The 57,671-nt window shown below is 69.5% G+C and carries 46 protein-coding genes and 1 tRNA gene (1 of these 47 running past the window's edge); 33 read left to right on the top strand and 14 right to left on the bottom strand.

The features are described 5' to 3' along the window. On the bottom strand, positions 1-778 hold the 5' end (the start) of the coding sequence (locus OEB96_RS07755; RefSeq protein ID WP_266214830.1) for a TonB-dependent receptor plug domain-containing protein. It extends 1,895 nt beyond the left edge of the window; only the first 778 of its 2,673 coding nucleotides appear in the window; it begins with the start codon at positions 776-778; its stop codon lies beyond the left edge, outside the window. Positions 779-887: 109 nt separating this feature from the next. Here OEB96_RS07755 and OEB96_RS07750 point away from each other — a divergent pair, with 109 nt between their 5' ends. Both OEB96_RS07750 and OEB96_RS07745 read left to right on the top strand, forming a co-directional pair. Beyond that, positions 888-4,211, top strand: coding sequence for an RCC1 domain-containing protein (locus OEB96_RS07750; protein WP_266214829.1), 3,324 nt, complete (start codon positions 888-890; stop codon positions 4,209-4,211). Between the two features lie 102 nt (positions 4,212-4,313). Further along, positions 4,314-7,838 (top strand): RCC1 domain-containing protein, encoded by a 3,525-nt coding sequence (locus OEB96_RS07745; protein ID WP_266214828.1) that lies wholly within the window; start codon positions 4,314-4,316, stop codon positions 7,836-7,838. A gap of 25 nt (positions 7,839-7,863) precedes the next feature. Here OEB96_RS07745 and OEB96_RS07740 read toward each other — a convergent pair whose 3' ends face one another. The 4 genes from OEB96_RS07740 to OEB96_RS07725 all read right to left on the bottom strand — a co-directional run bounded on the left by OEB96_RS07740 (position 7,864) and on the right by OEB96_RS07725 (position 11,945). After that, positions 7,864-8,853, bottom strand: coding sequence for an NAD-dependent epimerase/dehydratase family protein (locus OEB96_RS07740; RefSeq protein ID WP_266214827.1), 990 nt, complete (start codon positions 8,851-8,853; stop codon positions 7,864-7,866). A gap of 7 nt (positions 8,854-8,860) precedes the next feature. Beyond that, entirely contained in the window at positions 8,861-10,588 is a 1,728-nt protein-coding gene (locus tag OEB96_RS07735) for a hypothetical protein (protein WP_266214826.1), read from the bottom strand. Positions 10,589-10,681: 93 nt separating this feature from the next. Beyond that, complete coding sequence (locus tag OEB96_RS07730; protein WP_266214825.1) at positions 10,682-11,083, bottom strand: hypothetical protein; 402 nt, start codon at positions 11,081-11,083, stop codon at positions 10,682-10,684. A gap of 79 nt (positions 11,084-11,162) precedes the next feature. Beyond that, positions 11,163-11,945, bottom strand: coding sequence for a cyanophycinase (locus OEB96_RS07725; RefSeq protein WP_266214824.1), 783 nt, complete (start codon positions 11,943-11,945; stop codon positions 11,163-11,165). 783 nt (positions 11,946-12,728) lie between these two features. Here OEB96_RS07725 and OEB96_RS07720 point away from each other — a divergent pair. The 10 genes from OEB96_RS07720 (at position 12,729) to OEB96_RS07675 (ending at position 28,399) form a co-directional block, all read left to right on the top strand. Next, positions 12,729-13,106: a hypothetical protein gene (locus tag OEB96_RS07720; RefSeq protein ID WP_266214823.1), complete on the top strand. Its 378-nt coding sequence runs from the start codon at positions 12,729-12,731 to the stop codon at positions 13,104-13,106. 143 nt (positions 13,107-13,249) lie between these two features. Next, positions 13,250-13,873, top strand: coding sequence for a hypothetical protein (locus OEB96_RS07715; protein ID WP_266214822.1), 624 nt, complete (start codon positions 13,250-13,252; stop codon positions 13,871-13,873). A gap of 49 nt (positions 13,874-13,922) precedes the next feature. Continuing rightward, a complete protein-coding gene (locus tag OEB96_RS07710) occupies positions 13,923-16,121 on the top strand; it encodes a PQQ-dependent sugar dehydrogenase (protein WP_266214821.1) in 2,199 nt (732 codons plus the stop codon). A gap of 54 nt (positions 16,122-16,175) precedes the next feature. Then, positions 16,176-17,594, top strand: coding sequence for a hypothetical protein (locus OEB96_RS07705; protein WP_266214820.1), 1,419 nt, complete (start codon positions 16,176-16,178; stop codon positions 17,592-17,594). A 305-nt stretch (positions 17,595-17,899) separates the two neighbouring features. After that, positions 17,900-19,906 (top strand): hypothetical protein, encoded by a 2,007-nt coding sequence (locus OEB96_RS07700; protein WP_266214819.1) that lies wholly within the window; start codon positions 17,900-17,902, stop codon positions 19,904-19,906. 122 nt (positions 19,907-20,028) lie between these two features. Then, positions 20,029-21,351, top strand: coding sequence for a DUF1501 domain-containing protein (locus OEB96_RS07695; RefSeq protein WP_266214818.1), 1,323 nt, complete (start codon positions 20,029-20,031; stop codon positions 21,349-21,351). Positions 21,352-21,454: 103 nt separating this feature from the next. After that, positions 21,455-24,442 (top strand): serine/threonine-protein kinase, encoded by a 2,988-nt coding sequence (locus tag OEB96_RS07690; protein ID WP_266214817.1) that lies wholly within the window; start codon positions 21,455-21,457, stop codon positions 24,440-24,442. Positions 24,443-24,574: 132 nt separating this feature from the next. After that, positions 24,575-26,629 (top strand): NAD-dependent DNA ligase LigA, encoded by a 2,055-nt coding sequence (gene ligA / locus OEB96_RS07685; protein ID WP_266214816.1) that lies wholly within the window; start codon positions 24,575-24,577, stop codon positions 26,627-26,629. Next, positions 26,626-27,375, top strand: coding sequence for a sulfite oxidase-like oxidoreductase (locus OEB96_RS07680; protein WP_266214815.1), 750 nt, complete (start codon positions 26,626-26,628; stop codon positions 27,373-27,375). The genes ligA and OEB96_RS07680 overlap by 4 nt, the downstream gene beginning before the upstream one ends. A 22-nt stretch (positions 27,376-27,397) precedes the next feature. Then, positions 27,398-28,399, top strand: coding sequence for an alpha/beta hydrolase (locus OEB96_RS07675; RefSeq protein WP_266214814.1), 1,002 nt, complete (start codon positions 27,398-27,400; stop codon positions 28,397-28,399). 25 nt (positions 28,400-28,424) lie between these two features. On the opposite strand, the gene OEB96_RS07670 is transcribed toward OEB96_RS07675, so the two are convergent. Next, the gene (locus OEB96_RS07670) at positions 28,425-28,922 is read right to left on the bottom strand and encodes a hypothetical protein (protein WP_266214813.1); all 498 of its coding nucleotides are present in this window, start codon (positions 28,920-28,922) and stop codon (positions 28,425-28,427) included. An 80-nt stretch (positions 28,923-29,002) separates the two neighbouring features. Further along, complete coding sequence (locus OEB96_RS07665) at positions 29,003-30,235, bottom strand: cytochrome P450 family protein (protein ID WP_266214812.1); 1,233 nt, start codon at positions 30,233-30,235, stop codon at positions 29,003-29,005. Between the two features lie 147 nt (positions 30,236-30,382). On the opposite strand from OEB96_RS07665, the gene OEB96_RS07660 reads away from it, so the two are divergent. From OEB96_RS07660 to OEB96_RS07625, 8 genes are all read left to right on the top strand, one after another. After that, positions 30,383-30,706: an ArsR/SmtB family transcription factor gene (locus OEB96_RS07660; RefSeq protein ID WP_266214811.1), complete on the top strand. Its 324-nt coding sequence runs from the start codon at positions 30,383-30,385 to the stop codon at positions 30,704-30,706. Positions 30,707-30,720: 14 nt separating this feature from the next. Next, positions 30,721-31,200, top strand: coding sequence for an SRPBCC domain-containing protein (locus tag OEB96_RS07655; RefSeq protein WP_266214810.1), 480 nt, complete (start codon positions 30,721-30,723; stop codon positions 31,198-31,200). Between the two features lie 161 nt (positions 31,201-31,361). Next, the gene (locus OEB96_RS07650) at positions 31,362-32,033 is read left to right on the top strand and encodes a hypothetical protein (protein WP_266214809.1); all 672 of its coding nucleotides are present in this window, start codon (positions 31,362-31,364) and stop codon (positions 32,031-32,033) included. A gap of 196 nt (positions 32,034-32,229) precedes the next feature. Continuing rightward, entirely contained in the window at positions 32,230-32,502 is a 273-nt protein-coding gene (locus OEB96_RS07645; protein ID WP_266214807.1) for a hypothetical protein, read from the top strand. A gap of 8 nt (positions 32,503-32,510) precedes the next feature. Beyond that, a complete protein-coding gene (locus OEB96_RS07640; protein WP_266214806.1) occupies positions 32,511-32,789 on the top strand; it encodes a hypothetical protein in 279 nt (92 codons plus the stop codon). A gap of 8 nt (positions 32,790-32,797) precedes the next feature. Continuing rightward, on the top strand, positions 32,798-33,070 hold the full coding sequence (locus OEB96_RS07635; protein WP_266214805.1) for a hypothetical protein: 273 nt from the start codon (positions 32,798-32,800) through the stop codon (positions 33,068-33,070). Continuing rightward, positions 33,067-33,579 carry a phospholipase D family protein gene (locus OEB96_RS07630; RefSeq protein ID WP_266214804.1) on the top strand — a complete coding sequence of 171 codons (513 nt, stop codon included), beginning with the start codon at positions 33,067-33,069 and terminating at the stop codon, positions 33,577-33,579. The genes OEB96_RS07635 and OEB96_RS07630 overlap by 4 nt, the downstream gene beginning before the upstream one ends. Then, positions 33,570-34,841, top strand: a complete 1,272-nt coding sequence (locus OEB96_RS07625; RefSeq protein ID WP_266214803.1) for a phospholipase D-like domain-containing protein — start codon at positions 33,570-33,572, stop codon at positions 34,839-34,841. The genes OEB96_RS07630 and OEB96_RS07625 overlap by 10 nt, the downstream gene beginning before the upstream one ends. Before the next feature lie 131 nt (positions 34,842-34,972). Here the strand turns inward: OEB96_RS07625 and OEB96_RS07620 are convergent, their stop codons facing one another. After that, positions 34,973-36,772 carry a hypothetical protein gene (locus tag OEB96_RS07620; RefSeq protein ID WP_266214802.1) on the bottom strand — a complete coding sequence of 600 codons (1,800 nt, stop codon included), beginning with the start codon at positions 36,770-36,772 and terminating at the stop codon, positions 34,973-34,975. Positions 36,773-37,055: 283 nt separating this feature from the next. Continuing rightward, complete coding sequence (locus tag OEB96_RS07615) at positions 37,056-38,498, bottom strand: FAD-binding oxidoreductase (RefSeq protein WP_266214801.1); 1,443 nt, start codon at positions 38,496-38,498, stop codon at positions 37,056-37,058. 170 nt (positions 38,499-38,668) lie between these two features. On the opposite strand from OEB96_RS07615, the gene OEB96_RS07610 reads away from it, so the two are divergent. After that, positions 38,669-39,250, top strand: a complete 582-nt coding sequence (locus OEB96_RS07610) for a 1-acyl-sn-glycerol-3-phosphate acyltransferase (protein ID WP_266214800.1) — start codon at positions 38,669-38,671, stop codon at positions 39,248-39,250. Positions 39,251-39,260: 10 nt separating this feature from the next. Here the strand turns inward: OEB96_RS07610 and queD are convergent, their stop codons facing one another. Beyond that, positions 39,261-39,623: a 6-carboxytetrahydropterin synthase QueD gene (gene queD, locus OEB96_RS07605; RefSeq protein WP_266214799.1), complete on the bottom strand. Its 363-nt coding sequence runs from the start codon at positions 39,621-39,623 to the stop codon at positions 39,261-39,263. A gap of 59 nt (positions 39,624-39,682) precedes the next feature. On the opposite strand from queD, the gene OEB96_RS07600 reads away from it, so the two are divergent. Both OEB96_RS07600 and OEB96_RS07595 read left to right on the top strand, forming a co-directional pair. Then, positions 39,683-40,180, top strand: a complete 498-nt coding sequence (locus OEB96_RS07600; RefSeq protein ID WP_266214798.1) for a 6-pyruvoyl trahydropterin synthase family protein — start codon at positions 39,683-39,685, stop codon at positions 40,178-40,180. Beyond that, a complete protein-coding gene (locus OEB96_RS07595) occupies positions 40,177-40,920 on the top strand; it encodes an SDR family NAD(P)-dependent oxidoreductase (RefSeq protein ID WP_266214797.1) in 744 nt (247 codons plus the stop codon). Before OEB96_RS07600 ends, OEB96_RS07595 begins: the two co-directional genes overlap by 4 nt. Before the next feature lie 117 nt (positions 40,921-41,037). On the opposite strand, the gene OEB96_RS07590 is transcribed toward OEB96_RS07595, so the two are convergent. Beyond that, a complete protein-coding gene (locus OEB96_RS07590) occupies positions 41,038-41,934 on the bottom strand; it encodes a heme-binding protein (protein WP_266214907.1) in 897 nt (298 codons plus the stop codon). 552 nt (positions 41,935-42,486) lie between these two features. Between OEB96_RS07590 and OEB96_RS07585 the strand changes: the two genes are divergently transcribed. From OEB96_RS07585 to OEB96_RS07565, 5 genes are all read left to right on the top strand, one after another. Beyond that, positions 42,487-44,604: a ferritin-like domain-containing protein gene (locus tag OEB96_RS07585; protein ID WP_266214796.1), complete on the top strand. Its 2,118-nt coding sequence runs from the start codon at positions 42,487-42,489 to the stop codon at positions 44,602-44,604. Between the two features lie 17 nt (positions 44,605-44,621). Beyond that, complete coding sequence (bufB, locus tag OEB96_RS07580; RefSeq protein ID WP_266214795.1) at positions 44,622-45,584, top strand: MNIO family bufferin maturase; 963 nt, start codon at positions 44,622-44,624, stop codon at positions 45,582-45,584. Next, the gene (locus tag OEB96_RS07575) at positions 45,581-46,393 is read left to right on the top strand and encodes an HvfC/BufC N-terminal domain-containing protein (RefSeq protein ID WP_266214794.1); all 813 of its coding nucleotides are present in this window, start codon (positions 45,581-45,583) and stop codon (positions 46,391-46,393) included. Before bufB ends, OEB96_RS07575 begins: the two co-directional genes overlap by 4 nt. Positions 46,394-46,707: 314 nt before the next feature. Then, positions 46,708-48,414 carry an alpha-keto acid decarboxylase family protein gene (locus tag OEB96_RS07570; protein ID WP_266214793.1) on the top strand — a complete coding sequence of 569 codons (1,707 nt, stop codon included), beginning with the start codon at positions 46,708-46,710 and terminating at the stop codon, positions 48,412-48,414. 25 nt (positions 48,415-48,439) lie between these two features. Next, positions 48,440-50,470 carry a flavin monoamine oxidase family protein gene (locus OEB96_RS07565; protein WP_266214792.1) on the top strand — a complete coding sequence of 677 codons (2,031 nt, stop codon included), beginning with the start codon at positions 48,440-48,442 and terminating at the stop codon, positions 50,468-50,470. A gap of 89 nt (positions 50,471-50,559) precedes the next feature. Here OEB96_RS07565 and OEB96_RS07560 read toward each other — a convergent pair whose 3' ends face one another. Continuing rightward, positions 50,560-50,997, bottom strand: a complete 438-nt coding sequence (locus OEB96_RS07560; protein WP_266214791.1) for a hypothetical protein — start codon at positions 50,995-50,997, stop codon at positions 50,560-50,562. Between the two features lie 262 nt (positions 50,998-51,259). Here OEB96_RS07560 and OEB96_RS07555 point away from each other — a divergent pair, with 262 nt between their 5' ends. The 3 genes from OEB96_RS07555 (at position 51,260) to OEB96_RS07545 (ending at position 54,097) form a co-directional block, all read left to right on the top strand. Further along, positions 51,260-51,760 carry a TrmH family RNA methyltransferase gene (locus tag OEB96_RS07555; RefSeq protein ID WP_266214790.1) on the top strand — a complete coding sequence of 167 codons (501 nt, stop codon included), beginning with the start codon at positions 51,260-51,262 and terminating at the stop codon, positions 51,758-51,760. Positions 51,761-51,879: 119 nt separating this feature from the next. Further along, positions 51,880-52,533: a hypothetical protein gene (locus OEB96_RS07550; protein ID WP_266214789.1), complete on the top strand. Its 654-nt coding sequence runs from the start codon at positions 51,880-51,882 to the stop codon at positions 52,531-52,533. Between the two features lie 103 nt (positions 52,534-52,636). Next, entirely contained in the window at positions 52,637-54,097 is a 1,461-nt protein-coding gene (locus tag OEB96_RS07545; protein WP_266214788.1) for a monooxygenase, read from the top strand. A 24-nt stretch (positions 54,098-54,121) separates the two neighbouring features. On the opposite strand, the gene OEB96_RS07540 is transcribed toward OEB96_RS07545, so the two are convergent. Beyond that, positions 54,122-54,203: transfer RNA gene (locus tag OEB96_RS07540), tRNA-Leu, on the bottom strand. A gap of 59 nt (positions 54,204-54,262) precedes the next feature. On the opposite strand from OEB96_RS07540, the gene OEB96_RS07535 reads away from it, so the two are divergent. Continuing rightward, positions 54,263-55,051, top strand: coding sequence for a hypothetical protein (locus OEB96_RS07535; RefSeq protein WP_266214787.1), 789 nt, complete (start codon positions 54,263-54,265; stop codon positions 55,049-55,051). 10 nt (positions 55,052-55,061) lie between these two features. Here the strand turns inward: OEB96_RS07535 and OEB96_RS07530 are convergent, their stop codons facing one another. Beyond that, positions 55,062-56,804 carry a hypothetical protein gene (locus OEB96_RS07530; protein ID WP_266214786.1) on the bottom strand — a complete coding sequence of 581 codons (1,743 nt, stop codon included), beginning with the start codon at positions 56,802-56,804 and terminating at the stop codon, positions 55,062-55,064. An 85-nt stretch (positions 56,805-56,889) separates the two neighbouring features. On the opposite strand from OEB96_RS07530, the gene OEB96_RS07525 reads away from it, so the two are divergent. Beyond that, complete coding sequence (locus tag OEB96_RS07525; RefSeq protein ID WP_266214785.1) at positions 56,890-57,591, top strand: sterol desaturase family protein; 702 nt, start codon at positions 56,890-56,892, stop codon at positions 57,589-57,591. Positions 57,592-57,671: the final 80 nt, after the last annotated feature.

The raw sequence follows: 57,671 nt of genomic DNA, 5'->3' as shown, positions 1-57,671 counted from the left end.
CCACCACGTAGGGCAGAAAGCCCGCGAGCTGCCCCACGCCCGGGAGGCTGTTGACCACCCGCAGCGGATCGCCACGGCTGCCCGCGAGCTTGTGGATCTCGTCGTCGCGCAGGGTGGTGCTGCTCACCGCGACCTGGCGCTCGGTCTCGACCACGGTGCGGTAGACGTCGCTGTCGAGATCGGAATCGAGGCGCAGCTCGACCTCCAGGTCCTGCCGCGGCTGGAGCTCGACGGCGGCCGGGAGATCGCGGTAGCCGGGCGCCCGCACGATCATCTCGTGGCGACCGGGCGGCAGCATCACCATGAACGATCCGTCGCGCTCGGCGAGCACCGAGGGGCGACCGTCCTTGAACACCAGACGCGCGTCGCCGAGGGGCTGGCGCTCGCCGAAGCCGAGGATCCTGCCGCGCAAGCGGGCGGCCGTCGCGGGATCGGGCGCCCACGGGTCTTCCTCGTCCTCGAGCTCGTCGTCCTCGAGCTCGTCGTCCTCGCCGTCTTCGCTCGCGGAGTCCTCACCCGCGACGCTCTGCCCTCCGGCGTCCGAGCGATCGTCCTCGGCCGCTTCGCCCACCGCTGGATCGTCGGCCACCGCCGAGTCGTTGGCCGCGGGCGGGGCTCGGTCTCCGACCGGCTGGCGGGGCGAAGACCCCTCGCTCGAGCCCGGCGGCTCGGCGGGGGACGTCGTCACGATGCCTTCGGGCTCCGCGGGAGCAGGCTGCGGGGCAAACCCACGGCCTACCAGACCCGCGAGCGCGATGAGGGCGGCCGTGCCGAGCACCGCCGTGAGCATACCGAAAATGCCACGGCCGGCCGAACCACTCGCCAGCGGGCACTCAGGGAGGTTTCGTGGGACCGTGCAGGTCCCGTATCCTTGCCGAAGGCTTGCGATGCACTTTCGATCTTGGATCTCCATCTTCCTTTCCGGCTCCACCCTCGCGCTCGCGGCGTGCGGCGACGATGCAACCGTCGTCCCGCCCGACGGCACCTCGACGGGTGAGCCGGCGTCCACGACCGCGCCCGGCACGACCACCGACGGCAGCACCAGCGAGGATCCCGACAGCACCGGCATGGCCCCGGGCTGCGGCGATGGACTGCGGGCGGAGGGCGAGGACTGCGACGACGGCAACTCCGACGACCTCGACGGCTGCAGCTCGATGTGCGTGATCGAGGACGGCTGGCTGTGCAACGGTCAGCCCAGCGAGTGCTTCGCGGTCTGCGGCGACGGCATCATCGTGGGCGAGGAGGGATGCGACGACGACAACCTGCTCGACGACGATGGCTGCACGGTGGAGTGCGTGCTCGAGCCCGGCTGGGCCTGCGAGGGCGAGCCCAGCGAGTGCGCCACCGTGTGCGGCGACAGCATGATCGTCGGCGACGAGGAGTGCGACGACACCAACACCGACGAGGGCGATGGCTGCGACGCCGCGTGTCAGGACGAGCAGGGCTGGAATTGCGTGGGTGAGCCCAGCGAGTGCGCCACCGTGTGCGGTGACGGCATGATCCTCGGGGCCGAGGAGTGCGACGACTTCGACGCGATGGCGGGCGACGGCTGCAGCGACACCTGCGCGGTGGAGCTGGGCTGGGCGTGCGGAGGCGAGCCCAGCATGTGCATGACCGGCTGCGGCGACGGCATCACGGCCGGCATGGAGCAGTGCGACGACCTGAACCTCGACGACTTCGACGGGTGCTCGGCGGCCTGCGTGGTCGAGTCGGGCTGGATGTGCATGGGCGATCCCAGCGTGTGCATCACCGATTGCGGCGACGGCATCACGGCCGGCACCGAGACCTGCGACGACGGCGGCATCGTGGCCGGGGACGGGTGTGATGCGCTGTGCCAGACCGACCCCGGCTGGATCTGCGTGGGCGAGCCCAGCGTGTGCGCCACCGATTGCGGCGACGGGCTGGTGGTGGGCACCGAGACCTGTGACGACGGCGGCATCGGCCAGGGCGACGGCTGCAACGAGATCTGCGCCGTGGACTTCGGCTGGGACTGCGTGGGCGAGCCCAGCGTGTGCGTGGAGACGGCGTTCGTCGTCGACATGAGCCTCGGCTACAGCAGCGGCTGCGTGATCACCAACCTGGGCGACGTGGGCTGCTTCGGCGACAACGTCAACAGCGAGGTCGGCAACGGCACGATCCTCGAGACGTTCTTGCCGGTGTTCGTGCTGAGCGATGCGATCGCGGTCGCGTCGGGCGAGTACCACAACTGCGCGCTCCGGGCCGGCGGCAGCGTGTGGTGCTGGGGCGACAACCTCGAGAGCCAGATGGGTCCCCTGTCGACGCCGCCCACCGACGAGTCGACGCCCATCGAGATCACCGGCCTGCCGCCGATCGTGGCCATCGATTCCGGCGACGACCACATCTGCGCCCTCGATGGCCTGGGCCAGGTGTGGTGCTGGGGCGACAACCTCAACCGTCAGCTCGGCCACGGCGGAGCCACCACCACCGACTCGGCGATCCCCCAGGTGGTGCCCATGCCCGGCGGGTTGACCGTGATCGACCTGGGCCTGGGCGACGATCACTCGTGCGTGGTGCTCGAGGACAACACCGTGGCCTGCTGGGGCGACGACGACAACGGGCAGCTCGGCGACGGAGTCGCGGGCACCGACAGCGGCGATGCCTTCGTGGTGCCCGGGCTCGCCGTGGTCAACGACGTGGAGGGAGGACAGGACAACGCCTGTGCCCTCACCGATCTGGGCGAGGTCTACTGCTGGGGCGACAACATCGACGGCCAGCTCGGCGTGGGCAACACCGTGGACAACCCCGCCCCGCTGCTGGTGACGCTGCCCTCGGCCGCCGAGCAGATCTCGCTGGGCGACGACTTCGCCTGCGCCCTGCTCTACACCGACCAGATCTTCTGCTGGGGCGAGAGCGAGGGCTTCCAGACCGGCTACGGCGATCTCATCGACGCCCTCGTACCCACCGAGGTGCAGCAGCTGCCGCCGGGCGACATCGTCGACATCGAGGCCGCCGGCCGCGGGGTGTGCGTGCTGATGGCCACCAGTGATCGCTGGTGCTGGGGCCACAGCGAGGAGGGCCAGCTCGGCATCGCGCCGCTGAACCAGCTCGAGCCCTCGCCAGTCGCGTTCTCGGGCCCGGTCGCCCAGGTGAGGCTCGAGGAGTTCGAACTCGACGACGGAATGATCTGCGGGGTCATGGTCGATGGCACGCTCGAGTGTGCGGGCGACGGCACGCTGGTCTCGGTCAGCACCATCACCGGGGCCGCCGGCTTCCTCGAGCCCATCAAGGGCCACGTGACGACCCCCACCACCCACCCGCTGGTGACCGACGTGCAGGACGCGGGCATGGGTGATGGCTTCATGTGCGTGCGAACGTCGACCAACGTGCAGTGCTGGGGCGACAACGCCGGCCGCCAGCTCGGACAGGGCGGCACCAGCACCACCGACATCCTCACGCCGGTCCCCGTGATGGGTCTGGGAGCGGTCGACGAGCTCGCGGTGGGCGACGCCCACGTCTGCGTGCGCACTGGCGGCACGGTGCAGTGCTGGGGCGACAACATCAGCTACCAGACCGGCGAGCCGTCCTCCACCACCGACCAGAGCCTGCCGGTGACGGTGATGGGCATCGCCGATGCGATCCAGATCACCGCGGGCGAGGGCCACAACTGCGTGCTGCGGTCGACCGGCGCGGTGAGCTGCTGGGGCGACGATGCCAGCGGGCAGCTCGGCGACGACGATGGCGACACCACCGACTCGGGGATTCCGGTCGACGTGGTGGGGCTTCCGGCCGTCGTCGACTTCATCGATGCGGGCCAGGATCACACCTGCGCGCTCGCGGGCGGCGAGGTCTACTGCTGGGGCGAGGGCCAGTACGGCAACCTCGGTCAGGGCAACGAGACCGACTCGGACATGGCGCTGGTGGTCCCGGGGCTCGCCGGCATCGTGCAGATCGCGGTCGGCCGCAACTACGCCTGTGCCCGCGACGGCGCGGGTGACATGTGGTGCTGGGGCGACTCGGCCGACGGCGAGCTCGGCGATGGCGGCATGGATCTCACCGGGCTCATCGAGGTACGGTCGCCGACTCCGTTCGCGGTGGCCAGCGGGATCATGGACGTGGTGGCGGGCAACACCGTCACCTGCGTGCAGACGGCGGCCGGCTGGGGCTGTGTGGGCTTCCGCTCGGCGGGCCACCTCGGCAACGGGACCACGGTACTCCCGTCCCGTCCCACGAACACCATGTTCGGGCTGTAGCCAACCAATCGCTCGCGACCCGGATTTACGAGCCCGGGTCGCGCGAAGTCGACCTACGAGCGGGCCGTTCCGGGTATCCTCCCCGGCGAGGCTCACCCGACCATGCGCGTCCGCTCCTGGCTACCTCTCTTCCTGACCAGCTCCACCGTCCTGCTCGCCAGCTGCACCGATGACATCCCTCCGGTCCCCGTGGGTGACAGCAGCGGCAGCTCGGACGGCTCGACCACCGGGGTCGACACGATCGACCCCGACTCGACCGGCAGCAGCACCACCACGGTCGACCCCGACTCGACCGGAAGCGACGGCAGCACCACCAGCACCGATCCCGACACCACCACCGGCGTGACGGCGATGTGCGGCGACGGAGCGGTCGACGATGGCGAGGATTGCGACGACGGCAACACCGACTCCGACGACGGCTGCAGCGCCACCTGCGAGCAAGAAGCGGGCTTCATGTGCGGCGGGGAGCCCAGCACCTGCGCCGCGGTGTGCGGCGACGGCATGGTTCTCGGCGACGAGCTGTGCGACGACGGCAACACCGACGTCGACGACGGCTGCGACGACGCCTGCATGGTCGAGCCCGGCTTCTCCTGCATGGGCGAGCCCAGCCTCTGCGAGACCGGCTGCGGCGACGGGATCGTCGCCGGCATGGAGGCCTGCGACGACGGCGGCATCGACGACGGCGACGGCTGCAGCGCGGCCTGTGCGGTCGAGCCCGGCTGGGCCTGCATGGGCGAGCCTAGCCTCTGCAGCAGCACCTGCGGCGACGGGATCGTCGCCGGCATGGAGACCTGCGACGACGGCGGCTCGAGCGACGGTGACGGCTGCAGCATGGCCTGCGCGGTCGAGCCCGGCTGGAGCTGCATGGGCGAGCCCAGCCTCTGCGACACCACCTGCGGCGACGGTGTCATCGCCGGCACCGAGGTCTGCGACGACGGCGGCGTGATCGACGGCGACGGCTGCAGCTCCGTGTGCGACGTCGAGCCCGGCTTCTCCTGCATGGGTGAGCCCAGCCTCTGCAGCAGCACCTGCGGCGACGGCGTCATCGTCGGCACCGAGGTCTGCGACGACGGCGACGTGATCGACGGCAACGGCTGCAGCTCCCTGTGCGACGTCGAGCCCGGCTGGAGCTGCATGGGCGAGCCCAGCCTCTGCGACACCACCTGCGGCGACGGCATCATCGCCGGTACCGAGCAGTGCGACGACAACGGCCTCGACCCCGACGATGGCTGCAGCGCCGCCTGTGTGATCGAGCCCGGGTGGTTTTGCATGGGCGAGCCCAGCGTGTGCAACACCGACTGCGGCGACGGCTTGCTCGCCGGCACCGAGCAGTGCGACGACGCCAACTGGGCCCAGGGCGACGGCTGCGACCTCGCCTGCAACATCGACTTCGGCTGGACCTGCGCGGGCGCCCCGAGCGTGTGCTCCGAGGTCGCGGTGGCCGAGCAGGTCGCCCTCGGTGGCTTCGGCGGCTGCGTGATGACCACCCTGGGCGACGTGGGCTGCTTCGGCGACAACGTACAGGGCGAGGTGGGCAACGGCACCGTCAACGTCGAGACCTTCCTGCCCTCGTTTGCCACCGACGACGCGATCGCGATCACGGCCGGCGAGAACCACAACTGCGCGCTCCGGGTGGGCGGCGACGTGCTGTGCTGGGGTGACAACTCCGACAGTCAGCTCGGCCCCAACTCGGTCCCCCCGATCGACGAGCCGCTGCCGATTCAGGTCGCCGGTCTCCCGGTGGCGATCGCCCTCGAGGCCGGCGACGACTTCACCTGCATCATCGACACCCTGAACCGCGTGTGGTGCTGGGGCGACAACTCCAACTTCAACCTGGGCCGCGGCGGCGCAAGTGTGGCCGACGATCCCGTGCCCGCCCAGGTCGCGCTCCCCGGGATGCTCGGCGCCACCGACCTCGGCATGGGCGACGACCATGCCTGCGTCGTGCTGACCAACGGCACGGTCGCGTGCTGGGGCGACGACGACAACGGCCAGCTCGGCGATGGCGCCGGGGGGGCCGACCGCAGCACGGCCGCGCTGGTCCCCGGGCTCACCGGCATCGTGGACGTGGAGGGCGGCCTCGACACCACCTGCGCGCTCGACAACCTCGGACAGGTCTACTGCTGGGGTGACAATGCCGATGGCCAGCTCGGCGTGGGCAACACGATGGACAGCGCCAACCCGCAGATGGTGACCTTGCCCTCGGCGGCCGAGACCATCAACCTCGGCGACGACTTCTCCTGCGCGCTGCTGCTGACCGACCAGGTGTTCTGCTGGGGTGAGAGCGAAGACTTCCAGACCGGCTACGGCGACATCTTCGATGCGCTGGTGCCCACCGAGGTCGTCGGTCTGCCCGCGCTGAATCTGGTGGATCTCGAGGCCGGCGGTGGCGCCGGCGGAGTGTGTGTGCTGTCGGCCGGCGGCGACCGCTGGTGCTGGGGCTACAGCGAGGAGGGTCAGCTCGGCATCGCCTCTCTCGGTCAGCTCGAGCCCGCCCCCGTCGACCTGACCGGGCCGGTGGCCTCGCTCGTGCTCGACCCCCCGGAGTACCGCGGGGTCCTGTGCGGCGTGATGACCGACGGCACCATCCAGTGCTCGGGCAACAACACCCTGGTCTCGGCCGCCATCGCCACCGGTGCGATCGGCATCCTCGAGCCCATCACCGGCTACCAGGCCACGCCCGTCACCCACCCGTTGTTGGCCGACGTTCAGAGCCTGGCCCTGGGCAACAACTTCGCGTGTGCGGCCACCACCACCAGCGTGCAGTGCTGGGGCGACAACTCCAATCGCCAGCTCGGCCAGGGCGGGGTCAGCACCGTCGACATTCCCACGCCGGTGGCGGTGGTGGGGCTGGGCGCGGTCGACGAGCTCGAGGTGGGCGGCGAGCATGCGTGCGTGCGCACGGGCGGCACCGTGCAGTGCTGGGGCGACAACTCCGACTTCCAGAGCGGAGTGGACGGCGTCACCACCGACCAGAGCCTGCCGGTGACGGTGATGGGCATCGCCGATGCGGTCGACATCGCGCTCGGCGAGGACCATGGCTGCGCGGTGCGAGCCACCGGGGTGGTCAGCTGCTGGGGCAACGACGCCAACGGGCAGCTCGGCGACGACGACGGCGACGCCACCGACTCCGGGATCCCGGTCGACGTGACGGGCCTGCCGCCCGGGGTGACCTCGGTGGTGGCGGGGCAGGACCACAGCTGTGCGCTCGCAGGCGGGATGGTCTACTGCTGGGGGGAGAACCAGTACGGCAACCTCGGCCAGGGCAACCAGCTCGACGTGGACATGGCGCTGCCGGTCCCGGGCCTCACCGGCATCGTCCAGATCTCCGCCGGCTGGAACTACAACTGTGCGCTCGATGGCGCGGGCGACATGTGGTGCTGGGGCTACGGGCTCGACGGACAGCTCGGCAATGGTGGTCAGGAGATCACCGGCTTCACCCAGTTCCTCTCGCCGGTCCCGTTCGAGGTGGCCAGCGGCATCATCAACGTGGTGGCCGGCAACTCCACGACCTGCATCGAGACCCTCGCCGGCTGGAGCTGCGTGGGCTTCCGCGCATCGGGCCAGCTCGGCAACGGCACCGCCGTCGAGCTGGCCTACCCCGCGGATACGCTGTTCGGACCGTAGGTCCGGTGGTCCATGGCGACGAGCGTCAGCCCCCGCGGTACCACTGCATCGTGGCCCGGAGTCCGTCCTCGAAGCCGACCACCGACCGGTAACCCAGCCGCGCCTCGATCGCCTCGAGCGCGGCCAGCGAGTGCCGCACGTCGCCCGCCCGCGGCGGCTCGTACACGGGCCGCAGTTCGGTCCGCCCGGCCATCGACGCCATGGCCTCGTAGAGCGCGTTGACGGTGATCCGCCGCGCGCACCCCACGTTGAGCACCAGACCATCGAGCCGCTCCTGCGAGCGCGCCGCCAGCAGGTTGGCGTGCACCGCGTCGTCCACGTAGGCGAAGTCGCGGCTCTGCTCGCCATCGCCGTAGATCGTGGCCCGCCGCCCCTGCAAGAGTGCCGCGGCAAACGCCGCGATCACGGCCGCGTAGGCGCTGTTGGCGTTCTGGCGCGGCCCAAAGATGTTGAAGTAGCGCAGCGAGACGGTGTCGAGCGCGGGGTGACACGCCGCATAGGCGGCCAGCAATGCCTCTCCGGCGAGCTTGGTGGCCGCGTAGGGGCTGCGCGCCACGGGCGGCATGCTCTCGCGCTTGGGCACGGTCTCGTCGTCGCCGTAGGCGCTCGAGCTGGCGGAGAACATCACCCGCGCCACCCCGGCCTGCCTCGCCGCCTCGAGCACGCGCAGGGTGCCGGTGGCGTTGACCTCGTGGAAGCGCAGCGGCTCGGCCACGCTGCGCGGCACCGAGCCGAGCGCCGCGAGGTGGAACACGTAGCGACATCCCTCGATGGCACGAGCGAGCAGCGGCGCGTCGAGGATCGATCCCTCGAGGAAGTCGACCCTCAGCCCGCCGAGGTTGTCGCGGCTGCCGCCATCGAGGTTGTCGAGCACGACCACCTCGGCGCCGAGGATGTCGAGGGCCTGGGCGAGGTGCGAGCCGATGAAGCCGGCACCGCCGGTCACCAGCACCCGCTGGGCGCGAAAGCAGTCGCCGTGCAGCGCCGGCCAGTCGGTGAGCGGAGTCGTCGTCATGATGCCCTCAGATCGGCACGTAGAGCAGCTGGCGGCCGTCGACCAGGGTGGGTGCGTTGCAGCTGTACTGCAGGCCCACGACGGGATCGCGCTGAATGCCGGCCGTGGCCTGGGCCCCGCTGTCGCCGGGGTTGCCCGCATTGATGGTGTCGACGTAGCAGACCTCGATGTTACCGTTCTCGTGGAACATCGCCTGGATCCGCATCAGGTCGACCACGTCGCCGCCGAAGTTGGGCACGTCCCACTGCACCACGAAGCGCTGGCTGCCCGCGACCCCCAGCGTCTGGTAGTAGACCTCGCCGGCCGCCGCCGGGTCGAGATCGTCCCAGAACGCCGCCACGATGTGATCATCGACCACGTAGGGCGTATTGCCCGGCATGCACGAGTTGGTGAGGCCCAGGTTGGCATCGGCCCCGAAGTACACGGTGCCGTTGGACGAGATCGCGGCCTGGGTGAACGGCACCTGGTAGTGATCGAAGGAGAACCCGATCGGCACCACCATGTAGCCGTTGTTGCCCAGACCGGTGGCGATCCCGGTGCCGCTGATCTCGTCGCAGGGCAGCACGGCGGGGTCGATGGCGAAGCCGTAGTAGAACCCGTCGGAGCCGAACGGCACCCCGTCCACGTCGCAGCCGCCGACGTCGTAGTCGCAGCTCGCCGAGCATCCCAGCGCCCCGCCGCCCAGCCCCAGCGAGGCGCAGGTCTGACCGCCCAGCAGGGCCCCATCGCAGGCCTCGCCGCCATCGATGACCCCGTTGCCGCACGAGCCGCAATTGCCGGTGTCGAACGCGAGGCAGTCGACCTGGCAGCCGAGCACGCCGTTGTCGAAGCCCTGGGAGACACAGCTCTGACCGGCCAGCAGCGTGCCGTCGCAGGCCTCGGCCCCGTCGATCGAGCCGTTGCCGCAGGTGCCACAGCCACCGGTGAGGATCGCCGAGCAGGTGCCATTGCACTGCAGGTTCCCGCTGTCGAAGCCCAACCCCAGGCCCGCGCAGGTCTGGCCTCCGAACTCGGTCCCGTCGCAGATCTCGTCACCGTCGATCGTCAGGTTGCCGCAGATGCCACAGCCGCTGGTGTCGAACGCGAGGCAGTCGGCCTGGCAATCGAGCACGCCGTTGTCGAAGCCCTGGGTCAGGCAATCCTGCCCGAACAGCAGCGGGGCGTCGCAGGCCTCGCCTGCTTCGACCACGAAGTTGCCGCACACGCCACAGGCCGCCGTGTCGATCGTGCAGTCGGCCGCGCAGGTGAGCGCACCGTTGTCGAAGCCCTCCGTCATGCAGCTCAGCCCGCCGAACTCGGGGCCATCGCACTGCTCACCGCCCTCGACCACGCCGTTGCCGCACAGCTCGAGCGCACAGCCATTGGTGTCGAAGCTCGAGCAATCGGCGGCGCACGCCAGCTCACCAGCCACGAACCCCTGCGACTCGCAGGTCTCACCCGAGAGCTCGTCGCCGTCGCAGGCCTCGTCGCCCTCGATCATCCCGTCGCCACACACCACCCCGGCATCGGTGGTCGAGTCGACCGCGCTCGTCGAGCCGGTGGACGCACCGGTGGAGTCGCCCGTGCTGCCCGAGTCGGAGGACGTGGTGCCCGGCTCGGGGCCGGTCGTGGTCGAGTCCATCGAGGCACTCCCCGAAGAAGAAGACGAGCCATCGGTCTGAACCGGGATCGTCCCGTCGTCACCACACGCCGCGAGCACGCTCGCGCCTCCCAGGAGAAGCCAAATCCGCTGCATGGCCACGGACTCTAGCGGCACAGGTGGGCTCACGGCCAGAGCAAGCCCGAGCCCGGGGGCACGCACGGCCGCGGGCTCCCTGTCGGTGGCAGCTCAGCGCCGACCGGGCAGCTTGACGTGATCGGGCGAAGAGAGCTCGGGCGCGCCGCCCGAGCTCTTGCCGGCCCCCTTGCCGATCGGACCCGTATTGGCATGGACGGCCGGCTCGGGCTCGGCGCGCGTGGGGGCCTCGATGTGCTCCCCCAGCATGCGATCGGTGGCCTCCTGGAGCACCGGATTGACGGTGGCGCGGGTGCCCTCGATGAGGTCATGGGCCTCGGGCGTCTGCCCGATGCGATCGACGTGCTCGGCGAACGTACGACCTCCCAGCTTCACCGAGAAGGCAAACCACAGCGAGCCGGCCAGGAATGCCAGGCTGATCAAGAGACGCAGCAGCCGGTACACCAGGGTGAGGATCCGATCCGAAGCACGGGTCGAACAAATTTCACGCACCAAGACGGCACCGCTGGTTCAGCACGACTCGGGGGTGGCGCGCAAGAAAGTGGCCGAACCACCCCCGCGTGGCTCATGGGGCTCACTCGGGCGGCGGCTCGGACAGACGCCCCTCGGTGCCCGGGGGCAGGTCGGCGCAGCCGTCCTCGGCCGTGCAGCGTCGCACCACCGAGTCACCGATCACGCGAAAGCGATCGCCCTGGATCAGCAACGCCGTGGACTCGTCGATGCCCACGCCCACCAGGTCGGGATGCCGCTCGACCATCGTCACCAGTCGCGGCTCGCGCTCGCGCACCAGGAAGTGTTGATCGACGATCACCTCGGGGAGGATGCCCAGACCCGTGCCCTCCACGGGATCGGGGTTGCCGTGGTGGATCATCACTCGCGACATGATCGACGAGCCGGCCGAGTCGCCACCCACCGTGCCTCCCCGCTGGAGCAGCGCATGGAGCTCTCGCTCCACCGGCGTTCCCACGTAGCGATCCTCGAGCCGTCCCTGGACGCCGCCGCTGAGCCACGCACACGACGCCCGGCGCAGCGGCTCGGCCAGGTGATCGTCGGCCTCCCCGCGATCCCGCGCGTGCAACACCACCACCTCGTGGATCCCTTGTTCCAGCCACGACTTGCGCACCCGCTTGCGGTAGCTACGGTGCTCGGCCGCGTATGCCGCCGTTGGGATGAGCACCATCGTGCCATCGCCACACAGCTCGGCGAACTGGTCGAACGTGGACTTCCGCATCGGCCCCCCGCCGTGGGCGAGAACGGTCCCCTTCGGCGGCTTGGGCTTGGGCTGCGGTGCCACCGTGCGCAGCTCGAGCTGGGGTGCAGGCGCGGCCGGAGGCTCGGCCTCGGGCACCGTGAGCATCTGCGGCACGGATGTCCAGACCGGCTCCTCTTGACGCAACGGGGCCGCGGACGACGCTAGAGTAGGTTCATCGCTGGCTTCGAACGGCGTCGTGGACGTGAGCCCACAGCCCACGGCAACGACGATCCCAGCCAGCATTACAAGACGCTGGCGATCAAACATGCAAATTCAGTATAGCACGAAACATCCGACTTGTCGCGATCGTGGCGAATTCGTGCATGCACCAGCAGCGTGCGAAACTCATGGGGCACGGTGCCACATGGGGTACGGTGCCACATGGAGCAGGCTCCCATGCCCTGGAGGAACGGGTGTCACTATCCCCGTGCCGTGCCCCGTACCGTGCCCCGTAACCGTAGCAGTGCCGTGGCCGTGGCCGTCGCACGCACCATTGGCTGACCCCGAAGCAGCCCTCTTGTATGCTCGTGGACCGTGTCGCCGTCGATCCGTGCTTCCTTCGCATCTCGCTCGATCGCCTCGACGTTGGCCGTTGGCCTGTGCGCCGGTGCGCCCTCGGCCGCGGCGGCGCCGACATCCGCCCCACCGGGATCTCCGACGACGGACCCCGTCGCGGCGACTCCGATCCAGACCCCAACGCCGGCGCCGAGTCCCGTGGAGTCCGGTGCCGCACCGACTCCCGCCGCGCCGGCGCCGGCTCCGGCCCCGAGCCCCGACCCTGCCGCTCCGGTCGCGCCTGCACCCGCACCGGTCACCGCCGCGCCTGCACCCGAGAGCGCGGCTCCGGTCGCGACCACGGCACCCGTCCAGGCCGCACCACCAGCCCCCGTGCCCACCCCGGAGGATGAAGCCCGAAAAAGGGAAGGACGACTCGCCAAGGCGCTGATGATCGCCGGGTGGTCGACCTTCGGCACCGCGTACACGATCTCGGCCATGATCGGCGTGCTCTACAACGACACCACCGGAGTCAAGAACTACTACGGGTACTGGATGCTCGTCCCCCTGATCGGACCGATCGGCGCGGCGACGGAGTCCGAGTCGTCCTTTGGCAAGCTGGCCGGGGTGGGGTTCGGCCTCGCACAGATCGGCGGCTTGGCGGTGGGTGTGCTGGGTACGGTGCGGTACCGAAGATGGAAGAAGGGACCCACGCTGTCGGCTCTGCCCACACGCGGAGGCGGGCAGCTGGCGTTGCAAGTGCGGTTTTGATTGCATCGACGACCAACGAGCCTCGATGGACCCGTGAAGGGAACACCTGAAGTTCCACATCGAACCCGGGTCGTGTCGATTCGGACCTGGGCAAACGCCCTGGGATCTCGAATGCTAGTGGATGAGCCCATGGTCGAGGCCCCATGACCCCGCTCGACAAGCTTCGCACTGCGCTTGGTGCCATCGCTCCCTTCGAGGTCGTCGAGCCCTCGGTGCTGATCGACGTGCTGCTGGCAGACGCCGAGCGGCTGCATCGAAGGCTCTCCCCCAGCGCAAGGTGGCCTCGCCGGTTGGGAAGGGGTGGTTCCGCCAACGCACGCGACGAGCTCCTCACCGCCATGGCCGCCGCACGTGAGGCACACGACCAGTGGGTCGAGCTCCGGGAGCACGACGACATACGGCTCGAGCGGGTACGGGCCGCGGTTGCGCTGCGCGAGGAGATCATGATGGCATGCCTACGCAGCGTGCAGCACGAGCCCGATGCGCTCGCCATGGCCATGATGGATGAGGTCGAAGAGATCGCACGAGGCTGCGAGGTTGCCGACCTCGTCGCGGATCTCGAGCGCCTCGCCGGCCTTCTCGAGCGCCACCGGGCCGCCTTCGAGGTCACGGACGGCTTCGATGCGCGCACCCGGGCCAGGTCGGCGCGCCGCTTGGCCCACGAGCTGGCCGCCAGCCTCGCCGAGCCCACGCCCGAGACGGCCCAGGCCGAGCGAGACCGGGCGTACACCTACCTCGTGTCGCTGATCTCCGACCTCGCGGGGTGAGCCGATGGGCGGCGGCCCCGGTGCATCGTCCATCGACTACGATGCACCCATGCTCCCCTCTGCGGCTCGGCTTGCTCGCTCGGCGCTCGTGCTCGCCTTGCCCCTCGCGATCGCCTGTCGCCGCGGCGCCGAGCCCAGCGGCCCCGCGCCCGCGCCCGCCCCCCAGGCACCGCTGACCGCCGAGCCGCCCCCGCGCGTCCCCGGCCTCGCCTTCCCGCTCGAGCCGGCCTCGCCCACCGCCCTGCAGGCGGTCCCCGCGTTCCCCAACCTGCGCCTGACGCTGCCGCTCTATCTCACCCACGCACCCGGCGACCCCGCGCACCTCTACGTGGTGCTGCAAGACGGCCGCGTGCTCCGCTTTCCCAACCGCCCCGACGTCACCGAGCAGGAGGTGGAGACCTTCCTCGACATGCGCGATCGGGTCCGCCGCGAGCACACCGAAGAAGGTCTGCTGGGCCTGGCCTTCGATCCCCACTACGCCGACGACGGCGCCCTCTACGTCTACTACAGCGCCAGCCGACCGCGACGCACCCAGCTGTCGCGCTTCACCGCCAAGGCCGATGATCACGTCGACCTCGGCACCGAGCGCGAGCTGCTGCGCATCGAGCAGCCCTGGGGCAACCACAACGGCGGGTGGATCGCCTTCGGCCCCGACGACCTGCTCTACGTGGCGGTGGGCGACGGCGGAGCCGGGGGCGACCCCAAGGGCAACGGCCAGGACCTCGGGACCCTGCTCGGCACCATCCTCCGGCTGCGCGTGGGCGCGGGCATCGATGGCTACGAGATCCCCGCCGGCAACCCGTTCATCGACACCCCGGGTGCACGCCCGGAGATCTTCGCCTACGGCCTGCGCAATCCATGGCGCTGCAGCTTCGATCGACAGGTGGGCACCCTGTGGTGCGGCGACGTGGGCCAGGACGCATTCGAGGAGGTCGACATCGTCACCGCGGGCGGCAACTACGGCTGGAACCTGCGCGAGGGCAAGCACCCGTTCGAGCGCGGCCAGGCGACCACCGCGCTGCTCGATCCGATCATCGAGTACGGCCACGACGAGGGCCAGAGCATCACCGGCGGCTACGTCTATCGTGGCACCCGGCTGTCCGACTTCCGCGGCACGTACTTCTATGGCGACTACGTCATGGGCAACGTGTGGACCCTCGATCGGGAGGGCACCGAGGTTCGCGGCCACGCCCGCGTGGCCCACGTGCCGTTCCTCGCCTCGTTCGGCGAGGACGCGGCGGGCGAGCTCTATGCGGTGAGCCTCACCACCGGCATCCATCGCTTCGAGCCCAGCGACGCCGCGGTGGCCGGCCGACGCTTTCCCACGCGGCTGTCGCAGACGGGCCTGTTCACCGACACCGCCGCGCTCGTGCCCAACCCCGGGCTCATCCCCTACGACGTCACGGTGCCGCTCTGGTCCGACGGTGCCGACAAGCGCCGCTGGCTGTACGTGCCGTCGGGCGAGACCGCGACCTTCCACGCCACCGAGGCGTGGTCGTTCCCGGTGGGCACGGTGACCGTCAAGCACTTCGAGCTGCGCGCCGCCCCCGAAGCGCCCACGCGGAGGATCGAGACCCGCGTGATGATCCACGAGCGACGCGGCTGGGCCGGCTACACCTACCGCTGGAACGAGGCGCAGACCGACGCCACGCTGGTGACCACGTCGTCGGTCGACGACGTCGCGCTCCCCGGGGGCACCCACGTTCGCTGGCCCCAGCCCGCGGGCGCCGACTGCCTGCGCTGCCACACGCCCGGCTACGGCGAAGCGCTGGGCTTGCGCACGCGACAGCTCATGGGCACACCCGACGGCCGCGCCCTGGTCTCCACGCTGCTCGAGCGCGACCAGCTGCGGGACGCCCCCGACGAGCTCGGCTCGCTCGCCGCCCACCCGCGCCTCGACGACGAGGCTGCGCCCCTCGAGGCTCGCGCCCGCGCCTACCTCGATGTCAATTGTGCGGTGTGCCACCACCCGGGCGGGCCCGCCCCGGGGGGGCTCGATCTTCGCGTGGACACCCCGCTGTCCCGGACCTCGGTCCTGGCCGTCGCCCCCGAGGAGCGCCTGGGGATCGAGGGCGAGCTGCGCCTCGCCCCCGGCGAGCATGCCCACAGCAGCCTGTGGCTACGCATGGGGCTTCGAAGCGAGCGCGGCCCCGCGCGGGGGCAGATGCCCCCGCTGGCCACCCTGCGCGTGGACGAGACCGGCCGCCGGCTCGTCGCGGGCTTCATCGACCAGGTCCCCCCCTCCTGAGCACCCCCATTTTCGTACCCCCAAGTTCCGACCCGATTGTGTATCGTCCCCGCCATGCCTCACACCATGCCCCCTACGCCCTCCCGGCTCGCCCGGCTGGCGATGCTGCTCGCCCTACCCCTGATCGCGACGGCATGCCCCTCGGACGACACTCCCATCACCACCGATAGCGAAGGCGACACCACGGGGGACACGACCACCGCTGGTCCCACGACCAACAACACCCTGACGACCACGGGGCCCACCACCACCGGGCCCACCACCACCACTGCCACCGATACCTCCGTCGACTCGACGAGCACGGGGCCCGGGCCCATGTGTGGCGACGGCACCGCCGACGAGGGCGAGGACTGCGACGGCGACGACCTGGCCGGGGCGGACTGCGCCTCCCAGGGCTTCGTGGGTGGCGATCTGGCCTGCGCCGACGATTGCACGTTCGACACCTCCGGCTGCCAGGCGGCCGAGTGTGGCAACGACGCGGCCGAGGGCAAGGAGGTCTGTGACGGCACCGATCTCGCGGGGGAGGATTGCGCCTCCCAGGGCTTCGACGGCGGTGAGCTGACCTGTCTCGATGATTGCAGCGACTTCGACACCTCCGCGTGCCACACCTGTGGCGACGATGCCATCGGGGGTCCGGAGGCCTGCGACGGCGCCGACCTCGGCGGAGCGGACTGTGCCTCGCAGGGCTTCGACGGCGGCACCCTGGCCTGCGCCGGCGACTGCACCTTCGACACCTCCGGCTGCTTCGAGTGCGGCGACGGGGCCGTCAACGGCATGGAAGCGTGCGATGGCATGGACCTGGGCGGGCAGACCTGCGTGGGCCAGGGCTTCGACGGCGGCACCCTGGCCTGCGCCGCCAACTGCACCCTCGACACCTCCGGCTGCACCCTGCTGACCTGCGGCGACGGGATGATCTCCGGCATGGAGCAGTGCGACGGCGGCAACCTGGGCGGGCAGAACTGCATCTCCCAGGGCTTCATGGGCGGCGTGCTCTCGTGCAACGCGGCTTGCCAGTTCGACACCTCCGGCTGCACCGGGTGCGGCGACGGCAGCATCAACTTCTCGGAGGTCTGCGACGGCCCCGCGCTCGGTGGCGTCGACTGCAACGATGCCGGCCTGCCCGGAGGCGCCATCGCCTGCGCACCCGATTGCATGTCGTTCGACCTGACGGGCTGCAACCCGCCCGCGGGCTACGCCAACTGCCTCGACTTCGACGCCGCGGACGTCTGCCTCGCCACCGAGGGCTGCGCCGTCGACGACTTGATGAACCCGACCGTGGGATTCTGCTTCGGGACGCCCTGCGCCGCGGCTGGGGACTGCGCGCCTGCTCCGCCCACCGGAACCGCGACGGTGACCTGCGTGGACATCACGGGCGACATGATGGGCGATTGCTTCCTGGCCTGTGACATGGGCCAGAGCTGCCCCAACGGCATGACCTGCTTCGCGGGCTTCGCCTGCGCATGGCCGGCCTAGTCCCGAGCTGAACTGGGCAACTCGCTCCAGTCGGCCAGGCGGCGCGATCTCGGCAAGCCCGAGGTCGCGCCGCTTCTTCGTGCGCCCTTCTCGCGAAGACCGCGCTCCCACGCTCTCGTGCCGCCTCGGTGATCCTGCCCACCCAAGCATCTTCGCATCGAGTCCGCCCCGCCCTCGGATCCCCCCAAAGCTGCCCCAAGACCGCCCTGGAACCGCGCAGACGCGATCGCACCGCATTTTTCGATCGATTTTCCTGAGACACGCAGAGCACCTGGACGCACATCGGTCCTGAAACCGAGGCCGTCATGCTCCGCCGCTCGCTCCGCTCCGTCTCCGGCTCCTCCCTGGCTCTGCTGCTCGCCGTCCCCGGCTGCTATTCGGGACTCTCCGCGTCCCCCGAGGCCGACGGGCTCTCGGCCGGCGAGGCCGGCGACGAGGAGGGCGACGAGGAGGGCGACGAGGCCGGCGAGGATGCGGGTGACGACGCCGGCGACGACGGAGCCGGCGACGACGACGGTGGCGAGCCCGTCGCTCCGTTCCAGCCCTCCGACCCCGAGAGCTACGCCCGCAAGGTCAAGCTGCTGCTCACCGGCGAGCCCGTGAGCGAGGTCGAGCTCGACGCCATCCGCACCGACCCCGAGTCCCTCCAGGACCTCGTGCGCGGCTGGACCGAGACCGACGCCTTCCGCGTCAAGATGCTCGACTTCTTCACGGTGACCTTCCACCAGGAGCAGATCACCAAGGCCAACATCGTCAGCCAGCTCCGTGGCGACGACGCCACCGGCAACTTCAACCCGCGCAACGAGCTCTACACCAACCTCACCGAGTCGTTCGCCCGCACCGCGTGGGGCATCGTCGAGCAGGGTCGGCCCTTCACCGAGGTCGCCACCACCCGCCGCTGGATGATGACCACCGCGATGATGAGCTTCCTGGTCGCCGCCGACGACGACCCCACCAAGGGCCAGCAGCACACCTTCTATCACAACAGCCCTCCGGCCGGGATGGGCGCGGGGTCTTCGGTCGCGCAGCAGGTGGCCAACCGCGCCTGGTACGTCCCCAGCAACTGCGTCGACCCCAGCTACACCTCCAACCGGCGCTTCTTCGTGCTCCCTGCGCTGATGGGCCGCCTGCCCGCCGCCGGCTGCGACAACTTCGACGCCAACGCGGTCATGAACAACGGCGACTTCAGCGACTGGCGCGAGGTCGAGCTGGTTACCCTCGGGCCCGACGACGACAAGACCCCCTACTGGGACATCCCCGCGCTTCGCAACGCCGCCACCCTCGGCCTCGAGATCCCCCGCACCGGGTTCTTCAGCACCCCGGCGTTCCTGGCCAAGTGGCGCAGCAACGAGGACAACAGCTTCCGCGTCACCACCAACCAGGCCCTCATCGTGGCCCTGGGCCAGAGCTTCGACGACGAGGATGGCACCCTGCCGCTGGACGAGTCGGGCCTGTCGGACGACCACGCCGACCCCACCACCGTCTGCTACGGCTGCCACAAGAACCTCGACCCCATGCGGGACTTCTTCCTCAAGGAGTTCGACCCCGACTTCTACTCGGCGCTCGACGAGAAGGCCGACGTGCAGCCCTCGTTCAGCTTCTTCGGCGAGGTCTCCGAGGGCGAGGACCTCACCGACTTCGGCCAGGCCATCGCCGCCCACCCGTTCTTCGCCGGCGCCTGGGTGCAGAAGCTCTGCTTCCTGGCCAACTCGCAGGAGTGCAACCCCGACGACCCCGAGTTCGAGCGCATTCGCGAGGGCTTCATCGCCAGCGGCTACGACTTCCGCGAGCTGGTCATCGAGCTATTCTCCTCGCCGCTGGTCACCGGGGCCGCCCGCACCATGACCCACGACACCAACGAGTTCCTGGTCTCGATCAACCGCAAGGCGCACATGTGCCACACCCTCGAGACCCGGCTCTCCATGACGGGCCTGTGCAACGGCAACAACAACGTGGCCCAGGCCGCCCCCGAGGACGCCTGGTCGCGCGGCAGCGCCACTCCGTTCCAGCCCGCCACCTCCTCGCTGTTCTACGCCGCCACCATGGACGCCTTCTGTGACCGCGTGGCCAAGGCCGTCGTCGACGAGGCCGACAGCCCGCTGCAGAGCACCGACATGGAGGGCTCGCTCCGCTTCCTGGTCGAGGTGGTCATGGACCTGCCGCCCGGCGACTCGCGCCACTACATGGCCCGCACCGCCCTCGAGGATCACGTCGAGGACGCCACCCTCCTCACCCAGAACAACCGCATCGTGCTCGAGTCGGCCTTCACGCTGGCCTGCACCTCCCCGTTCTTCACCTCGGTCGGTTACTAGTCTTCAAGGGGGCCTTCGCAAGGCCCCCTCGCTGCGGGGGCGGAGCCCCCTTCGCTCACCCCAACGCTCGCCTACGGCTCGTCCCAGCCACACCGCCTTCGAATCCAGGAATCGTGAACGTCATGAACATCTCGCGACGCAACATGCTCAAGACCGCGCTGTTCGGCTCCGGGTTCGTCGGCCTGCGCTCCATGGTCACCGGGATCCCCATCGCCGCGCTCATCGGCGGTCGCATCGACGACGCCATGGCCGAGGACATCACCGAGGAGCCCCAGTCGCTGGTGCTGTTCACCTCGCAGGCGGGCGACCCCTTCAACGCCAACACCCCCGGCTGCTACGGCGTCAGCGGCGTGTACAACAACCCCGCCGCCTCGATGGCCCCCACCCAGATGATGCTGGGCGACGTGCAGACCACCGCCGCCAAGCCCTGGGCCGAGGTGCCGCAGCGCTTCCTGGATCGCACCACCTTCATCCACCACCGCACCTACTTCAACACGCACCCCGCCTACACCAAGGTGCTCACCCTGGCCGGCTCGGCCAAGTCGGCCGGGGGCAACGGTGCCGACCAGATCGGCTCGGTGCTCTCCTCCGAGCTCGCGCCGCTGGTCGACACGCTCCAGAGCGAGCCGCTGGCGCTGTCCAACGCCGAGCTGTCGTTCCAGGGCCGCGCGCTGCAGTCGCTGCGCCCCAGCATGCTGCGCCAGATGTTCGCCCCGCTCGGCGGCGTGGAGCTCGACCTGCAGCTCCTTCGCGACCAGACCCTCGACGACATGAACGTGCTGCTCAAGGAGCAGGGCACCCACGCCCAGCGCGCCTGGCTCGACCGCCACGCGCTCTCCCGCGAGCAGGTGCGAGCCATCGACGAGACCCTGCTCGAGCGCTTCGCGATGCTCGAGGACGACTCGCCGATGAACCAGGTGCGCGCCGCCGTGACGCTGATCCTCATGAAGGTCACCCCCGTCATCGCGATCCAGATCCCCTTCGGCGGCGACAACCACAAGGACGCGGGCCTGGTGAAGGAGCGCGACGAGACGATCTCCGGCGTGGCCACCTGGCAGTTCCTGCTCGAGGAGCTCGAGACCGCCGGTCTGCAGGACAAGGTCACCGTGGCCAACCTCAACGTGTTCGGCCGAACCCTGCGCAATCAGGGCGGGAGCAAGGGCCGCGACCACAACCTGAACCACCACGTGATGTCGATCTGCGGCAAGCACGTCAAGGCCGGCGTCGTGGGTGGCATCGAGCCCTCGGGCAACGACTACGGCGCGATGAGCATCGACTCGGTCACCGGCCAGGGCGTGCCGGGCGACATGGGCGACATCGTTCGCGACCTGACCCTGCAGAGCGCCGCGCACACGCTGGGCCGCGTGCTCGGGCTGCCGCAGGAGCGGCTCGACGAGCGGATCGAGGGCGGGACGCCGATCCTGTCGGCGATCGGCGGGCTGTAGCTCGCGAGCGAGCACCGGCGCGGTGCGCCATCCGCGTGGTGATCGCGGTCCGGCAGCGGTTTCTCGCACCTCCGTGCCCCCATGGTGTGAGACGCTGATCGTGGTGTCGTCTCGGGGTACCGCGTCTGCAACTCGACCGCTCGACACCCCACCCACCGTGCTCGAGGCCATCGACGACGGCGCGAGCGCGCTCGAGGTCTCCGCGGGGCTGGGACAGGGCGCCATCGTCGGGGATCGCTACGTGGTGCTCGGCAAGATCGCCGCGGGTGGCATGGGGATCGTGTACTCGGCCTACGATCCCGAGCTCGATCGCAAGGTCGCGCTCAAGGTGCTGCGCGTCCGCGAGCACGGCGACCGCGATGCCGTGCACGGTGAGCAGCTGCGACTCGTCCGCGAGTCGCGATCCATGGCCAAGCTGTCGCACCCCAACGTGGTCGCCGTGCACGACGTGGGGATCTCCGACGGCATCGTGTTCATGGCGATGGACCTCGTGGAAGGTCGAACGCTGCGCACGTGGCTCGGCGAGCGCACCCGGTCCTGGCAAGAGGTCGTCGCGGTGATGCTCGATGCGGGGGCGGGCCTGGCCGCCGCCCACCGAGCGGGGCTGGTGCATCGAGACTTCAAGCCCGGCAACGTGCTCATCTCCGACCAGGGGCGGGTGTTCGTCACCGACTTCGGGCTCGCCCGCGCCACGCACGTCGACGATCCCGACGTGGAGGACGGCAGCGCCTCGTCCAGCCAGTCCAGCGCGAGCTTCGGCATCATCGACTCGGTCACCGCCTGCGGCACCGTCCTGGGCACGCCGGGCTACATGGCCCCCGAGCAGGTCGTCGACGAGACGATCGACGCGCGCACCGATCAGTTCGCGTTCTGCGTCACGCTCCATCGTGCCCTCTACGGAGCGCTGCCCTTCGACTGCGGCAACCCGCCCCGGCATCCGGCACTGTGGCGCCGCCGGGAGCTCCGACCGGAGACCCGAGTCCCGCACTGGCTCGCTCGCGTGATCGCGCGGGGCCTCGAGCTGCGACCCGAGGATCGCCACCCGTCCATGGAGGTGTTGTTCGAACGCCTGCGTGCCGATCCTGCGCGTGCATGGAAGCGTCGCGGGGCCGCGCTGGCCGTGGCCGCGACGCTCGGGGGCAGCGCGTGGGCCTACGCGCGCGCGGTGGAGCCCCCCGACGTCTGCTCGGCCGGTGACCCCCGCGTGGACGACGTGTGGGGCGAGTCGCGACGCGAGCAGGTGCGGGCGGCGTTCACCTCCGTGGCTCGGCCGTATGCGGACGCCGCGTGGACCCACGCCGACACCGTGCTCGGCCGCTTCACGGACGAGTGGGAGGCCACGCGGAAGCAAGCCTGCGAGGCCACCCACGTGCGACACGAGCACTCGCCCGAGATGCTCGACCGCCGCATGTGGTGCCTGGAGCAGGCGCTGGACACCGGGGCCGCGATCTCGGCGCTGCTGGCCGAGGCGGACGCCGAGCTGGTGCTGCGGAGCTCGCAGACCCTGGCCGGGCTGCCAAGGCCATCGTCCTGCTACGACATCGCGCCCTCGCAATCGGGGCTGGCGCCGCCCGAGGATCCGCAGGTACGCGCCGTCGTCGCGAGACTGCGCAAGTCGCTGGCAGAAGGAACGGCGCTGGAGCTCGCGGGACGCCTGGCCGAAGGGATCGAGCGGGTCGACCAGGTGATCGACGAGGCGAGCGACATCTCGCACGACTCCACGCTGGCGGAGGCTCACCTCCTGCTCGGTCGCCTGCACTCGGGAGGTAACGACGGCAAGCAAGCCGACGCGGAGCTGCGCCTCGCGCTACGACACGCCGAGCGTGCGCGCCGCGACGATCTCCGCGTCGACATCCTGCAGTTCGGGGCCCAGAACGCGGCCAACGTGGAGGGCAACCCCGAGCGAGGCCGCCTGTGGCACGACCTGGCCGGCAGCGCGCTCGAGCGCCTCGAGGGCGATCAGGAGCAACGCCGGGCCATCGACGCGCTGGTGCATGGCGCCATGGCCCATCACGAGGGTGATACCGCCGCCGCGATGGCATTGATGAGCGAGGCGCTCGAGCTCCAGCGAGGGCGCCCGGGGACCGAGTACGTCGTGGCGGCCGGTGAGCACAACATCGGGATCATGCTGTCCGACCTGGGGCGGCATCGTGAGGCCATCGAGCGAATGGAGCACAGCATTGCTGCGATGGAGGCGGTCACCGGCCCCATGCATCCGCAGATGGGGTACATGCACATCAACGTCGCGAGCTCCCATCTCGACCTCGGCCAGCACGAGCGCGCCATCGAAGCCTACGGCCGGGCCGTCGAGGCCTTTGCGACCTCGATGGGCGATGCACACCCCACGACCAGTCACGCCCGCCAACAGCTCGCGTTCGCCATGTACCGCGGCGCTCGGCTCGAGGGGGCCGAGTCCGTGCTCGATCGCGCGGCTCGTGACCTCGAAACCGCCCTCGGTCCCGACGAGCCGATGCCCCAGATCCACTACACGCGGGGCTGGATCCAGCTGGCCGAGGGGCGCTTCGAGGATGCCCTCGAGAGCTTCTCGCGTGCGCACGCTGCCGCCCAACGAGCCACCAACCACTCGCTCACCGCCGGAGCAACAGGAGGCATGGGAGAGGCGCTCGTCGGCCTGGGCCGTCACGCCGAGGGGATCGAGCGCTTGCAAGAGGCCGTGAGCCTCAGCGAGTCCACCACTCCCGGCTCGTCGAACATGGGGTACCTCCTCTTCGGCCTGGGTACCGCTCACTTGCGCGCAGGGCAGCCGGATGCAGCCGTGCCTCTGCTCGAGCGCAGCCTCGCTCTCATGGAGCCCAAGATCGACGATGCGATCATGCTGGGTCGCGCACGCGCCAGCCTGGCCGAGGCCCTGTCGCTCGATCCCACCCGCCGTCGAGAGGCCATGGAGCTCGCGCGCATGGCACGACGCGAGCTCGACGATGCCGGAGCCCGTGCACGCCGGGACCTCGTCCATGCATTCGACTGGCTCGATTCCCATACGAATCCCAAGGCCAGTCGTGGTACGCGCGCCCCCGCGGCCAAGGCCAACGCGATGCCGGCACCCAAGGCCACGCCGGCCGCAGGTGACTGAGCGGCACGGGCTCTCGCACGGCTCGACGAACGAGCCGTGCGAGGCGGCCAAGAGGGGCGTGGGCATGGCGTTTCACGCCCCCGAGACCTGGTGGGTGATCGCGGGGCGGTCCGCGGTATGCTCGGCGCGAACATGGACGCCAAGAAGATCGAAGCGCGCCTCTACGAGTACGGCCGTGACGAGCTGGTCGCGTTGGTGAAGCAAGCCAACGAGGAGTACTGGGAGAAGAACGCAGCCACCCTGCCCGACACGCTCTACGATCGGTTGGTGGAGCGCCTGCGGCAGCTCGACCCCAAGGCGGAGATCCTCCAGCACCTCGGCGAGCAGGTACCCAAGGGACCCGTGATCGAGGCCGACGATGCGATCCGCCTGCCGCCTGCGCAGCGCTTCGGCTCGGCCGTGCGTCACGCCCGGCCGATGCTCTCGCTCGACAAGGCCTACTCGGCGCAGGAGGTCGAGAGCTGGGCGGCCAAGTTCGAGGGCGACATCCTGGTGATGCCCAAGCTCGACGGCATCGCGTGCAGCATCCGCTACGACACCAAGGGCAAGCTGGTGCTCGCGGCCACGCGCGGGTCGGGCACCGAGGGCGAGGACATCACCGCCAACATCCTGCAGATCAAGGGCGTGCCGGAGAAGCTCCCCAAGGGCAACGGCGGGCTCGAGGTGCGGGGCGAGGTCCACATGGCGCTGTCGGTGTTCGAGCGCTTCAAGGGCGAGTTCAGCAACCCCCGCAACCTGGCCGCAGGGGCCGTGCGCAACAAGGACTCGAGCAAGAGCAAGGCGTTCGGGCTCTCGTTCGGGGCCTACGATCTGGTCGACGGCGGCATGAAGAGCGAGCGGGAGAAATTCGCCACGCTGAAGGCACTGGGGCTGCCCACGGTGGACCACGAGTTCGTCGATCGCGAGGGGATCGCGGCCGCGTTCGATCGCTTCGCCCAGCGGCGGGCCACGCTCGACTACGAGATCGACGGCGTCGTGTACCGAACCGACCGGGTCGACGAGCAGGAGCGGCTGGGGAGCACCGCGCACCACCCGAGGTATGCGATCGCCTTCAAGTTCCAGGGCGACAGCGGGGAGACCACGCTGCTCGACGTGGAGTGGGGGGTGTCGCGCACGGGCACGATCACGCCGATGGCGATCCTGCAGCCGATCGAGCTCAGCGGCGCGATGGTGTCGCGGGCGGGGCTGCACAACATCACGCAGTTCCGGGCGCTGGGGCTCACCCGTGGCGCGCGGGTCGAGGTCACGCGGCGCGGCGGGGTGATCCCGCACGTGGAGCGGGTGGTGAAGGCCGGGCCGGGCAAGAAGCAGTTCGCGATCCCCGATCAGTGCCCCGCGTGCGGGAGCCCGGCCGAGATCCGGCAGAAGCGGGACGGCGAGTTCTTGCAGTGCAGCAAGCCCAGGCAGTGCATCACCGCGCGGCTGCGGGAGCTCGAGCACTTTGCCAAGGTGATCGACATCCAGGGGTTCGGGCCGAAGATCGTGGCGGCCGTGGTCGATGCGGGGCTGCTGGCGAGCCCGGCCGACTACTATCGGCTGCAGCTCTCGGATCTGGTCAAGCTCGAGCGGCTGGCCGAGAAGAGCGCGCAGAACCTGCTCGATCAGGTGCAGGCGCACCGGGAGATCCCGCTGGCGGTGTTCCTCGAGTCGCTGGGGATCGATCATCTCGGGCCGCAGAACGCGAGGCTGATCGCCGGCGAGTTCGGCAGCCTCAAGAAGATCCGCAAGCTGAAGCGAGACGACCTCATGGGGGTCAAGGGGATCAAGGATGCGATCGCGGATGCGATCGTCGACGGGCTGGCCGGGCACTCGGCGATGATCGACGAGCTGCTCAAGGAGGTGCGGGTGCCCGACGCGACCGCGGAGGAGGTGGCCGCGGCCGCTGGCGGAGGCGCGCCCGCGGACGGACCGCTGGCCGGCAAGAGCTACGTGTTCACCGGCACGCTGGAGGGGTTCGATCGCAAGACCGCCCAGCAGCGGGTGCAGGCGCTGGGCGGGACCACGCCCGATGCCGTGAACAAGACGCTCACCGTGCTGGTGATCGGGGCCGGCAAGGGGGCCAAGAGCAGCAAGCAGAAGAAGGCCGAGAAGCTCATCACCGAGGGCGCGGCAATCGAGATCATCGACGAGGCCGAGTTCGTGCAGCGGATGGAGAAGGCCGAGAAGAACAAGGGCGGTGGCAAGTGACCGACCCGTACCAGGGTGACGGCGAGGGCGGCCAAGCCGACGACCAAGCCGACGACCAAGCCGACGACAAGCTCGACAAGATCGTGCAGGCGCGCATGAAGCTGCGAGCACGCTTCGACGCGAAGATGGCGGCCACGCCCGGGGTGTCGGACGAGGCGCCGATGGGGACCGGGCCCAAGAATCGGCACGGGATGCCGCAGGTGCCGCCCGGGCAGTACACGACCAAGAAGTGGCCCGTGCTCGATCTCGGGAGCAAGCCGCGGGTGAGCAAGGATGCGTGGGCGCTCGAGGTCGACGGCGAGGTCGAGGAGCCGCTGCGGCTGTCGTGGAACGATCTGATGGCGCTGCCGCAGGTGACCGAGGAGAGCGACTTCCACTGCGTGACCACGTGGTCGAGGCTCGACATGCGATGGACGGGGGTGCGGGTGGCCGAGGTGCTCGCACGGGCTCGGCCGACCGAGGCGGCGCGAGCGCTCCTGTGCCACGGATACGATGGCTACACGACCAACGTACCGCTCGAGGAGGCGCTCAAGAGCGACGTGCTGCTCGGGTTCGCGGTGGATGGGGAGCCGCTGCCGGTGGAGCACGGCGGGCCGGTGCGGATGATTACGCCGCAGCTCTACGCGTGGAAGGGCGCGAAGTGGATCCGGAGGATCGAGGTGCTGGCGGTAGATCAGCCGGGGTTCTGGGAGCAGCGGGGGTACTCGAACTCGGCGCATCCCTGGCGCAATGATCGATACTCGTGAGCGGGGTCGAGGGAGTCGCGCGATGAGCCCTCCCGCACGCGCACGCCCGGCCGACGTGGCGCGCTTTCTCGGCAAGACCCTGTGGCACTGCCTGCGGGGTGCCATCGTGTGTCTGCTGTTCGGTCGCGTGCGCAAGGCGTGGAGCCTTCGCATGCACGCGGTGGTCGCGATGCAGCGGGCGACCTACGAGCTGCTCTCTGCCCTCGGAGCGCAGCGATTCCACCAGACGCTCGAAGCGGTGAGCCCCTTGTTCACCGATGGCACCAGGCGCGAGACCGTCGAGCTCGGCGAGCGCCGTGGCGACTGGCTCGTGCCCGAGCACGATGGTGGAACCGTGATCCTCTACTTCCACGGCGGTGGCTACATCTTCGGCTCGCTGCGCACGCACGGCCGCATGATCGGCGCCTTGGCTCGTGCCGCTGGGGCCCGGACCTTGGTGCTCGACTATCGGCTCGCGCCCGAGCATCCCGCGCCGGCCGCCATCGATGACGCCCTGGCGGCCTACCGGCACCTGTGCGCGACCGGGATTCCCTCCGAGCGCATCGTGCTCGCAGGTGACTCGGCCGGCGGCAACCTCGTGCTCGCCACGCTCGTGGCCCTGCGTGACGCGGGTGACCCAATGCCCGCAGCAGGGGTGGCCATCTCCCCGTGGGTCGACCTCGCATGTTCCGGCGAGAGCTTCGACACCAACGCGGCCTACGACTTCGTGAGCCGGGCTGCCTGCAAGGTCGCGGCCGACAGCTACCTCGGCGGGGCCGACCCGCGCAGTCCCGAGCTCTCACCGCTGTTCGCCGAGCTCCACGGCCTGCCCCCGCTGCTGGTCCAGGCCGGAGCGCTCGAGGTGCTCGTCGATCAGATCCGGGCCTTCGCCCGCCGAGCCGAGGCCGCGGGTGTGGACGTCCAGCTGTCCGTCCACGATGAGATGGTGCACGTGTGGCACATCCTCCACGGGATCATCCCCGAGGCGCGAGCGGGCATCGAGGAGATTGCGAGCTTCGTGCGGCGCAAGGTGGCGGGTTCCTGAGCAAGGGGCACGTGTCCAGCCGCTGCTAGGAGCCGTCCTCCAGGTACAGCGGCACCAGCACGCTACCCACCACCAGATAGCACCGCTCGAGCTCCCCGGGCAGAAGCGACCCTTGCACGATCAACGCCACGTCTCCGGTCAGCCCCTCGCCCGTGATCTCGAAGTACTTGCGCATCAGCCCGGCCGAGTCGGTCAGGGTCAGTCGGCGCAGCTCGACCTCGATCCCACGCGAGGCGATCCGAGTGCACAAGAGCCGGTCCCCGAACACATCGAGGCTGCACTGGTTCGGGTCGAGGATCAGCATCCCCTTCATGGCGCTGTTGATCCTCCCGTAGAGCTTGAGCGACACGCCCCGCGTGGGTAGGCCCTCCGCGATCAGCTTCACGCCCCGGTGCATGTAGAGCGACTCGATCCGCAGCGATTCCACCATGGGATCGGGGTCGAGCGAGCTGCCCTTGCGACCATGCCCGACGCACGCAGTAGCCATGGCGACCAGCGCTGCGATCGAGATCCACCTGCCCATGTGACCACGGCTTACGCATCACCGACCCGATCGCAATTCCATGCGCCACCGGCACCATCACGAGCGCCGAGTCGAGGCCCCTACCCCGCCCGCACGGGCAGCGCCGCGAGCCCTCGCAGCCCCGAGTCGTTGCTGCGCCACCGCAGCGCGCCGCGCTCGACCGCCAGCTCGAGCCGGGGAAAGCGCTCGAGCAGCCGCGTGAACGCGATGCGCCCCTCCACCCGGGACAGGTGCGCCCCGATGCAGAAGTGCGGACCCGCCCCGAACGCCACGTGCCGGTTGGGATCGCGCTCCACGTCGAGCGCGTCGGGCTCGTCGAACACCTGCCCGTCGCGGTTGGCGGCGCCGAGCAGCGGCACGAGCCTCTCGCCGCGCTCGAGCACCCTACCCCCGAGCTCGCAGCGCTCGGCCACGTATCGCGTGGCGGCGAATTGCGCCGGGCTGTCGAAGCGCAGGACCTCCTCGACCGCCGAGGGCACCAGCGAGGGCTGCTCCCGCAGTCGTTGCAGCTGCTCGGGATGCTCGAGCAACGCGAGCATCCCGTTGCCGATGAGGTTGACCGTGGTCTCGTGCCCGGCGAACAACAGCAGCAGCACCATGCTCACCAGCTCGTCGGCGGACAGGCGATCGCCTTCCTGCTCGACCGCGACCAGGTCGCTGGTGAGGTCATCGCCCGGATGCACGCGCTTGCGCTCGAGCAAGCGCGCAAAGAAGCGATGGAGCGCCCGGTAGGTGGGTAGCTGGCGAAGCAGCGCCAGCGAGCCCTGGTCGGCCATCAGCACGCCGATGAGGCGGTGGAATTCGTCTCGCTCTCGAGCCTCGACCCCGAGCAGCTCCGAGATGATGCGCAGCGGCAGCGGCAGTGCGAGCGCCGCCATCAGATCGAACGTGCCCGTCGGCTCGATCCCGTCGAGCTGCTCGGCCACGATGCCCTCGATGCGCGCTTCGAGCTGCTCGACTCGCGCCGGGGTGAACACCTTGGCCACCAGACCCCGCAGGCGCCGGTGATCGCCGTCGTCCGAGGTGACCATCGACTTGGCGAACGTCCGCACGAGCTTGGGCATCAGGTACTCGAACCACTCGGGGCGACCGGTGACGCCGCGGTGGCTGCTCTTGAAGCGCTTGGCGTCGCGCAGCACCACGCTGACGTCCTCGTGACGCGCGACCAGCCACGCCCCGCCGACCAGGGGCACCCGGCAGCGAACGAGCGTCCCGGCATCCCGCACCCGTGCGTAGAGCGGATAGGGGTCGGCCCACGCCGCGGCGAGGGTCAGTCTCACGTCGATGCCCAGGGCCCGGTCACGAATGCGCATTGAAGAGCTCGACTCCCGCCCGGCAGCGTAACCCGAGCCGCCCGGCACCTGACCGGCCGGGACCGGCGCAACCGCCCCTTGCGTCCCCGAGCGCACGCCGGCGGTTGGTCCTTGACTCAATATAACCATTTGTCTATATAACTGCGCATGCATGCACCTCTCGATGCCGTGTGCTCGGCGCTGGCGGATCCGACGAGGCGGGCGATCCTCGCGCGTCTGGCCGCGGGCGAGGCGACGGTCAACGAGCTGGTGGAGCCGTTCGAGATCTCGCAGCCGGCCATCTCGCGCCACCTGCGAGTGCTCGAGCACGCCGGGCTGATCCTCCGCCGCGTCGACGGAAACCGACGACCCTGTCGCCTCGCTCCGGACGCACTGCACGAGCTCGACGACTACCTGTCCATGCTCAAGAAGGGCATGGAGGCCAACTACGCACGACTGGATCGACTGCTCGCGAAGCGATCGCGACGATGAAGGAAGACGAAACCATGAGCAAGCTGTCTCTGACGACCGAGGGCGACACCATCGTGGTGGTGAAGCGACGCTTCGACGCTCCCCCCGAGGAGGTCTACCGCGCCCACACCGATCCCGAGCTCGTCCAGCAGTGGATGCTGGGCCCGGAGGGCTGGACGATGCCCGTGTGCATCTGCGAGGCGCGCCCGGGCGGCTCGATCCGCTACGAGTGGTCCGACGGCAAGGGCGGCGGCTTCTACCTCACGGGCGAGTTCATCGAGCTCGACCCGCCGCATCGCATCCTCCACGTCGAGCGCATGCACCTGCCCGACCCCACCCCCGACAACCGCATCGAGACGATCTTCACGGCCGATGGCTCGGGCACCGCGATGGTGATGCGCATGACCCTGCCCAACGCAGCCACCCGCCAGGCGATGCTCGCAACGGGCATGGAGCACGGCATGGAGGCCTCGTACGTGCGACTCGAGGCGCAGGTGCTCCCGGCCGGCGCGTGAGCGATTCACCCCAGTCCCCTCGCGCGTCGCACGAGCGGGAATGCCACGTGGTCGTGCTGCGTCATGGGCAGCCAATGTCTCGCCTCACCCAGGTCGGCGCGTTCGTGCTCCTGACGGCCTGCCGATCAGCGGCAGCACCATCGAGCGCGCCGAACCCCGCGGTGAGGGACCCGACCCTGCCGCCCCAGACGCCGAGCGCCGTCGAGCCGCCCGCGCCGACGGTCGAGCTCGAGCCCACCGCACCCGCCCCCACGGCCGAGCCCGACCCCGCGGCGCCCGAAATCGAGACCACGCCCATTGCCGCCCCCACCATGCTCAGCGCCGCCGCGCTGTGGCGCGAGTCCAAGTCGCGCGTGGAGATCTCCGGCATCGCCTTCGGGCTGCGGCCCACGGCCGGCGAGGCGGTGACGGTGCTCCCGCGGCATCCCACGCTGCCCGCGCTCGAGCTGTCGATCACCAAGGTGAAGACCCACGGCAACCCGCGTGACGACATCCCCCGGTGGTGGGAGCCGGTGCTCGAAGAGGTGACCGAGCCCGCCTGGGTCGACGTTCGGGCCGCCGTCGACGTGGTCGTGGTGTACCCCGCAACACCTTCGGCCACATTGCTCGATCCCACTCGGATTCTCCCCGACGATCTTCCTCCCTCCGTGCTGCCCAAGGGGGTGGAGATCGCGGTCGATGTGGACGGAGACGGACGACCCGATGCGATCGAGGCCAGCGTGTGCAGCGAGAACCCCCGACGCGCGCGATGCTTCGAAGCCACGGCATGGGAGATCCATCGTCGCGAGGGTGATGGCTGGCAGCTCGTGCACCGCTTCGAACCGGCGACCTGACGACGAACCTGACCGTCGGCGACCAGCGCGGTGAGCCGCGGGCACGGCGACCTCGTGCACCGACTCGATCGACGTTGCTCGCCTCGTCGCTCGCCGCCGTGGTCGCCAGCCTTGCACCCCCACGTTCCGCCCATAGACCGTGCCTGAGCAGCGCGTCGATCCCCTCGTGGAGGCTCGCGCCGCTCGTGGCACCACCGTGGAATCCTCAGACACCATCGAGCTCTTGCCGATCCCGGTGAGCCCTCGGCGCGCGGCTTCACAGGCGCTCACGTTCCGCGCCTGGATTGCGACGTTCGGCGGCGTCGAGGCGGCCACGCAGGCGGCCGTGAACGCGATCCTCGGCGCATCGCTCGACGATCCTCCGTCCGAGGTCCGACGCCTGTGGCTGCTCTACCAGCGCGTCTACACCCGGCAAGAGCTCGAAGGCCTCGTCACCGGCACCTTCGCCGCGCGCGGGCTGGTGCGCTAGGCAATCCCATGTCGTATCCCGATCTCGGCTGCTTCTCCGAGTGCCTGCAGTGCGAGCTGTGTCAGCAGCTCCTCGACGAGGACGACGACCTCGACCTCGACCTGCGCAACGACTACCTCGACGACTCCCACGGCACTCCCCCCTGGGCCGATCCCGACTGGGGACCCGAGCCACCCGAGCACGAGGGCGGGCTCGACGAGCTTCCCACCGGGATCCCGCTCGGCCAGGGATGGGAGCTTCGGCCCACCTGGGATCCCTACGGCCTCGAGTTCTACGGCGAGTTCTAGATGAAGCCATGACCACGGATGAAGCCATCATCGCCCATGCGGCTGCCCGGCGTCTGAGGGCGCTCTATGACGCCTATCGGGCGAGCAGCCGCGCCCACGCGCTGGTGCTGCGTCGCCTCGCCGAGCGGCTGCAGGCCGACGACCCGCGATTCGAGGCCAGGTCCCGCGAGCTGCTCGAGCGCGTGGCGCTCTCGCGCCAAACCGATCTGGCCTTCGCCATCCGAAGCGAGCACGTCCGGCGACGACTGCTTCGCCTGCGAGAGGAGTACCCCCTTCCATGACCACCTTCGACGCGACCCAGGCGGCGCGCCTCCCCGATCGCGACTACTACGACTTCGTGTTCGCCAGCGTGGAGGCAGCGCGACGTCGGATATGGGTGTCGCTGTTCATCTGTGACATCCGCCCATCGCGTGACCTCGAGGGCCAGGTGCTCGATCTGGTGACCGCGCTGATCGTTCGATGCGCGGTCGGAGTCGACGTGCGGGTGCTGCTCAATGGCGTGGCGGCCACGCCCGACATCGACGTGGCCAACCTGGCGACGGGGACGTTCCTCCACCGCCATCGCGTACCCCACCGCCGCGTGATGCAGCTCGGCAATCGTCGAGGCTCTCACGCCAAGCTGGTGATCTGCGACGACGTGGCCGTGGTGGGCAGCCAGAACTGGACCGACGACGGCCTGCGGCAGAACCTCGAGGACGCCATCATCGTGGCTGGCGACGCCACCGAGCTGCTGGCAGCCGACTTCCTCGCGCTGTGGGAGCGAGGGAAGGGACTACCGGCGTGCCCCTGAGCGTGACCTCGGTGGAGCCGCTGGTCGACCGGTGGTCGAGCGTGGGCCTCGTCTCCTGGACCGCGACCGAGAAGGCGATGGTCGTCGATGCTCTGTTGGAGCTCTCCGCCCTGGTCACGCCGCGCGTGGTGCCCGACGAGCCCCGCGCGATGGCGCGTGAGCAGGACGTCCTGCTCGCACGCACGATCGCGGCGCTGGAGGCCTGGCTCGGTCGAGCCGCGGCGGCGCTGCGTCGCGACCTCGGGATCGACACGCCCATGCTCGTGCCCGGCACCACGCGCCGAGCCCTTGGTCTACGCAGTGCCACCCGGGCCGAGCTCGAGGCGCTGCCCGGCGTGGGCGACGAGCTCGCAGATGCGATTGCCCACCACCTGGCCCTCCATCCCGAGCTGGCCGACGTGGGCGATCTGCTCGAGGTGGACGGGATCGGGACCCAGCGCCTGGGCTTGCTGCGTCGCCTGACCTACCTCGACCGGCCTCGCATTCGCCTGGTCTCCCCCTCGCTGTGGTCGTTTGCCCTGGAGCCTCGCGTCGAGACCTACCTCGAGCTGCTCGAGCAGACCGACCTGGTGCTGTCGTTCGGCGATCACACGGCGCTCGAGCGCAGGATGCCGACGCTGGGACTCACCATGCCGCAGCGGCTGACCCAGACGCTCGCGCTGGTGGCCGAGCACACCCAGCACCAGGCCGCGATGGTCGACGGCGTCCTCGCCAGCGAGGCGCTGCGCTCGCTCGAGCGCCACGAGCGGCGCGCGGCGATGCTGGGCCGGCTCTCGCCCGTCAGCGGCAAGCTCCTGGTCAACGCGAGCTACGTGTCCGTGGTCGAGGACGTGATCCACGCCGCCACGAGCCGAGTGAGCCTGCTGATGTTCCTGGGTACGACCGCGATCGACACCGCCGAACGACCCGGGCCCCTCGCGCTGATCGAGGCGCTCGAGGCCGCCCGCGACCGAGGCGTGCAGGTACGCGTGATCCTCGACCAGGACGACGGCGGCGAGCCCTACGGCAGCGCGTGGATCAATCGCCCGCTGCTCCAGCGCCTGCGCGACAGCGGCGTGGAGGCCCGCTTCGATCGCGAGGACGTGCTGCTGCACTCCAAGGTGCTCGCGGTCGATCGCTACACGGTGGTGGTGGGCAGCCACAACTGGACCCGCACGGGCTTCCACGACGCGCAGGAGCTGAGCGTGCTGCTACGGGGCGAGGCGGTCGCGCAGGCGTTCGAGGCCCGCTTCGACGCGCTGTGGCACTCGCTCCCGGGCTGAGTCCTTCCACGCTCGTTCCATGGTCCGAGGGACGCCCCGAGCCGAGGCCCGAGGCGTCCCTCCAACGCAATCCCCCGACGTGTCCCTGCTCCGCTCATTGCCCCCGAGCGCTCGAGAAGCAGGGACGAAGCTCAATTCTTCATGCACTCGGTGAGGTGCGAGACCGTCTCGTAGCGCACGTAGTCACACGTGGTCCGCACGTCGGGCACCGAGGTGTAGGCGTAGGAGATCGGGCCGGTCACCAAGGTCTGCGGCAGGTCGGGCCGCACGTGCCAGTCGATGATCCTCCAGCTGTCGCCAGGCAGGCGGATGAGCCCCTGCACATCGGCGCCCACCCGGCAGATCCGCATCTCGGCGATCGTGCTCTGCCAGGGCTGCTCGCCGATCTGGCTGACCGAGTCGTCGGTGCTCTTGGACACGATGTTCACCACCGGATCGGTCATGTTGCCGATGCCCATGTGGTAGCTGTTGACGTTGGGCGCAAGCGGGTCGCGGACCATGATGCCGCCGATGCGGTAGGGGTCACCGGGCGCCGTGGGCTCGCCCGCGAGGTTGGTGACCTCCACGAACGCGGTCATCATGAAGTCGCCCTCGACGGTCTTGTTGAGGTGGAACGCCTCGTTGCCGTAGTACCAAACGGTGTTGCCGTTGGGCTCGATGAACAGCTCGCCGTCGGACACGCCGTAGTTGGCGTCCTGCGGGTGGTGCACGTCCCAGCTCGACAGATCGCCGTCGAACTCGTCGCCGAGCGACGCCAGCGGATCGGGCTCGCTGCCGCCGTCTCCGCCCTCCCCGTCGTCGCCGCCGCCCTCGAACGAGCCGCAGGCGACCGCGTGGTAGACCACGTAGATGCTGCCGTCGAGGTTCCCCACGGTGCGGCTGGTGTGCGCGGCACCGCCGAGCTCCACGTCGACCAGCGGGTACTGGCCGGGCGCCACCGTGTACTCGCCATTGACGTCGCGAGGCAGCGGCTCGCTGCCGATGTAGAGGTGCTCCTCGTCGAGGACGTAGTCGCCGACGCGATCGAAGGCGATGTTCGCAGTCGCGCCGTCGTAGCTCACCGTCAGGTGACCCACCAGCTCGCCACGGCCCAGGTCGCACTGACCGGCCGCCGCGTAGACGGGCCACTGCATCGAGGTACCCGGCAGGATCGGACCGTTGGTCCAGCCCCAGCGGCTGATGTCGTCGTCGACCCCGTCGCCGTCGAAGTCGGCGCCGATGAAGCAGGTCTCTTGCCCGTTGCCCGCGAGCGCAAACGCGGTCTCGCACTGGGCCTTGGGCGGGGGCGGAGGCTCGGGCTCGCCCTTGCACTCGAGCGTCATGTTGAAGTACTCGGCCCAGCTACCCTTGGTGACGATGCGCTCGCCGTCACCCCAGGCGGTCTCGTTCTGGTAGGTGCCGTTGGCCTTGGCCTTGCGCACCGCGGCGTGAGCGGCAAGGTAGGCGTTGACCGGATCACAAGCGGTGTCGGCCCCATCGAGGTCCAGCTCGCACAGCGGGACCGCGAAGTTTCGCGAGGTACCGCTCGCGCCGCTGGCGTACGGGAAGTGACCGATCTGCGGGTTGCCCTTCTTGTTGGCCGGGATGTCGGAGAGCTCGTCGCCCACCGCGAGATGAGCCTCGACGATCTCCCACCCGCCAGTGGTCTGGTAGGTGACGTTCATGACGCCCGTCGCCCCGGCGCCACACTGGGCCGAGGTGTCGACGGTGTTGTCGATCGACACGCAGACCGAGCCAGCATCGATGGTCTGTCCCGCGTAGAGCGGGACGCATGTGCTGTCACCGACGACCTCGACCATCCGGGCGCTGCCGAAGCCCTCGATGTCGCCATCGTCGTCTCCGATCGCGCAACCGGCTCCAATGCCGAAGCTCGCGACCAGAGCGACCCACTGAAGACGAGTGCGTAGCGACCGAGCAGTGTTGGTGTGCATTTTCGATTCCCCCGACTCCGCGGGCTTGGGCCCGCCCGTGTCATTAGCAGGGGTCGTGCCAACACGAATTACGCTGCGGGGTCTGCGGCGCCGCGCGAGCGCAGGGCTTCGTCGATCGAGCCAAGTGTGCCGTATGAGGCAAGCTATGCCGGGATTGGAGAGCGATCGCGGAGTTCACGCGCTTCCGGATCCATGAAGGGAATCCTCCTTCTTGCAACCACTTTGTATGTCGATCCATGACAAGGCGACTGGTCACCTGACAACTCGAGTTGCCCCATCGAGCTCAGGGGGGAAGGACCTTGCCCGGGTTGAACAACCCGGTGGGATCGAGCGCCTGCTTGATCCCCCGCATCATCTGCAGCTCGCCGGGGCTGCGCGAGTGGTGCAGGTGCGCGCGCTTGAGCAGGCCGATCCCGTGCTCGGCCGAGACGCTGCCGTGGTGCTCGGCGACCAGCGCGTAGGTGTGCTCGTCGAACGCCTTGCACCGCGCCGCAAAGGCCTGCGGGTCCTCGCGCTCGGGCTGCAGGAGGTTCAGGTGCAGGTTGCCGTCGCCGATGTGGCCGAACACCACCGCCTCCACGCCGGGCAGCGCCTCGACCACCCGCCGGCGCCATGCGGCGAGGAACCGCGGCAGCTCGGCCACCGGAACCGAGACGTCGCTCTTGTGCGGCCGGTGGCGATGCAGCGACTCGCTGGTGTCCTCGCGCAGCGCCCATAGCTCGCGCGCCTGGCTCCCGTTGGCGGCCAGCACGGCGTCGGCGATCAGCCCTTGCTCTTGAGCGTCGGCGAGGCACTCGGCGAGCGCGTCGGCGGTGGCCTCGTGCGCCGCGTCGCCGGGCTCCGGGACCTCGACCTCGATGAGCGCATGCTGGGGGCTCGGGGGGTCGAACGGCCCCTTGCCCTGCATGCCGCGATGCTCGAGCACGCGGCGCAAGCAGCCCTGGTCGAAGCACTCGAACGCCTGGAGGGTCAGGCCATGGGCCTGCACTCGGGCGAACAGCTCGAGCACGCGCGCCTCGTCGGGCACGGCACACAGCGCCACCACCAGCCCCGCCGGCGGCGCGCACAGCCGCAGCGTGGCCTCGACCACGACCCCGAGCGTCCCCTCGGCACCGATGAACAGCTGCCGCAGATCGTAGCCGGTGTTGTCCTTGACCAGGCCTCCGCCCAGGCGCAGGCACTCGCCCGAGGCCACGACCACGCGCAGCCCCTGCACCCAGCTACGGGTGAGGCCATAGCGCAGCACCTTCACCCCGCCCGCGTTGGTGGCGATCGAGCCGCCGATGTGGGCCGAGCCCTTGGCGGCAAAGTCCACCGGATACATCAGGCCATGCTCGGCGGCGGCGAGCTGCACCGCCTCGACCGTGGCCCCGGCCTCGCACCGCAGGAGGCGGGCGGCGGGATCGACCTCGAGGATCCGATGCATGCGCTGCAGCGACAGCACCACCTCGCCACGCGTGGCCGTGGCGGCGCCGCACAGGCCCGTGCGACCGCCCGAGGGCACGATGGCCGCGCCATGGGCCGCGCACGCGCGCACCACCGCCTGCACCTGCTCGACCGTGCGCGGCAGCGCCACCACGCTCGGCGCCACCGGCCAGTCGCCGCGGCAGCGGTCGGTGCCGTAGTAGGCGAGGTCGTCACCTTCCGTGACGAGCTCCTCGGACGCGAGGGCGGCACGGAGATCGACCAGGAGCGCGGGCGGCAGCGCGGTGGTTGGCTCGGACATCGGCGGCGGCAGGGTAGCCCGTTCGAGCGCGTCGCCTGGTGGCCGGCCCGAATCGTGGCTCGAAGGGGCCTTTTTCCCGGTTTGCGGCCCGCGACCGGCGAAGCCCGCGAAAACACCGTACGCTCGGCCCAATGGCCAAGCGTGGCGCTTCCAACCTCTTCACTGCCGCCATGTCGTGGAGCACCCTTCGCGCGATGGGTGGGTGGCGCTACGAGGGCGAGCTGCCCGCGCCGCGCAAGGCGGTATGCCTGGCCGTGCCGCACAGCTCCAACCTCGACGGGTTGTTGTTGGTGGCGCTGGCGCAGTCGATCGGGATGTCGATCTCCTGGATGGTCAAGGACTCGATGGGCAAGCCTCCGCACGGCTGGGTGGTCAAGGGCGTCGGCGGCGTCCCCATCGAGCGCTCGCGACCTCACGGGGTGGTGGGACAGATGATCGAGGAGTTCGCGCGTCGCGACGACTTCTACCTGGTGATCCCGCCCGAGGGCACGCGCAGCCGGGTGGAGTACTGGAAGTCGGGCTTCTATCACATCGCTCTCGGAGCCGAGGTACCCGTGCTGCCGGGGTACCTCGACTTTCGTCGCAAGGTCGGGGGCTTCGGCCCGCCGATCACGCTCACCGGCGACGTGCGAGCGGACATGGACGCGATCCGCGAGTTCTACGGACCCGACGTGGCGGCGATGGCCCAGCACCCGGAGCGCATCGGGCCGATGCGCATGCGCGAGGAAGAACGCGGCGACGCCGAGGGATAGGCCGGGCGCACTACGGCCCCGTGTAGATCACATACGACGAATTCGTCTCGTGCAGCACCACGCTCACGAGCCCCGGGAGCTTGGGCGCCAGCCGCTCCCAGATCCACGCCGCGATCAGCTCGCTCGTGGGGTTCTCCAGCCCCTCGATCTCGTTGAGCACGTGGTGATCGAGCCGCTTTCGCAGCGGCTCGAACGCGTCTCGGATCACCGCGTAGTCCGTCACCCACCCCAGCTGCGGATCCACCGGCTTGCTCACGTGGATCTCGCAGCGATAGCTGTGCCCGTGCATGCGTCGACACTTGTGCTCCGGCGGCACGTGGGGAAGGAAGTGGGCCGCCTCGAAGCGGATGTTGGTGACGACGGTGGTGCTCACGGGCGGACGCGGACTATAGGGTTGACCCCGGTTGCCCGCAACCCTATACGAGAGGATGAGTGGGCACCTCCACGATCGAGCTGTTCAAGGAGGCGATGAAGTTCTCGGCCGGGCACTTCACGATCTTCTCCGCGACGCGAAGGGAACGCCTGCACGGCCACAACTTCACCGTCTACTGCGCCCTCACCGGCGAGGTCGACGCCAACGGCCTGCTCGGCGACTACGTCTTCTACCGCCAGCGCCTCATCGACCTGTGCCGCGAGTGGAACGAGGTGTTCTTGCTGCCCGGCCGCTCGCCCCACCTCCGCATCGAGCACGACCACGAGGCTGGTCGCGTGAACGCGATCTTCGCCGGCCAGGTGATCCCCTTCCTCGCGTCCGACGTGCTGGTGCTGCCCGTCACCAACGTCACCGTCGAGGAGCTGTCCCGCGCCCTGCTCGACGAGCTGCTGCGCGATCGAGAGGTGCTGGCCCGCGACCGCATTCGCGAGGTGGTGATCAAGGTCGGCAGCGGTCCCGGCCAGATGGCCTCGTGCCGGTGGAGCGAAGGAACATGAATGCAGACCAGACCCAGCCGCAAGCCCAGCCGCGAGCGCCGGGGATCGCGATCGTCACCGGGGCGAGCAGCGGCATCGGACGCGCCACCGTGGAGCGGTTGCTTCGCCAGGGATGGCGCGTGCACGCGGCGGCTCGTCGAGGGTGCGACGTGCCCGGGGCGGTGGCGCACGCGGTGGATCTGACCGCCTCCGAGGGCGTGCGTGCCCTGGTGGACGCCGTGCGGCCGGCCCTGGGTGGTGGAGAGCGCGTGGCCGTGGTGCACAACGCGGCGGTGATGGAGTCCGATGCCGCCGATCGCATCGACGAGTCCACGTGGGAGCGAGCGATGCGGCTGAACGTGACGGTGCCGGCGTTGCTCACCGCGGCGCTGGCCGATCGGCTGGGGCCGGGGTCGGCCGTGATCTACATCGGCTCCACGCTCAGCGAGAAGGCGGTGGCCGGGCGGCTGTCGTACTGCACCAGCAAGCATGCGCTGGTGGGCCTGATGCGCGGCACGGTGCAGGACTTCTTCGGCCGGGGCGTGCATGCGGTGTGCGTGTGCCCGGGCTTCACCGACACCGAGATGCTGCGACCCGTGCTCGATGCCAACCCGGGGCTCGAAGCGGCGCTGACGGCCAACGTCGCGTTCGGTCGGTTGATCCGGCCCGAGGAGATCGCCGATCTGGTCGCGTACTGCATCGACCAGCCGATGCTCAACGGGGCGGTGCTCCACGCCAACCTGGGTCAGCGCGAGACCTGATCCGCTCGACCAACGGCCCGCGGTCAGCTGACCTCGACGATCGCCCCGCTCACGGTGGCGATCCCGGCCTGGGGCCTACCCACTGGCCGGTCGACCCCGACGTCGCCTCACTGCGTCTCAGGTCTTCGTGACGACGTTGCTCGTGACGTGGGGGAACATGTAGTGCACTCCACCGATCACGAACACCATCGTGATGTTCTGGGTGTAGGCCAGGTACGGATAGGTCGTGCCGCCATCGGTCGAGAGCAACCAGTACGAGGCCGCGTACGACGTCACGTTGGCCTGGCGCTGCTCGAACGGGATGTTCATCGTCTGCCCCTGGTTGCCCGTCGAGACGTCCCAGCGAATGAAGTAATTGGGCCTGATCAGCGCGACCGCGTCCTGGAGGGGCTTGTTGGGGTTCGCCGTCAGGTCGGGGTGCGGATTCTGGTAGTTGGACGGATCGTCGAGCTTCGTGGTGTAGGGGGTCGTGTCGAGCCCCGTCGGGGTCGGCAGCACGGAGCTGGAATCGGGGATCAGCTTCGAGGGGTCGGCCACGGCGGTCGGAGGCGTGAAGCTCCCGAGCGCGAGGATCGAATTGCCGTGCGGGATCGACATCTGCTTGGCGATCGTGATGCCCGGAGGCTGTTGGTTGGGATCGTCGAGCTTGATCGCGGACCCGGGCGGCGGCGGGTAGGGACCCACCAGCTTCTTGCCGGTCAGCAGGTTCAGCCACGCTCCGTTCTCCACGTGCACGATCTGACCCGTGCCTGGACCCTCGGCAAAGTAGACCTGCTGCTGGTAGAACAGAGCCGTGGGGACCTGGAGGGTATCGCTCCCCCGATTCGGCGCCGTGGCGGGCAAGGCAACGTCGGAATTGGTGTTGAACTGAACGGTCTCGTAGAGCTTGAAGTTCTTGAGGATGTAGTTCGGAGGGGCCTGCGGCAGTGGCATCACATTGTAGGACAACGGGTTCGAGGTCGAGCCCTCGCCGCCCTTCGCGTTGGGCAAGGCCAAGTTGGTCCATGTGCCCATGAGCATCGTTTGGAATTCATTGAGACCGTTCGGAATGGCGGCAACTGGCATCACGACTCTCCTCTCGATACGAGCGGGCTCGTGGTCGTCACCGAGCGCCAAGCGCGGGTCTTCGACCTGGCCCCACCGACCGAAGCATGCACTCATCATGACGAGCGCACGCCCGGCACCATCACTTCACCATGCGAAAGTGTGGTTATCATGAGCGTATGAGCGTGTCAACGACCGCTTCGGAGCTCGTCATCCGAGGCTGCCGAGGCTCCTGCAGATCCTGTTCGATCGGGCTCGAGGTCGGTGTGACGGATGGAACAATGATTCACCACGCTCTGCGCCATTGCCCTGCCCATGCGATACGCCCCGACATACGAATGACCCATCACGTGCAATCGTCTGCAACGAACTGAAATCGTCTGAAATCGTCTGCAACAGCGTGCAATCGCCGATGTTCGTTTCCATCGTCATCGACCTCGGGTAGGATGGTCTTCTCTCGAGTTCGTTGCCGAGCGAGGCGCGTTCGCGAAATCGCACCGATTCGACCAAGGAGCAGCGACCATGCCCAAGTATCGCATTCCCAAGCTCAGCGACGAAGAGAAGCACTTCAGGGACCACATCAACAAGACCTGGGATCGTGACAAGGCCCTGAGCGAGCTGAAGTCCGCCCTACAACTGGCGGTGGAGGTCGAGCTCGCGACCATTCCGATCTACCTCTATACCTACTACTCCATCGACCGCAAGCCCAACCGCTTTCCCGACACGCCGCTGTCGCGCTGGGCCGACGAGGCCGGCGCGCTGATCATGAGCGTGGCGGTGGAAGAGATGCTGCACATGTCGCTGGCGTCAAACATCCTCTACTCGCTCGGCGGCGAGCCGCAGCTCTACAAGCACTCGCCCGGCCCCTATCCCACCAACTTGCCCCATCACGATCGCCTCGGGCCCGACGCCAGGCCGCTGGAGATTCCCCTGGCCAAGCTCTCGTTCGAGCAATTGTGGCGGTTCCTCGAGATCGAATACCCGGCCAAGCCCAAGGGCGACAAGCCGCAGGGGAACAACTGGGACACCATCGGCCAGCTCTACTCCTACATCCGCTGCATCATCGAGTCGAAGTGGATTGACGACAAGGACTTCCAGGTCCGCGGAACGACACGAGAGGCCATCGACCACCAGATCCAGTCCACCAACTACTCGCCCAACAACATCGACACGGCCTACCCCAAGGCCAAGTTCGCCTACTCCAGCCCGCCGCCGGTGGGCAAGCCGGGCTCGGCCTCCGAGGTCGTGGTGTTCACCAACGCCGGCGACGACGCGCTGCCCGAACCCAAGAAGCGTCCCAAGCCCCATCCCGACGACGGGCACTACGTCCGCGCGCTGATCTCCATCACCAACGAGCAGGATGCGCTCGCAGCCATCGCGACGATCGACTTCGAGGGCGAGGGCTGGAACTCCTCGGCCTACGACGACGCTACCGACCACGAGCACTCGCACTTCTACAAGTACCTCATCGTGCAGTCCAAGCTCGTCGGCTACCCCGATCACGACGACTGGCTCGCCATTCGGCAGCTCGACCATGCGATCTTGCCGCCCAAGCCCGAGGTGCAGCTCGGCCCGCAGGAGCTCGGCCAGATCGTGTTCAACCTGCCGCCCAACCCGGTGGCGGCGAGCTGGCCCGCCGGGCGCAAGGCCGTGGCCAACCTCGCCAGCGCCCTCTATCAGTACATGCTGATCATGAGCGAGACCGTGTTCCGCGTGCCCACGACGGAGCAGAAGGTCTACTTCAACCGCTCGATGCACATGTCGATGATCTGGATCCTCGACAAGCTGCTGCAGGCCATGCGCAAGGTCCCCCTCTACGGCGACGAGGTCAGCCCGCTGCCCGACTGCAACCTGCGGCTGTCGTGCCCGTTCGACAACATCGACCTCGGGGATCGGTCCCAGGCGTACGCCAACCTCGCAGCCATGGCCGCGGAGGTCGACGCCGCCTACGGCCAGGAGAGCTGGTACCAGGCCTCCGACATCGGTGACTACGTCAAGATGATCCCCACGCTGCCCGACGTCAGCCCGTACTGGGCGCAGCCGCCGAGCCCCTACGCCGGCGCCCCGCGCTTTCCCGCGAGCCCGCCGGCGCAGATCCCCAACGGTGGCTCGCGTCACGCCTGCATGGGCCTGAACTCCTGCCGCAACCAGGGCCGGACCCTCGACAACGCCTGCGCCGGCCAGGGCTACTGCTCGACGGCGCTCGAGTACAACGGCGCCAACCCGCAGCAGGGCCGGGTCTCGGACCACACCTGCCACGTCAAGAACGACTGCGCCGGTCAGGGCGGCTGCGGGCTCTATGGCACTCCCGACGAGCAGGAGAGCCCCGGGGCCAACGATTGCCGCTCGCTCGGATCCTGCGCCACGCCGATCAACGCCGAGCGCTTCAGCACGGCGGGCAGCAACCAGGGCAAGAGCGTGTGGCTTCGGGCTCGCGAGGTCTTCGCCAAGGAAGCATGGCCCGCGCTGCGCGAGCGGAACCCGGCGTTGCCCCCGACGCCGCCGCCGGTCCCCGGTACGCCCAATGACCCGGACCTGTTCGCCTACGGTCCCACCATCGAGTGGATCGAGGACTACAGCGGTCAGGGCATGACGGCCTGCGGTGCCAGCGGCCTGAGCGGGGCGGGGAGCTGCGCCTGAGCGAGCGCGACGATACGTTGCGCAGCCCCGCGCTGGCCGGGCTCCCGCGCCTGGGCCTCGGCGTGGGCCTGCGCAACGTCCACTTCGGCGAGATCCTCGAGCGCTGGCCGGCGATCGACTGGTTCGAGGCGATCTCGGAGAACTTCTTGGACTCCGGCGGTCGTCCGCGCCATGTCATCCGCCGCATCGCCGAGCGCTACCCCGTGGTCCTGCACGGGGTCTCGCTGTCGATCGGCAGCACCGACCCCCTGCGCCGCCCCTACCTCGCCCGCCTGCGGGCGTTGGCCGACGAGCTCGACGCGCGCTGGGTCAGCGACCACCTGTGCTGGACCGGCATCGGCGGCCACAACAGCCACGACCTGCTGCCGCTGCCGCTGCACGAGGACACCCTCGCCCACGTGGCGGCCCGCGTACGCGTGGTTCAAGACATCCTCGAGCGCCCGCTCGTGCTCGAGAACCCCAGCACCTACGTCAGCTTCGCCGGCAGCTCCATGCACGAGGCCGAGTTCCTGCGGGCGCTGTGCGACGAGACCCACTGCGGTCTGTTGCTCGACGTCAACAACGTCTACGTCTCGTGCTTCAACGCCGGCACCGATCCCTGGGACTACCTCGAGCGCGTACCCTGGGAGCGCGTGGTGCAGCTCCACCTCGCCGGTCACCAGCACTGCGAGACGCACATCGTCGACACCCACGATCGCCCGGTGAGCCCCGAGGTCTGGCCGCTCTTCGCCCACGCCTGGCAACGCAGCGAGGGCGCCGCCACCTTGCTCGAGTGGGATGGGCAGGTGCCCGCCCTCGATCGCGTGCACGCCGAGGTCCTGCGGGCCCGCGAGCACATCGACGATGCTCGCCCGCCGATGCCCGCCCCGTCGGTGCTCGCCGAGCCCGAGGCCGAGCGCCCCTCCACGCCCGTCGACTTCCTGGTGCCCGCGGTCATGGCCGGCGTCCGCTTGCACGAGCAACGCGAGGAGGTCGGATGAGCACCCGCAAGCCGCTCCAGCGGGTGCAGGCGCAGTTCTTCGCGGCCCTCGTCGGTGCGGACCAGGCCTCGACCGATGCATGCGCCGAGCAGCTCCTCGACTCCCCGCGCCTCGGCGCCCGCGCGCGCCTGCACGTCTATCAGCGCAGCTACATCCTGCGCCTCCAAAGCTGCCTCGCCGAGCAATTCCCCGCGCTCCGACACGCCGTTGGCCCGGAGCTGTTCGCCGACTTCGCGCGGGAATACCTGCGCGAGTGCCCGTCGCAGAGCCACAGCCTCTATGACCTCGGCAACCGCTTCCCCGACTGGCTCGAGCACGATCGTCCCGATCGCGACGAGCCCCCCGAGGCACGCGAGGTCTGGGTCGATTTCATGGTCGACCTCGCCCGCTACGAGCACGCCCTGTTTCGGCTCTACGACGCACCCGGCCACGAGGGCCACCCCTGGCCCTCCTTGGCGATCGACGACGCCGCGCTCACGCTCCAGCCCTGCTTCGCCCTCGTCGCCAGCCGCTTCGAGGTCGCGGCCTACTACCACGCCGTCCGCGACGGCCGCGATCCCCCGCTCCCGCCGCAGCGACCCAGCTACGTGGCCATCGCCCGCAAGGACTACCTGACCAGCAGCTTCCCGATCACCGCCGTGCACTTCGAGCTCCTGAGGCTCATGCAAGGCGGTGCCAGCGTGACCGAGGCCCTCGCCCGGATTGCCGACGCTCGGGGACGGAGCCTCGAGGAGGTCTGGCGCTCTTGGACCACGCAGGTTCGCGGACCGTGGATCCGCGCAGGCTTCTTCGTCGCACGCCGAGCGTAGGAAGCGATCGGTACTCCGACCCACGAGGAAGATCCTCGCGCATGGGGTGGACGAACCATGCCGCGAGCATTCAGGCCAGCCGAGCTGCGAATGAAACACTTCGAAATCGGACGAAACGGAGTGAAATCCCTCGCGTGGCGTGTTGCGATCGAATTTGAAGTGACTCGCGTCGACGATTCGATCTAAGCTGCGTGCTGGTAATCTCGTTGGCTCGCTCGCGTCGCCCCATCGTGCCGTGAGCTCCGACGTCACTCGGTGATCGACACTCGCATCCGTGGTGCTCCGCCTCCGGAGCCCACCGAGGACGCACGACCATGACCCAGGGCTCATTCACCGTCGCCGACTACTTGCTCACCCGTCTGCAGCAGCTCGAGGTCCGGCACGTCTTCCAGATCCCCGGCGACTACGTCAAGCACTTCACGCAGGCGCTCGAGCACTTCGACGGGGTCGATGCCATCGGTGCCATCAACGAGCTCGATGCAGCCTATGCGGCCGACGCCTATGCGCGCACGCGTGGACTCGGGGCGGTATCGCTACAATTCGGAGTGAGCACCTTCATCGCGCTCAATGCAATCGCGGGCGCATGGGTCGAGCGCAGCCCGGTCGTGGTGATCAGCGCCACCCCCGGGGCGGACATGCGCAAGATCACCGAGATGTACGAGGTGCTCTATCACCACTCCACGGGCAACCTCGATGCCGATCGCGAGGTCTACGCAAAGGTCACCGTCAAGGCGATCACGCTCTCCACCAACGAAGGCGCCGCCGACCAGATCGACGAGCTGCTCGTCGACGCCATCACCCACCGGCGACCGGTCTACATCGCCTGCTACAAGGAGGTGTGGGGCCAGCCCTGCCGGCGCCCACCGGAAGCACCGCTGCAGCCGCGGGCCCTGCCCAGCCCCCCGCAGGAGCTCGCCGACGCGGTCGAGCAGGCCTGGACGCAGCTCGCCGCCGCCAAGCAGCCGCTCATCCTCGCGGGGGTGGAGGTGCTCCGCTTCGGGCTGTCCCCGCTGCTGCAGCAGCTCATCCACGCCAGCGGCTACCTCTACACCACCACCACCCTGGGCAAGACCGTGCTCGACGAGGGCGGCCCCAAGCACATCGGCACCTACTCCGACGTGGCCTCGGTCGAGTCGGTGCGCAAGGTGGTCGCGGAGGCCGACTGCGTGCTCACGCTCGGCGCCATCATCACCGACGACTACGTCGACTTCATCGAGAGCAAGTACGCCAACATGGTCCTGGCCACGAGCGCGGGCGTGCGGGTGGGCTACTTTCCGTACCCCGGCGTACGGATGAAGGACTTCATGGAGGCCCTGCTCGCGCGCTTCGAGGCCACCAAGGGGTATCCGCTCCCCGTCGAGGCGCCGCCGCAGCCCGAGCCCTGGACCCGCAACTCCGACCCCAAGTACGACGCGCACCCGCAGGTCATCACCTACAACCGGTTCTTCCAGCACACGCTCGCGTTCCTGAAGGACCAGCAGCTGCTGGGCGAGATCGTGTGGACCTTCGGGGTGAGCTCGGCGCTCTACGTGGCCACCAACGCCTGCGGCCTGGCTCGAAACAGCTTCCTGTCCTCGGCCGCGTGGCAGATCATCGGGTTCGAGACGGGGGCCGCCGCGGGTGCCCAGCTCGGCAGCGGCAAGCGGGCCTTCACGGTGGCCGGTGACGGGGGCTTCATGGAGGTCTGTCAGTCGCTGTCGACACTGGCGCGCAACGGGCTCGACGCGGTGATCTTCGTGATGAGCAACCAGGTCTACGCCATCGAGCAGGTGTTCGTGGACCTGAGCGCGTTCGAGCCCGGTCCCCAGCACGAGTTCGACACCTTCGACGTGCTGCCCAAGTGGGACTATCTGGCGCTCGCCCAGGCGTTCGGTGCGGTCGGCATGCGCGTCGAGACCATCGCCGAGCTCGAGGCCGCGCTTCCGCGCATCAAGGACGTCAAGGGCAAGCCGGTGCTGGTCGAGGTCGTGATTCCAGAGAAGGACCTGCCCGATCAGATGCGCCGGCTCGGGCTCCCATAGCAACGAAGGCACTCGGAGGACCATCATGACGGACAAGAACAAGCACTACTCGATCTTCGGGGCGGGGGCGGCTGGGCTCTACACCGCCTGGCGCCTGCTCAACGGCAAGCTCGACCCCAACAAGAAGGGGCTCGCGTCCAAGCAGCTCCGCAGGGGCGACGTGCTCGAGCTCTACGACTGGGGGCGCTACGACTTCGTCAAGGGGTCCAAGCTGTACTCCGGCACGCGATCCGCCGGAGCGCGCGTGTGCACGTGGTTCTACCAGAACGACCCCCAGAGCTCCTACGTAGAGCTCGGCGGCATGCGCTACTCCTACTGGAACAGCAAGGCCAAGGATGCCAACGGCGGCCTGGCGCCGGGCCACCGGGTGGTCACCAAGGTGATCTCGATGCTGGGTCTGGACGAGCTCTCGGTGCCGTTCAACGTGACCAACGACCAGCTCTTCTATTTGCGGAGCCGCAACTTCTACCTGAACGAGATCTCGTCCAACGATCCCGCCCCGTACGCCGCCAGCGGCTTCGGGGCCTCGACGACGCCCGATCAGGGCTTCTCCATCGTCGAGAACCTCGCGGTGAGCGGGCCCATGACTCGCAAGCAGTGGTGTGAGTTCTACGCCACCGGGACGATCACGGCTCGGCTACCCGACACCTGCGTGTTCCAGCAGGGCGACCGGCTCGAGGACATCGGCTACTGGAACCTGCTCTACGACCAGCTCGGCAGCGAGGGCTACGAGTACGCCGCCGACGGCAACGGCTACAGCTCCAACGTCATCAACACCCACGCGGGGGTGTCGTTCAACATCAACAACGAGTTCACGCCCGGCACCCAGTACCGCACGCTGTCGATCGGCTACTCGGGCATGTTCAGCAAGCTCTTCGATGCCATCCTGGCGCTCGCCAAGAAGAAGGGGATCACGTTCCGCTACCACCCCGACACGCGCCTGCACTCGATCCTGTGGAAGGGCGGCAAGGCGGCCTTCACCTACGCCTCGCGGAAGCACCCCAACCACGCCGCGGGCCACGGCGAGGCCGATGCGGCCTGGCTGGCGATGCCTCCGGCGGCGATCGATCTCGTGGCCCAGGCCACGCGCTACCAGCGGCATCCCAAGGCGACCGACGTGCTCAACGAAGAGAGGGTCTCGCTCTACCTCGAGTCCGCGATCCTCCAGCCCTCGTACAAGATCGGCATGTTCTTCGACCACGCCTGGTGGGCGCCAGACGCCGAGAATCCCGCGCCCTACCCCGCAAAGATCACCGGCTACGAGGTCACGCCGCACGTGATCGCGGCGCTCGCGACGAAGAAGTTCCCCCCCAAGGTCCTCCATGCGATGGCGAGCGAGACGGTCGACTACGTGCCGTTCGAGACGCTCGAAGCGCTGGTCGCCGCGATCGAGGCCATCACCGAGACGCCGCTGACCATCGCCCAGACCAAGCAGCTCGGCGCGGCGGCCCGGCGCGACACCATCGGCCCGAGCGTGACCAACTCGCCGATCCGCATGGTCGTCTACTTCGGCAACAACGCGCGCGATCAGGACCCGAAGCGCAAGAAGGTCTACGGCATCCTCGCCAGCTACGACGACGAGGACAACACCGCCTTCTGGCGCGAGCTCGAGCTCGGGCCCAAGAAGCAGCGCGAGAAGCCGGTCTCGCAGGACCTCCAGCCGCTCGAGGGTCCGCGCGCGGTGCCAGAGCGCATGACGAAGATGCTGCGCCGGATGCTGGCCGAGCTGCACTACGGGCCCAATTCGAGCTACACCGCGGTGCCCAAGCCGCTCGAGGCCGCGTACATGGACTGGTCGCTGCCGCCGTTCAACGCCGGGTATCACGAGTGGGCGCCGCACTTCGACATCGGCGACGTGCAGCGGAAGATCCGCAAGCCCTCGCAGCTCGTGCCCAAGGTCGACGCCGAGATCTTCATCGTCGGCGAGGCCTTCTCCAACGACCAAGCGTGGGTCGAGGGAGCGTACTGCACGGCGGAGTCGGTGCTGAACGACTTCTTCGGCATCGTGCCGATCATCGACGACAAGGAGTATCCCTTCATCTGCCCGGAGCGGTAGGCCCGGGTGCCGTACGGATTGTCGGCTCGCTCGTCGGGTGGTCGATGTGGCTGGTGTCGCTGTGGCACGGCCACGGCGAGCGGCGAGCGTCACTCGTCGTCGGGCTCGTGGCCGCGGGCGGAGGCCTGCACGGCCACCTCGGGCGGAGGCCAGTCGGGGGCGTCGTCGGCCGTGGTGGCGTGCATGTCGATGAAGTGGTGGATGAAGCCGCAGCTGGTGCAGGCCTTGGCCAGGATCGGCGCGGCATGGGTGAAGCCGCCCGAGGGGTTGACGAAGCGCAGCGTGCTCATGCGCAGGGGCAGGGGCTGCCGATCGTTGCGCCCGGCGAACACGGCCACGGGCAGCAGCGCGCCGCCGCACACGGTGCACTTGCGGCCGACCGAGTCGTGGCGACGCTCGCGATCCTCGGCCCGGGCCGCACGAGCCTTGGCGCGCTCCTCGGCCAGCTCGTCGCGGAGCTCCCCGTTCTCCCGCGTGAGCTCGGCGAGCTGGAGCTCCAGCGCTTGCCGGTCGTCACGGTAGGCCACCGAGGCAGGGTAGCATCTCGCCCGTCCGGCCATGCAAGAGACCCCTTCCCAGTACCGCGCTCGTCGCTGCACGGCCCCCGACTGCGGGCTGCGCTTTCCGGTGACCGATGGCAGCCCCCTGGGGTCGACGTGCCCCCTGTGCCGAGCACCGACCGAGTGGGTCGATGCGGCGTATGTCACCCACGGGGTGAGCTCCCCCGATGCATCCCTCCCGAGGGCGGAAGCCTCGGCTCCGGAACCGAGCGATGGGTCGAGGCTACGAGTGGAAGCACTGCTCGACAACATTCGCAGCCTTCGCAACGTGGGATCGATGTTTCGCACCGCGGACGGGGCGGGCGTCTCCCACCTCCATCTGGGCGGGGTCACGCCCACTCCCGAGCACCCCAAGCTGGCCAAGACCGCGCTGGGAGCCGAGCGCTCGGTGCCATGGTCGCGGCACCTCGACGCGTGCGCGGCCGCGGGGGAGCTGTGCGCGGCCGGCCGACGGCTATGGGCGCTGGAGGGAGGACCACGATCGGTGTCGATCTTCGATCCGTCGGTCGCCCGTGCGGCCGCGGAGCTGCGAGCCAGCGGTGACACGGTGGTGCTGGTGCTCGGACACGAGGTCTCGGGGGTGGACCCGCGCATCGTCGATCTGTGCGAGCGGGTGATCCACCTGCCCATGGTGGGGATCAAGGACTCGCTCAACGTCTCGGTTGCGCTCGGGGTGGCGGCGTACTTGCTGCGCTTTGGGCCCGGCGCAGACCCCGTCGCTCCGCATTAGCCGATTTCTTGCGTGGCCTTCGGGGCGCGTGCCAGCGTCCCCGCGTGACGGAGGAACCCTCCCTCTCTTCCGAGCCCGAGTCCGGACGGCGTGCGTCGTCCCGGGCGCTGGGCCGACGCATGCTCGGCTGGCTTCGCCGCAACGCCTACCTGGGTCTGGCCGTCGGCGCAGTGCTGGTGGTGACCGAGGCGGTCGACTTCTCGCCGCCCCCCGAGGTGCGGGTGGGCAAGGGCGACGTGGCGCAGCTGGTGGGCGACGCTCCGCCGCAGGAGTTCTCGCCCGAGCTGGCCAACCCACAGGCGGTGCAGCTTCGCGCCACGCTGCGGCTCTACCCCGACTCCGAGCTCGAGGTGGCCGCGCCCGATCCCGAGACGGACACGCAGGGCAAGCTGCTGTCGCAGCCGGTGGTGACCACGCTGCTGGGCATGAACGCGACCGTCGAACAGACCCTGCGCCTGGATGCGGGCGAGCTCGAGGTGGATCTGGTGCTGCACGCGACGCCGCGCCTGGGGCAGGCCCCGCGCGGCAGCAAGGCCCCGGCCCCGCTCACCCTGGAGCACGAGCTGCGAGTGCAGAGCCGTCGCTCGGATTGGTGGCGCAGCCTTCCGCGCAAGCGCGTGCACCTCGACAGCCGCGGGCTGCTCACCCGGGTGGAGGAGGATGGCTTTCGCCTGGTCTTCACCGTCGACGACCACCTGTTCAGCCTCGACCTCGAGCTCCATCGCGCGGCGGCGGGGCTGCGCGACCCCGCCACCCTGGCCGGCGGTCGCTGACGAGGCCACTTCCATTCCGGCCCGATCGGGAGCGCAGCCGCGTCACCCGGCCGGCGGCCGCGGTCGCAACCGCCGCGGGTCCGGCTGCGGTACAGTGGGCCGCATGAAGGCGCGGGGGTTGGCATGGTTGGTCGTGGGCATGGTGACGAGTGCGTGCGGAGGCGACGACGCACCGGCGGACGGGAGCGGTCCCGGTACCAGCGAGGGCACGGCACCCACCACCACCCCCGAGACCGCCTCGGGTGAGGGGACGGCCGACGGCACCGACGACACGGCCGATGCGACGGCCGACGACACGTCGAGCGAGAACGTGCGGCCCAACTGGCACGAGGACATCGCGCCGCTGGTGGCCGAGCACTGCTCCACCTGCCACACGACGGGGGGCATCGGGCCCTATCCGATGGAGGACTACGAGCAGACGCGCCCGCTGGCGCCGATCATGGCGCTGCAAGCCCAGGCCCGGATCATGCCGCCCTGGCACGCGGTGGAGACCGACGAGTGCCAGCCGCCGGCGGCGTTCAAGCACGACGCGCGCATCACCGAGGAGCAGATCCAGCTGCTGCAGGACTGGTCCGCCCTTGGTGCGCCCGAGGGCGACCCGGCCCTGGCGGCGCCGATTCCCCCGCCGCCCTCGCTCGACCTGGCCAATCCCACCACCACGATCGGCATGGGCAGCTCGGTCGAGATCGAGGCACAGGGCTCGACCCTCGACTTCTTCCACTGCCTGAGCTTCGACCCCGGCCACACGCAGGAGGTCTATCTCGACGGCATGCAGGTGATCCCCGGAAACGCAGCGATCGCTCACCACGTGGTGATCTACGTGGATCTCGACGGGACCTCGGCGAGCTGGCCGGGCGGGATCTCGACCAACTGCGGCGGCGGAGCGGGCGTGTCCAACGTGCAGATGGTGGGGGCATGGACGCCGGGCAACCTGCCCACGGAGACGCCCGAGGGGGTGGGCATCCGACTGCCGGTGGGAGCGCGGATCGTGTTCAACTATCACTATCACGCGGCCGTCACCGGGCCCCAGACGGACGACTCCAGCGCGTTGGCGCTGCGCTGGAGCACCACGCCGCCGACCTACATCGCCGACTTCCAGCTCATCGGCGCTCCCGGCTTCGGCAGCTCGACCACGTCGCCGTTCTTGATCCCGGCCGGGGCCACCGGCCACGAGGAGATCATCGAGTACGCGGTGCCCAACATCGGCAACGTGGACGTGCGGGTGTTCTCGATCCTGAACCACATGCACAAGGTGGGGGTGGACATGAAGACCTCGGTGCTGCGCGGCGGGCAGGATCTGTGCCTGGTGCAGACCCCCAACTGGGACTTCAACTGGCAGCGCGGCTACGAGTACGACGTGCCGATCGATCAGGCGTTCCAGGTGCAGAGCGGCGACGTGGTGCGGGTGCGTTGCACCTACGACAACACGCTCGACAACCCCGCGGTGGTCGAGGCGCTCGAAGAGGTGGGACTCGACGAGCCGCAGAACGTGACGCTCGGAGAGGCCACGCTCGACGAGATGTGCGTGGCCGGCGTGGGCGTGGCGGTACGCGTGGGGCTGTAGGCAGACGTCGTTGGCGCGCGAGGGTGCGAGCCGGGGGACTCGAACCCCCACGCCTCTCGGCACTGGAACCTAAATCCAGCGCGTCTACCAATTTCGCCAGGCTCGCGAGAACCGGCCCATGGTACGCGGACGGGAGCGCGGGGTCGAGGTACCCTCCGGTCCATCATGCCGAGACCACTTCGCTGGGGGGTGCGACCGCTTCGCTTCACGTCCTTGGCCGTGGGGGCCGTCCTCGGCGGGTCGTTGCTGGCCTGCTCGGGCGGCGACCCCTACAGCGACCGTCCGCCGGCTCCGGCGTCCCCGGACGGCGCCGCCGCGGTCCCGGACGGCAGTGCGCCCCCGGCCCCCAGCGGCGTGCCGAGCCGGCACGAGGACGGCAAGCCGCTGGGCAAGGTGCTCGACGACGCTCCGCTGCCGCTGACGAAGATGCTGGGTCGGGACCCCGCCGAGGCAGAGGCGTTCCTGGGGCCGCACCTGCCCAACTCCAAGGGACGCATGAAGGACACCTGCGTGCGCTACCTTCCCGAGGGGCGCACGTGGTTCAAGTGCCGCTTTGCGTGGCAGGTGTACTCGGACCGAACCGGCACCTTCAAGACGATCGAGATCGTGTTCGAGGACGGCAAGGTGGCCGGCGTGGCGTTCGAGGGGCTCCCGGGCACGGGCGACTTCGATCCCCGGGTGGCCTTGAGGAAGGTGGGACTCGAGCTTCCGGGCGAGCCGAAGATCGAGGAGCCCGAGGCCAACGTGAAGACGTGGAGCTGGTGGAACAACGAGGCACGGCTGCTGGTGCACGGCCGGCAGTACCGCGTGCGGGTGTCGGCGGTCAGCGGGCAGTGGCCCACGGCCAAGGTGGAGATCATCCTCAACGATACGCTGAGCGAGGACGAGAAGGCGCGGGTGTTCGATCCGCAGGTCGGGCCCGACGGCGCGGGGGCGGCTCCGCCCGGCGAGTAGTCGCGGTGCGCTACATCAGCACCGCGGGCTCGAGCCGCTGCGACTGCCCGATCTCGGGCAGCGCCCACGGGGCGAAGCCATCGGAGGTCCAGGCCATGATCGTGAAGGTACAGCCGGGGCGCTCGTCGTGGAGCGAGAAGCGAACGGCGGTGGGCAGCGCGATGCCGGGCGCGACACCGGCATCGACCGCGACGATCTCGGTGGTGATGCAGGCGGACTCGAACGTCTGGCCCTCGTGGAAGCGGAGGTCGCGTCGGAACATGCGGTCGAGCGGAGCGGCGAGCCAGGGGCGATCCTCGGTGCGCAGCTCGATGGTGTTGGGCCCGATGCGCGTCGCGGTGAGGGCCGAGGGGCCCGCGTAGAGCCAGCGCACACGGGCGGGGAAGACCTCGCCTTCGCCGCGGTGCACCGCGAGCGCACGCGCGTAGATCATCACCAGGTCGCTGGGGGCGTTCACCAGCACCACCGTGTGATCCACCACCTCGGGTCCGCGCGGGAGCTTGGCGAGCGCACGCTCGGCCAGGCCGTGGACCCACGCACTGCTGCGCACGCGCAGCGGCATCAGCACGGGTGAGATCACCAGGTGCAGCGCGACGAGCCCCCCGGCCACGAAGCGGTGCGCCCGGCTCTCGCCCTCGCGGCGCAGCCAGGGGATGAGATCGGCCACGAACGCGCAGCCACCCAGGCTCAGGATGACGAGGCCGCGATCGGTGGGGACCGAGGTGCCCGCGGTGAAGCACGACAGCAGCAGGCCGAGGCCCCACATGCGGGTGATGAAGTCCACGCGCAGCCGCTCGCGAGCCAGCCACCAAAGCAGCCCCACGAACGGGATCGCGGTCACGAACGCGACCAGGTCGGCCCCCGGGATCGAGGCCAGCGGGTCGAGCACGGCCAGGCCCAGGCGGGCGGCGAGCATGGGGGCGGCCTGGGTGACCGTGCGGGCGGCGTAGTTGGCCGAGTCGGAGGTGGGATCGAGGTACATCCCGCTGTGATCGGCGCCGTATCCCAGCAGTTCGAAGGCCACGCGCCAGGCGATCGCGACCACGGCGTAGGGCGCCAGCGACCAGAAGCGTCGCCGGCCGCGGTCGAGCACGAGCGTGTAGGCCAGGAGGTAGCCGCCGGCCGCGACCGTGCCTTCGTTGGACAGCAGCGCCACCGCGAACGTCAGCGGCGCCAGCACGGCGCCCGGGACGAACCCCTGCGCGCGCCAGCGATGGTGCAGGTGCAAGGCGGCCGTGACGAAGGTGGCGCCGATGATCGCGTTGCGGGCCGACAGCCAGCCCACGTCCATCGCGTGGGCCTGCGACAGGCCGAAGATCAGCGCGGCCAGGGCGGCGCGCGCGGGATCGCCGGTCAGCGCGTGGTAGAGCCGCTGGACCAGGAAGACCAGCAGGCCGTACCAGAGGATGCTGTGCAGGTGCATCAGCCAAGGCAGGCGCGGCCACGCCGAGTAGTCGAGCAGGTGGGTGAGCGCGGCCACCGGGCGCATCAGGTCGAGCTTCACCCCCGGCTCGGACCACCAGGGCAGATCGCCGTCGGGCACGAACGGCGTGCGGGGGCCGTGCTCGCCGAAGAAGGTGAAGGCCGAGGTCGAGAGCGCCAGCGGGTCGTCGGCTCGCGCCGCGTGGAACAGGTCGTCGAGCTCGATCCCGTTGACCAGGGCCGGCAGGCACACCAGCATCGCGATCACCGGCACCCAGGGCTGGGCGCGGAGCCATAGCTGGGCGAGGCGCGGCCGCGGGTTGGTGCGCACACGGGGAGCCTACGCCCGCCGGCCGAAACAGGAAAACGTGACGCGAAGGGCGGTCGAGTCGGGCGGAGTGGGGGATACTGATCGCGTGCCGGCCTCCTACCGCGAGATCCTCGAGGCTCCCACGCTCGCCGAGCGCCGTGCGGTGTGGCGACGGCTACGGGCGCCGGGGTACCGTGGATCCACGCGCATCGCTCAGGTGATGGCGGTCACGCTGGTACCGGCCGTGCTCGCGCTGTGGCACGCGGGCCCGTGGGGCTGGAAGGCGCTCGGGGCGGCGGTGGGGGCAGTGCTCGTGGGCGCGTCGGTGGTGTACTTCAGTCACCGCTTTCCCATGCACCATCCCATGCGCGGATTGGGGCTGCTCTACGACCTCCACACGCGATGCCACCACATGGTGTTTCGCGAGGGCCAGACCGAGATCGAGAGCATCGACGACGTCGACATGGTGATGATGCCCTGGCGCGAGGCCGCGGCGATCGGCTGGGTGCTCGCTCCCCTGCTCACGGTGCCCTGGTGGCTGGTGCTCGGGACCGAGGCTGCGCTGGTCTACTACGCGGTGGCGGTGCTCTACTACCTCGCCTACGAGCTGGTGCACCTCGCCTCGCACTTGCGCGTGGGCGGGCCGCTCGATCGCGTGCCCGTGCTGGGATGGTTGCTGCGTCACCACCGGCGGCACCACGCGTGGGCCGTGATGCATCACGGGAACTTCTCGATGTTGATCCCGCTGTGGGACTGGCTCTTGGGGACGCTGGTGACCGGGCCCAGGGAGACGAGCGGCCCGCGCTAGGCCTAAAACAAGCGCTTGCGGTAGGCAGTCCGCCCGCTCACGACGCCGGGCTGCTGAGCGCGTGAGTCCCCTTCCGAAGC

It is taken from the genome of Paraliomyxa miuraensis (genome assembly GCF_026337845.1).
GTDB classification, from domain to species: Bacteria; Myxococcota_A; Polyangia; order Nannocystales; family Nannocystaceae; genus Paraliomyxa; species Paraliomyxa miuraensis.
The sequence above is the reverse complement of the archived record's forward strand: the minus strand, read 5'-3'. Positions and strand labels throughout refer to the sequence as shown.

Coding starts and splice junctions, on each gene's coding strand:
- OEB96_RS07750 (WP_266214829.1), top strand. CDS start 888: ATGCACTTTCGATCTTGGATCTCCATCTTCCTTTCCGGCTCCACCCTC.
- OEB96_RS07745 (WP_266214828.1), top strand. CDS start 4,314: ATGCGCGTCCGCTCCTGGCTACCTCTCTTCCTGACCAGCTCCACCGTC.
- OEB96_RS07740 (WP_266214827.1), bottom strand. CDS start 8,853: ATGACGACGACTCCGCTCACCGACTGGCCGGCGCTGCACGGCGACTGC.
- OEB96_RS07735 (WP_266214826.1), bottom strand. CDS start 10,588: ATGCAGCGGATTTGGCTTCTCCTGGGAGGCGCGAGCGTGCTCGCGGCG.
- OEB96_RS07725 (WP_266214824.1), bottom strand. CDS start 11,945: ATGCTCACGGTGCCCGAGGCCGAGCCTCCGGCCGCGCCTGCACCCCAG.
- OEB96_RS07715 (WP_266214822.1), top strand. CDS start 13,250: ATGACCCCGCTCGACAAGCTTCGCACTGCGCTTGGTGCCATCGCTCCC.
- OEB96_RS07710 (WP_266214821.1), top strand. CDS start 13,923: ATGCTCCCCTCTGCGGCTCGGCTTGCTCGCTCGGCGCTCGTGCTCGCC.
- OEB96_RS07705 (WP_266214820.1), top strand. CDS start 16,176: ATGCCTCACACCATGCCCCCTACGCCCTCCCGGCTCGCCCGGCTGGCG.
- OEB96_RS07700 (WP_266214819.1), top strand. CDS start 17,900: ATGCTCCGCCGCTCGCTCCGCTCCGTCTCCGGCTCCTCCCTGGCTCTG.
- OEB96_RS07695 (WP_266214818.1), top strand. CDS start 20,029: ATGAACATCTCGCGACGCAACATGCTCAAGACCGCGCTGTTCGGCTCC.
- ligA (WP_266214816.1), top strand. CDS start 24,575: ATGGACGCCAAGAAGATCGAAGCGCGCCTCTACGAGTACGGCCGTGAC.
- OEB96_RS07675 (WP_266214814.1), top strand. CDS start 27,398: ATGAGCCCTCCCGCACGCGCACGCCCGGCCGACGTGGCGCGCTTTCTC.
- OEB96_RS07670 (WP_266214813.1), bottom strand. CDS start 28,922: ATGGGCAGGTGGATCTCGATCGCAGCGCTGGTCGCCATGGCTACTGCG.
- OEB96_RS07665 (WP_266214812.1), bottom strand. CDS start 30,235: ATGCGCATTCGTGACCGGGCCCTGGGCATCGACGTGAGACTGACCCTC.
- OEB96_RS07660 (WP_266214811.1), top strand. CDS start 30,383: ATGCATGCACCTCTCGATGCCGTGTGCTCGGCGCTGGCGGATCCGACG.
- OEB96_RS07655 (WP_266214810.1), top strand. CDS start 30,721: ATGAGCAAGCTGTCTCTGACGACCGAGGGCGACACCATCGTGGTGGTG.
- OEB96_RS07640 (WP_266214806.1), top strand. CDS start 32,511: ATGTCGTATCCCGATCTCGGCTGCTTCTCCGAGTGCCTGCAGTGCGAG.
- OEB96_RS07635 (WP_266214805.1), top strand. CDS start 32,798: ATGACCACGGATGAAGCCATCATCGCCCATGCGGCTGCCCGGCGTCTG.
- OEB96_RS07630 (WP_266214804.1), top strand. CDS start 33,067: ATGACCACCTTCGACGCGACCCAGGCGGCGCGCCTCCCCGATCGCGAC.
- OEB96_RS07620 (WP_266214802.1), bottom strand. CDS start 36,772: ATGCACACCAACACTGCTCGGTCGCTACGCACTCGTCTTCAGTGGGTC.
- OEB96_RS07615 (WP_266214801.1), bottom strand. CDS start 38,498: ATGTCCGAGCCAACCACCGCGCTGCCGCCCGCGCTCCTGGTCGATCTC.
- OEB96_RS07610 (WP_266214800.1), top strand. CDS start 38,669: ATGTCGTGGAGCACCCTTCGCGCGATGGGTGGGTGGCGCTACGAGGGC.
- OEB96_RS07595 (WP_266214797.1), top strand. CDS start 40,177: ATGAATGCAGACCAGACCCAGCCGCAAGCCCAGCCGCGAGCGCCGGGG.
- OEB96_RS07590 (WP_266214907.1), bottom strand. CDS start 41,934: ATGGGCACATGGACCAACTTGGCCTTGCCCAACGCGAAGGGCGGCGAG.
- OEB96_RS07585 (WP_266214796.1), top strand. CDS start 42,487: ATGCCCAAGTATCGCATTCCCAAGCTCAGCGACGAAGAGAAGCACTTC.
- OEB96_RS07575 (WP_266214794.1), top strand. CDS start 45,581: ATGAGCACCCGCAAGCCGCTCCAGCGGGTGCAGGCGCAGTTCTTCGCG.
- OEB96_RS07570 (WP_266214793.1), top strand. CDS start 46,708: ATGACCCAGGGCTCATTCACCGTCGCCGACTACTTGCTCACCCGTCTG.
- OEB96_RS07565 (WP_266214792.1), top strand. CDS start 48,440: ATGACGGACAAGAACAAGCACTACTCGATCTTCGGGGCGGGGGCGGCT.
- OEB96_RS07550 (WP_266214789.1), top strand. CDS start 51,880: ATGCTCGGCTGGCTTCGCCGCAACGCCTACCTGGGTCTGGCCGTCGGC.
- OEB96_RS07545 (WP_266214788.1), top strand. CDS start 52,637: ATGAAGGCGCGGGGGTTGGCATGGTTGGTCGTGGGCATGGTGACGAGT.
- OEB96_RS07535 (WP_266214787.1), top strand. CDS start 54,263: ATGCCGAGACCACTTCGCTGGGGGGTGCGACCGCTTCGCTTCACGTCC.